The organism is Macrococcus brunensis (genome assembly GCF_004359615.1).
Lineage (GTDB): Bacteria > Bacillota > Bacilli > Staphylococcales > Staphylococcaceae > Macrococcus > Macrococcus brunensis.
In genome coordinates, this window is the sequence record NZ_SCWA01000013.1 from 1 (window position 1) to 57,671 (window position 57,671).

The 57,671-nt window shown below is 41.2% G+C and carries 60 protein-coding genes, 1 other RNA gene and 1 pseudogene; 45 read left to right on the forward strand and 17 right to left on the reverse strand.

The features are described 5' to 3' along the window. The 3 genes from ERX27_RS07770 to recU all read right to left on the reverse strand — a co-directional run. The coding region (locus ERX27_RS07770; RefSeq protein ID WP_133432273.1) for a transposase at positions 1 to 313 on the reverse strand (313 nt) is incomplete at its 3' end. A gap of 179 nt (positions 314 to 492) precedes the next feature. Continuing rightward, the gene (locus tag ERX27_RS07775) at positions 493 to 2,844 is read right to left on the reverse strand and encodes a transglycosylase domain-containing protein (RefSeq protein ID WP_133432274.1); all 2,352 of its coding nucleotides are present in this window, start codon (positions 2,842 to 2,844) and stop codon (positions 493 to 495) included. After that, positions 2,844 to 3,455 carry a Holliday junction resolvase RecU gene (gene recU, locus ERX27_RS07780; protein ID WP_133432275.1) on the reverse strand — a complete coding sequence of 204 codons (612 nt, stop codon included), beginning with the start codon at positions 3,453 to 3,455 and terminating at the stop codon, positions 2,844 to 2,846. The genes ERX27_RS07775 and recU overlap by 1 nt, the downstream gene beginning before the upstream one ends. Positions 3,456 to 3,531: 76 nt before the next feature. Between recU and ERX27_RS07785 the strand changes: the two genes are divergently transcribed. The 6 genes from ERX27_RS07785 (at position 3,532) to ERX27_RS07810 (ending at position 7,361) form a co-directional block, all read left to right on the forward strand. After that, positions 3,532 to 3,858, forward strand: a complete 327-nt coding sequence (locus tag ERX27_RS07785; RefSeq protein ID WP_165983128.1) for a DUF1798 family protein — start codon at positions 3,532 to 3,534, stop codon at positions 3,856 to 3,858. After that, positions 3,855 to 4,409: an SLOG family protein gene (locus tag ERX27_RS07790; RefSeq protein WP_133432277.1), complete on the forward strand. Its 555-nt coding sequence runs from the start codon at positions 3,855 to 3,857 to the stop codon at positions 4,407 to 4,409. Before ERX27_RS07785 ends, ERX27_RS07790 begins: the two co-directional genes overlap by 4 nt. Positions 4,410 to 4,417: 8 nt before the next feature. Beyond that, positions 4,418 to 4,723 carry a DivIVA domain-containing protein gene (locus ERX27_RS07795; protein ID WP_133432278.1) on the forward strand — a complete coding sequence of 102 codons (306 nt, stop codon included), beginning with the start codon at positions 4,418 to 4,420 and terminating at the stop codon, positions 4,721 to 4,723. A 42-nt stretch (positions 4,724 to 4,765) separates the two neighbouring features. After that, an RNA gene (rnpB, locus tag ERX27_RS07800) (RNase P RNA component class B) lies at positions 4,766 to 5,135 on the forward strand. 131 nt (positions 5,136 to 5,266) lie between these two features. After that, positions 5,267 to 6,448: a THUMP domain-containing class I SAM-dependent RNA methyltransferase gene (locus ERX27_RS07805; protein ID WP_133432279.1), complete on the forward strand. Its 1,182-nt coding sequence runs from the start codon at positions 5,267 to 5,269 to the stop codon at positions 6,446 to 6,448. Beyond that, the gene (locus ERX27_RS07810) at positions 6,384 to 7,361 is read left to right on the forward strand and encodes an LLM class flavin-dependent oxidoreductase (RefSeq protein ID WP_208001771.1); all 978 of its coding nucleotides are present in this window, start codon (positions 6,384 to 6,386) and stop codon (positions 7,359 to 7,361) included. Before ERX27_RS07805 ends, ERX27_RS07810 begins: the two co-directional genes overlap by 65 nt. A 126-nt stretch (positions 7,362 to 7,487) precedes the next feature. Here the strand turns inward: ERX27_RS07810 and ERX27_RS07815 are convergent, their stop codons facing one another. From ERX27_RS07815 to ERX27_RS07825, 3 genes are all read right to left on the reverse strand, one after another. Next, entirely contained in the window at positions 7,488 to 9,098 is a 1,611-nt protein-coding gene (locus tag ERX27_RS07815; RefSeq protein WP_243715880.1) for a b(o/a)3-type cytochrome-c oxidase subunit 1, read from the reverse strand. Between the two features lie 119 nt (positions 9,099 to 9,217). Continuing rightward, entirely contained in the window at positions 9,218 to 9,703 is a 486-nt protein-coding gene (locus tag ERX27_RS07820; RefSeq protein ID WP_133432281.1) for a cupredoxin domain-containing protein, read from the reverse strand. 6 nt (positions 9,704 to 9,709) lie between these two features. After that, the gene (locus tag ERX27_RS07825; protein WP_239034344.1) at positions 9,710 to 9,880 is read right to left on the reverse strand and encodes a cytochrome c oxidase subunit 2A; all 171 of its coding nucleotides are present in this window, start codon (positions 9,878 to 9,880) and stop codon (positions 9,710 to 9,712) included. Between the two features lie 120 nt (positions 9,881 to 10,000). Here ERX27_RS07825 and ERX27_RS07830 point away from each other — a divergent pair, with 120 nt between their 5' ends. Genes ERX27_RS07830 through ERX27_RS07840 form a run of 3 tightly spaced genes read left to right on the forward strand, consistent with a single transcriptional unit; the run spans position 10,001 to position 14,985 of the window. After that, complete coding sequence (locus ERX27_RS07830; RefSeq protein ID WP_133432282.1) at positions 10,001 to 13,345, forward strand: dynamin family protein; 3,345 nt, start codon at positions 10,001 to 10,003, stop codon at positions 13,343 to 13,345. Between the two features lies 1 nt (position 13,346). Beyond that, on the forward strand, positions 13,347 to 14,111 hold the full coding sequence (locus ERX27_RS07835) for a sulfurtransferase (protein ID WP_165983129.1): 765 nt from the start codon (positions 13,347 to 13,349) through the stop codon (positions 14,109 to 14,111). Position 14,112: 1 nt separating this feature from the next. After that, positions 14,113 to 14,985 (forward strand): 5'-3' exonuclease, encoded by an 873-nt coding sequence (locus ERX27_RS07840; RefSeq protein ID WP_133432284.1) that lies wholly within the window; start codon positions 14,113 to 14,115, stop codon positions 14,983 to 14,985. A gap of 34 nt (positions 14,986 to 15,019) precedes the next feature. Here the strand turns inward: ERX27_RS07840 and ERX27_RS07845 are convergent, their stop codons facing one another. Beyond that, positions 15,020 to 15,406 (reverse strand): ribonuclease HI family protein, encoded by a 387-nt coding sequence (locus ERX27_RS07845; RefSeq protein ID WP_133432285.1) that lies wholly within the window; start codon positions 15,404 to 15,406, stop codon positions 15,020 to 15,022. Between the two features lies 1 nt (position 15,407). After that, complete coding sequence (locus tag ERX27_RS07850; RefSeq protein ID WP_133432286.1) at positions 15,408 to 16,088, reverse strand: queuosine precursor transporter; 681 nt, start codon at positions 16,086 to 16,088, stop codon at positions 15,408 to 15,410. A gap of 132 nt (positions 16,089 to 16,220) precedes the next feature. Here ERX27_RS07850 and ERX27_RS07855 point away from each other — a divergent pair, with 132 nt between their 5' ends. From ERX27_RS07855 to brnQ, 24 genes are all read left to right on the forward strand, one after another. Then, positions 16,221 to 16,394: a zinc-finger domain-containing protein gene (locus ERX27_RS07855; protein WP_133432287.1), complete on the forward strand. Its 174-nt coding sequence runs from the start codon at positions 16,221 to 16,223 to the stop codon at positions 16,392 to 16,394. A gap of 10 nt (positions 16,395 to 16,404) precedes the next feature. Beyond that, on the forward strand, positions 16,405 to 17,517 hold the full coding sequence (locus ERX27_RS07860) for a virulence factor (RefSeq protein ID WP_133432288.1): 1,113 nt from the start codon (positions 16,405 to 16,407) through the stop codon (positions 17,515 to 17,517). After that, positions 17,517 to 17,954 (forward strand): BrxA/BrxB family bacilliredoxin, encoded by a 438-nt coding sequence (locus ERX27_RS07865; RefSeq protein ID WP_133432289.1) that lies wholly within the window; start codon positions 17,517 to 17,519, stop codon positions 17,952 to 17,954. The genes ERX27_RS07860 and ERX27_RS07865 overlap by 1 nt, the downstream gene beginning before the upstream one ends. Beyond that, positions 17,938 to 18,756, forward strand: a complete 819-nt coding sequence (locus ERX27_RS07870; RefSeq protein WP_133432290.1) for a class I SAM-dependent methyltransferase — start codon at positions 17,938 to 17,940, stop codon at positions 18,754 to 18,756. Before ERX27_RS07865 ends, ERX27_RS07870 begins: the two co-directional genes overlap by 17 nt. Before the next feature lie 113 nt (positions 18,757 to 18,869). Next, on the forward strand, positions 18,870 to 19,820 hold the full coding sequence (locus tag ERX27_RS07875; RefSeq protein ID WP_133432291.1) for a thymidylate synthase: 951 nt from the start codon (positions 18,870 to 18,872) through the stop codon (positions 19,818 to 19,820). Positions 19,821 to 19,827: 7 nt separating this feature from the next. Further along, complete coding sequence (locus ERX27_RS07880) at positions 19,828 to 20,307, forward strand: dihydrofolate reductase (protein ID WP_133432292.1); 480 nt, start codon at positions 19,828 to 19,830, stop codon at positions 20,305 to 20,307. Next, positions 20,307 to 21,029: a lysophospholipid acyltransferase family protein gene (locus tag ERX27_RS07885; protein ID WP_133432293.1), complete on the forward strand. Its 723-nt coding sequence runs from the start codon at positions 20,307 to 20,309 to the stop codon at positions 21,027 to 21,029. Before ERX27_RS07880 ends, ERX27_RS07885 begins: the two co-directional genes overlap by 1 nt. After that, positions 21,022 to 21,549 (forward strand): DUF2140 family protein, encoded by a 528-nt coding sequence (locus ERX27_RS07890; protein ID WP_133432294.1) that lies wholly within the window; start codon positions 21,022 to 21,024, stop codon positions 21,547 to 21,549. The genes ERX27_RS07885 and ERX27_RS07890 overlap by 8 nt, the downstream gene beginning before the upstream one ends. A 5-nt stretch (positions 21,550 to 21,554) precedes the next feature. Continuing rightward, positions 21,555 to 22,073 (forward strand): peptide-methionine (S)-S-oxide reductase MsrA, encoded by a 519-nt coding sequence (gene msrA, locus ERX27_RS07895; RefSeq protein ID WP_133432295.1) that lies wholly within the window; start codon positions 21,555 to 21,557, stop codon positions 22,071 to 22,073. 1 nt (position 22,074) lies between these two features. Continuing rightward, positions 22,075 to 22,503, forward strand: coding sequence for a peptide-methionine (R)-S-oxide reductase MsrB (gene msrB / locus ERX27_RS07900; protein ID WP_133432296.1), 429 nt, complete (start codon positions 22,075 to 22,077; stop codon positions 22,501 to 22,503). Between the two features lie 12 nt (positions 22,504 to 22,515). Further along, positions 22,516 to 23,013 carry a PTS sugar transporter subunit IIA gene (locus ERX27_RS07905; RefSeq protein ID WP_133432297.1) on the forward strand — a complete coding sequence of 166 codons (498 nt, stop codon included), beginning with the start codon at positions 22,516 to 22,518 and terminating at the stop codon, positions 23,011 to 23,013. Further along, positions 23,013 to 23,234, forward strand: a complete 222-nt coding sequence (locus ERX27_RS07910) for a YozE family protein (RefSeq protein ID WP_133432298.1) — start codon at positions 23,013 to 23,015, stop codon at positions 23,232 to 23,234. The genes ERX27_RS07905 and ERX27_RS07910 overlap by 1 nt, the downstream gene beginning before the upstream one ends. A gap of 98 nt (positions 23,235 to 23,332) precedes the next feature. Continuing rightward, positions 23,333 to 24,790 (forward strand): S41 family peptidase, encoded by a 1,458-nt coding sequence (locus tag ERX27_RS07915; protein ID WP_165983130.1) that lies wholly within the window; start codon positions 23,333 to 23,335, stop codon positions 24,788 to 24,790. A gap of 62 nt (positions 24,791 to 24,852) precedes the next feature. Further along, positions 24,853 to 25,860 (forward strand): undecaprenyldiphospho-muramoylpentapeptide beta-N-acetylglucosaminyltransferase, encoded by a 1,008-nt coding sequence (locus ERX27_RS07920; protein WP_243715881.1) that lies wholly within the window; start codon positions 24,853 to 24,855, stop codon positions 25,858 to 25,860. 11 nt (positions 25,861 to 25,871) lie between these two features. Continuing rightward, the gene (locus ERX27_RS07925) at positions 25,872 to 26,492 is read left to right on the forward strand and encodes a phosphatase PAP2 family protein (RefSeq protein ID WP_133432301.1); all 621 of its coding nucleotides are present in this window, start codon (positions 25,872 to 25,874) and stop codon (positions 26,490 to 26,492) included. Between the two features lie 171 nt (positions 26,493 to 26,663). Beyond that, positions 26,664 to 27,323, forward strand: a complete 660-nt coding sequence (locus ERX27_RS07930; protein WP_133432302.1) for a response regulator transcription factor — start codon at positions 26,664 to 26,666, stop codon at positions 27,321 to 27,323. Then, positions 27,320 to 28,681, forward strand: coding sequence for a sensor histidine kinase (locus tag ERX27_RS07935; RefSeq protein WP_133432303.1), 1,362 nt, complete (start codon positions 27,320 to 27,322; stop codon positions 28,679 to 28,681). Before ERX27_RS07930 ends, ERX27_RS07935 begins: the two co-directional genes overlap by 4 nt. Positions 28,682 to 28,786: 105 nt before the next feature. Further along, entirely contained in the window at positions 28,787 to 31,540 is a 2,754-nt protein-coding gene (locus ERX27_RS07940) for a 2-oxoglutarate dehydrogenase E1 component (RefSeq protein WP_133432304.1), read from the forward strand. Between the two features lie 13 nt (positions 31,541 to 31,553). After that, a complete protein-coding gene (odhB, locus tag ERX27_RS07945; protein WP_133432305.1) occupies positions 31,554 to 32,795 on the forward strand; it encodes a 2-oxoglutarate dehydrogenase complex dihydrolipoyllysine-residue succinyltransferase in 1,242 nt (413 codons plus the stop codon). A gap of 44 nt (positions 32,796 to 32,839) precedes the next feature. Further along, positions 32,840 to 33,781 carry a VOC family protein gene (locus ERX27_RS07950; protein ID WP_133432306.1) on the forward strand — a complete coding sequence of 314 codons (942 nt, stop codon included), beginning with the start codon at positions 32,840 to 32,842 and terminating at the stop codon, positions 33,779 to 33,781. Further along, positions 33,781 to 33,984 (forward strand): DUF6501 family protein, encoded by a 204-nt coding sequence (locus ERX27_RS07955; RefSeq protein ID WP_133432307.1) that lies wholly within the window; start codon positions 33,781 to 33,783, stop codon positions 33,982 to 33,984. The genes ERX27_RS07950 and ERX27_RS07955 overlap by 1 nt, the downstream gene beginning before the upstream one ends. A 40-nt stretch (positions 33,985 to 34,024) precedes the next feature. Further along, complete coding sequence (locus tag ERX27_RS07960) at positions 34,025 to 34,807, forward strand: ATP-binding protein (protein ID WP_133432308.1); 783 nt, start codon at positions 34,025 to 34,027, stop codon at positions 34,805 to 34,807. Further along, positions 34,807 to 36,642: a vWA domain-containing protein gene (locus tag ERX27_RS07965; RefSeq protein ID WP_133432309.1), complete on the forward strand. Its 1,836-nt coding sequence runs from the start codon at positions 34,807 to 34,809 to the stop codon at positions 36,640 to 36,642. Before ERX27_RS07960 ends, ERX27_RS07965 begins: the two co-directional genes overlap by 1 nt. 89 nt (positions 36,643 to 36,731) lie before the next feature. Beyond that, on the forward strand, positions 36,732 to 38,069 hold the full coding sequence (gene brnQ / locus ERX27_RS07970; protein WP_133432310.1) for a branched-chain amino acid transport system II carrier protein: 1,338 nt from the start codon (positions 36,732 to 36,734) through the stop codon (positions 38,067 to 38,069). A gap of 13 nt (positions 38,070 to 38,082) precedes the next feature. Here the strand turns inward: brnQ and ERX27_RS07975 are convergent, their stop codons facing one another. The 3 genes from ERX27_RS07975 to ERX27_RS11645 are packed head-to-tail and all read right to left on the reverse strand — an operon-like array spanning position 38,083 to position 40,214. Next, positions 38,083 to 39,219, reverse strand: coding sequence for a toxic anion resistance protein (locus ERX27_RS07975; protein ID WP_133432311.1), 1,137 nt, complete (start codon positions 39,217 to 39,219; stop codon positions 38,083 to 38,085). Next, positions 39,200 to 39,922 carry a 5-bromo-4-chloroindolyl phosphate hydrolysis family protein gene (locus tag ERX27_RS07980; RefSeq protein ID WP_165983131.1) on the reverse strand — a complete coding sequence of 241 codons (723 nt, stop codon included), beginning with the start codon at positions 39,920 to 39,922 and terminating at the stop codon, positions 39,200 to 39,202. The genes ERX27_RS07975 and ERX27_RS07980 overlap by 20 nt, the downstream gene beginning before the upstream one ends. Before the next feature lie 25 nt (positions 39,923 to 39,947). Next, on the reverse strand, positions 39,948 to 40,214 hold the full coding sequence (locus ERX27_RS11645) for an acylphosphatase (protein ID WP_133432334.1): 267 nt from the start codon (positions 40,212 to 40,214) through the stop codon (positions 39,948 to 39,950). Between the two features lie 146 nt (positions 40,215 to 40,360). On the opposite strand from ERX27_RS11645, the gene ERX27_RS07990 reads away from it, so the two are divergent. Both ERX27_RS07990 and cspA read left to right on the forward strand, forming a co-directional pair. Then, positions 40,361 to 40,654, forward strand: a complete 294-nt coding sequence (locus tag ERX27_RS07990) for a DUF1033 family protein (RefSeq protein WP_133432313.1) — start codon at positions 40,361 to 40,363, stop codon at positions 40,652 to 40,654. Between the two features lie 173 nt (positions 40,655 to 40,827). Further along, complete coding sequence (gene cspA / locus ERX27_RS07995) at positions 40,828 to 41,028, forward strand: cold shock protein CspA (protein WP_016912585.1); 201 nt, start codon at positions 40,828 to 40,830, stop codon at positions 41,026 to 41,028. A gap of 187 nt (positions 41,029 to 41,215) precedes the next feature. Here cspA and ERX27_RS08000 read toward each other — a convergent pair whose 3' ends face one another. Further along, the gene (locus tag ERX27_RS08000; RefSeq protein WP_133432314.1) at positions 41,216 to 42,817 is read right to left on the reverse strand and encodes an ABC-F family ATP-binding cassette domain-containing protein; all 1,602 of its coding nucleotides are present in this window, start codon (positions 42,815 to 42,817) and stop codon (positions 41,216 to 41,218) included. Positions 42,818 to 42,930: 113 nt separating this feature from the next. Between ERX27_RS08000 and ERX27_RS08005 the strand changes: the two genes are divergently transcribed. Then, complete coding sequence (locus ERX27_RS08005; protein ID WP_133432315.1) at positions 42,931 to 43,800, forward strand: CvfB family protein; 870 nt, start codon at positions 42,931 to 42,933, stop codon at positions 43,798 to 43,800. Between the two features lie 140 nt (positions 43,801 to 43,940). Here the strand turns inward: ERX27_RS08005 and pepF are convergent, their stop codons facing one another. Then, a complete protein-coding gene (gene pepF / locus ERX27_RS08010) occupies positions 43,941 to 45,740 on the reverse strand; it encodes an oligoendopeptidase F (protein ID WP_424960616.1) in 1,800 nt (599 codons plus the stop codon). Between the two features lie 115 nt (positions 45,741 to 45,855). Between pepF and ERX27_RS08015 the strand changes: the two genes are divergently transcribed. From ERX27_RS08015 to ERX27_RS11690, 7 genes and pseudogenes are all read left to right on the forward strand, one after another. Next, positions 45,856 to 46,221, forward strand: a complete 366-nt coding sequence (locus ERX27_RS08015; RefSeq protein WP_243715878.1) for a hypothetical protein — start codon at positions 45,856 to 45,858, stop codon at positions 46,219 to 46,221. 104 nt (positions 46,222 to 46,325) lie between these two features. Then, positions 46,326 to 47,927, forward strand: a complete 1,602-nt coding sequence (locus ERX27_RS08020; RefSeq protein ID WP_133432316.1) for a choice-of-anchor I family protein — start codon at positions 46,326 to 46,328, stop codon at positions 47,925 to 47,927. 239 nt (positions 47,928 to 48,166) lie between these two features. Continuing rightward, positions 48,167 to 48,313 (forward strand): annotated as a pseudogene (locus tag ERX27_RS11525) (type II toxin-antitoxin system RelE/ParE family toxin); the annotation flags it as partial. Position 48,314: 1 nt separating this feature from the next. Beyond that, positions 48,315 to 48,557, forward strand: a complete 243-nt coding sequence (locus ERX27_RS08030) for a helix-turn-helix domain-containing protein (RefSeq protein ID WP_208001773.1) — start codon at positions 48,315 to 48,317, stop codon at positions 48,555 to 48,557. A 404-nt stretch (positions 48,558 to 48,961) separates the two neighbouring features. Next, positions 48,962 to 49,258 (forward strand): hypothetical protein, encoded by a 297-nt coding sequence (locus ERX27_RS08035; RefSeq protein ID WP_133432317.1) that lies wholly within the window; start codon positions 48,962 to 48,964, stop codon positions 49,256 to 49,258. Next, positions 49,258 to 49,776, forward strand: a complete 519-nt coding sequence (locus tag ERX27_RS08040) for a hypothetical protein (RefSeq protein ID WP_133432318.1) — start codon at positions 49,258 to 49,260, stop codon at positions 49,774 to 49,776. Before ERX27_RS08035 ends, ERX27_RS08040 begins: the two co-directional genes overlap by 1 nt. Before the next feature lie 532 nt (positions 49,777 to 50,308). Further along, positions 50,309 to 50,443: a type II toxin-antitoxin system PemK/MazF family toxin gene (locus tag ERX27_RS11690; protein ID WP_481817045.1), complete on the forward strand. Its 135-nt coding sequence runs from the start codon at positions 50,309 to 50,311 to the stop codon at positions 50,441 to 50,443. A gap of 720 nt (positions 50,444 to 51,163) precedes the next feature. Here ERX27_RS11690 and ERX27_RS08055 read toward each other — a convergent pair. Next, positions 51,164 to 52,435, reverse strand: coding sequence for an aminoacyltransferase (locus tag ERX27_RS08055; RefSeq protein WP_133432319.1), 1,272 nt, complete (start codon positions 52,433 to 52,435; stop codon positions 51,164 to 51,166). Positions 52,436 to 52,448: 13 nt separating this feature from the next. Then, positions 52,449 to 53,672, reverse strand: coding sequence for an aminoacyltransferase (locus ERX27_RS08060; protein WP_133432320.1), 1,224 nt, complete (start codon positions 53,670 to 53,672; stop codon positions 52,449 to 52,451). A 106-nt stretch (positions 53,673 to 53,778) separates the two neighbouring features. On the opposite strand from ERX27_RS08060, the gene ERX27_RS08065 reads away from it, so the two are divergent. Together ERX27_RS08065 and ERX27_RS08070 are read left to right on the forward strand one after the other, a co-directional pair. Then, a complete protein-coding gene (locus ERX27_RS08065) occupies positions 53,779 to 54,444 on the forward strand; it encodes a sigma-70 RNA polymerase sigma factor region 4 domain-containing protein (RefSeq protein WP_133432321.1) in 666 nt (221 codons plus the stop codon). Further along, positions 54,441 to 54,806 (forward strand): hypothetical protein, encoded by a 366-nt coding sequence (locus ERX27_RS08070; protein ID WP_133432322.1) that lies wholly within the window; start codon positions 54,441 to 54,443, stop codon positions 54,804 to 54,806. The genes ERX27_RS08065 and ERX27_RS08070 overlap by 4 nt, the downstream gene beginning before the upstream one ends. Before the next feature lie 47 nt (positions 54,807 to 54,853). Here the strand turns inward: ERX27_RS08070 and ERX27_RS08075 are convergent, their stop codons facing one another. Together ERX27_RS08075 and ERX27_RS08080 are read right to left on the reverse strand one after the other, a co-directional pair. Beyond that, positions 54,854 to 56,560: an ABC transporter ATP-binding protein gene (locus ERX27_RS08075; RefSeq protein ID WP_133432323.1), complete on the reverse strand. Its 1,707-nt coding sequence runs from the start codon at positions 56,558 to 56,560 to the stop codon at positions 54,854 to 54,856. A gap of 64 nt (positions 56,561 to 56,624) precedes the next feature. Further along, a complete protein-coding gene (locus tag ERX27_RS08080) occupies positions 56,625 to 57,668 on the reverse strand; it encodes a M42 family metallopeptidase (RefSeq protein WP_133432324.1) in 1,044 nt (347 codons plus the stop codon). Positions 57,669 to 57,671 lie beyond the last annotated feature (3 nt).

Genomic DNA, 57,671 nt, shown 5'->3' on the forward strand with positions numbered 1-57,671 from the left:
AACTGGAGTGAATCACTTCTTCTTCAGGCGCCATATCCAGAAAAAACTTAAAAGACATATCATAACGTGAGCGTTCCACCACATCAACGTCTGATAAATCAAAAATAACTTTCAGAAGCAGATATTTAAACATTCTGACAGGACTTACGGCACTTCTTCCTTTCGTTATCGAATAATTTTCTATTACTTCATCGTAGATGAATGAAAAATCGATAATGTCTTTCATTCTTCTCAGTTTGTTATTTTTAGGTACAACTATGTCATAAAGGTCTAAATAATTACTGTTCATCTTCTGTGAATCCGGTCTGATCATTGAACGACTCCCCCTGTTTCCTTAAGTTTAAATGATGAGAACAAAATAAAGAACATGAATTTCAAAATTCATGTTCTCTAAAAGATTTTTATTCAATTGCGATTCTCCTTTAATTATCAGAATAATCGTAGATTATTAAAGGGGATTTTCAGTGGCCTTTCAAATGATAGACTCTTTTTTTATGACACTTTATCTTTGGGCGCTTCTGTTACGGGTGCAGCTGTACGAACTGCTTCTGTAGTGGGTGCAGTCGTTGCTGGAGCTGTCGTCGTCGGTGCCGCAGTTGTCGGTGGTTCTGTTGTCACTTTTTCTGTTGTCACTTTTTCTGTTGTCACTTTTTCTGTTGTCACTTTTTCAGTTGCTGGCTTTTCTGTCGTTGGTTTTTCAGTGACTGGTATTTCTGTTGTTACAACTGGTTTTTCAGTGACTGGAGCAGTTGTTGCCGGCATATTAGGTGTATTTGTAACAGAGGCTGCAGGCGTCTGAGCACCTGCAGCTTCTGTTTTGACTTCTGAAGAAGTAATCTGTTTAGTTATTTCACCACCATTTACTTGAAGTTCGTTACCGATTTCAATCACTGAATCAGGTTTCTGGAAATCCTGTCCATCAATCGGGCTGACTTCTGTCATCACAGCTTTAAAGAGTGATTGCGGCATTGCTTGCTCCACATGTCCAACGAATGAATTTTCACCATACTGAGCAATCTTGGTGAAGCCCATCCAGACTGTCATCGTGTACTGCGGAGAATAACCTGAAATCCATACATCTTTTGCAGCAGAGCTTGGAAGGTTGTATTTCTGATAAACCTCATCACCATATGTCGCTGTACCGGTTTTACCAGCAAAGTTGACGCCGGCTGGTGCAATACCAGGAGCAGTTCCATCTGCAGTAAAGACATCTTTCAGAATATCAGTGATCATATAGGCAGTATAATCTTCCATCGCTTTTCGAGTCGTATGACTAAACGAGATGGTCTGATCATCTTGTGTCACGACTTTACGGATGGCATGTGCTTCATTATAAATACCATTGTTACCGAATGCAGAGAAGGCTGCAGCCATTTGTATAGTCGAGAATTCAGACGCGCCGCCACCTAAAGCTTCAGCAGGACCCAGATCAGTGTTCTCGTAGTTTAAGTTCACTTTCTTTGCGAAGTTAGCAGGCGCATCATAGCCGAGCTGTGACTGAGATGCCTGGAACATTTTAAGAGCAGGAATGTTGTAACTTTTTCTAAGAGCTTCACGCATCGTCACATTGCCGTGACTGAGAGTGTCATAGTTACGGAACTCGCTGCCGTTGATATTCAGAACATCTTCATCCTGAATTTGAGTGTTTGTCGGATATTTTAATCCTTCAATGACTGGACCATAATCGAGAATCGGTTTGATGATTGAACCGACTGCATGAGGGTCGGTCGCCAGGTTGCGGTCCACTACGTCCTGATAGCCACGTCCACCTGAAATGGCGACAAGACCACCCGTTTTAGTATCCAGTATCGTGGCAGCAGCCTGCTGATCTTCATTTTTATATACAGGCAGATTATCTACATTATTCTGCAGATTTTTCTGTACATTGACATCCATATTCGTGTAGATGCTCAAGCCGCTTGTCAGAATATCATTAAGCGACTGACCTTTAAATTCTTTATTGTTTTTAATTTCCTGTTTGATGATGTTGACGTATGAAGCATAGACAGGATCGTTCTGGTCGATGTTCTGACGGTCAGCCGCTGTACGCGGAACAAGGTTAGCATGTAAATCCTGTGCCTGTGCTTCTTTCATCTGTTCCTTCGTGATACGATTATGACGGTTCATTAAATAAAGGACTGTATCTTTACGTTTTTCTGCAGACTCAGGATTATCATAGATATTATAAGTATTAGGAATCTGCGGAAGTCCAGCCAGATAAGCAGATTCAGCAAGCGTCAGATCTTTAAGGTCTTTATTGAAATAGTATTTAGCTGCTGTTTTAACACCGTAGATACCATCTGAATAATAGATTTTGTTCATATACATCTCAAAGATCTGATTCTTATCGTATTCCTGTTCTAATCGATAAGACAAGTAAGCTTCCTGTGCTTTACGCTCGATTGATTTCTTATCCGTCAGGAAGGAACGTTTAACAACTTGCTGTGTTAGAGTAGATGCACCTTGTGAGCCGAAGCCGCCTGTAATATTTTTAAATACGGCGCCTGTTAGACGTTTAAAGTCAATTGCACCGTGTTCATAGAAGCGGTTATCTTCTGTCGCGAGCACCGCATTTCTCATCTGGTCCGGGATGTCAGCAAATTTAACTTCTTCTCTACGCTGTCCCATATAAAGAACAGTTGCGAGTTGGTTATTCTTATCATAGATTTTAGTAGGTAACTGATCGCGTAAGCTGGCCTCATTAAATGAAGGAGCTTTCCATGCATAATAAATGAACAGGCCGATAGCGAGTACCATCACAGCAGCAAAAGCAATGACAAGTCCTCCTAGAATCTGAAGGATTGTCTTCTTGACGTTGCGTTTTTTAGTTTTAGTTGTTGCCATTATTTTTCCTCACTCTCATCTGTTAAAGGTATAGCGGCGAGATAATCGAGTCTCGGCTTAAAACCGGATGATACTAATATACCATCGTTTCGGATTTCTGTTAATGTCATTGATTTACGCCCTCCATCTCTCATGCGTTGCCAGTAGTGATAGAAAGGAGGGAAAGGAAGGAGATAGACCTCATTTAAGACAGCAAAGTGAATCAGCAGAAAACAAATACCGCCCTGTTCGGTTACAGCATGCATATGCTCGACCTGATGGGTATGGATGTTGACGAGCGGAAAACTCGTTTTGTTCTGTGTTTCTTTTGCTTCAAAATCAAGGTATCTTCCTTTATAGATACCGTTATAATCTGTTGTAGAAGGTGTTTTAAAATAAGCTTCTTTGATCACTGCCTGACTACGCTTAGGATAATCCACTTTAACAATCTGTACGGGGGTGGGGCGCTTATGAATGACTGCCACACGTTCAGTCAGATAGTAGTGGTTGGAAGCATCAATTGCCTCTTCAAAATTCATCCCACGTCGACCATAATTTATCTTACGCTTTTCACGGTCTGTTGTAACTAAGTCTTTAGACGGATGTTTTTTACCGTTCGGATAATTTACCATTTCATAACTTCCTGATTTTTTAGTATGATGGGTTTATAGCTAATTTTACCATATTTCTGAAGGGACGTGCCCTAAATTGCAAGATTATATTAAACCATTAAATGAAGATTTAGTAAAGATAGAAACATTTTTCAATGCAGCTAAAAAGGGTAAGGAATTTAATTTTGTGCTGGATATCCAGCCATTTACAGAGCATGTCGATCTGCACTTATCTCAGTTAAACGACATTAAGAATCATATCCTGAGTTTACCATTAATGAATGAGCTTAAATTTAAACTGCTCGTTTTACACTTGAGAGAGCTGTCAGTTGAATGTTTTTTTGATAAGACGAGCAAAAAAGTCTATCTTGATAAATTTAAGGCAGTTCAGCATGATCTTCATTATTTAGAGCGAAAACTATGAAATCTCTATATGTGACTGGCTACAAACCGTTTGAACTCAATATATTCAAAAATAATCAACCTGAAGTGAAGTTCATTAAACTTTATTTGCAGGAGCGCATCAGACAATATGCTGAAGAAGGTCTGGAATGGGTCATCATCAGCGGTATGCTCGGAACGGAACTCTGGGCAGGTGAAGTCGCCATCAGGCTGAAGAAAAACTATCAGCTGAAACTGGCCATCATCTCGCCTTTTCTGGAGCACACATCCAAATGGAATGAAGAGAACCAGCTTTACTACGAACAAATCCTGAGCCAGGCAGACTTTGTGACCTCTGTTTACCAGCAGCCTTATGCTGGCGGCTATATGTTCAGAGAAGCGACTCAATTTATACTTGAGAATACAGAAGGGACGCTGCTCTTTTATGATGAGGAGCAGGAAGCGAGTCCCAAGTACTTCAAGCGGCAGCTGATTGATTTTAGTGCGCAGAGTGACTATAATATGGATATCATTTCTATGGACGATCTCTCTGTCTTTATCAATGAATATCAAAGTGAAAAATGGGAAGGGTAGTTGACATAATGGAAGAGATGACACTGAAGTACTCTGCAAAAGATATTTACGAGAAGGAATTTGAACGGGCAATGGTTCGAGGATTCAAACCTGAAGATGTTGACGGTTTTCTGGATGATATCATTTCCGATTATCAGAAGATGGAAGATATGAATCATCAGTTGATGAAGCTGACAGATGAAAACAAAAAACTGAAAAAAGAGATTGAAGATTTGAGAATACGTGTAGCGACTGGCAGAGGCGATTCCGGCTCCCAGAATTATGACCTGCTGAAAAGAATCTCAAATCTTGAAAAAGCCGTATTTGGCAAGTAGTCTAAAAGGACTAACTGTGATATAATGCATTAAGTTAAAAGATATCTCGGATAATCGCTATAGCAATATAGAGGAAAGTCCATGCTCACACATGCCTGAGATGGCTGTAGTGATCGTGCCTGGTGAAACAATAAGCCAGGGCATTTATTTGACGGCAGTGAAACGGTCTAAGTCCTCTGGATATGGCCCGAGTAATTTGAAAGTGCCACAGTGACGTAGCTTGTCCGGAAACGGAGAAGGTGGAACGCGGTAAACCCCTCGAGTGAGCAATCCAAATTTGGTAGGAGCACTTTTCTAGCGGAAATGAACGTATAGAAGAGGTAGAGTAATCTACAGACAGATGATTATCACCGGCGTACGAGAGTAACTAGACTCGGTTGCAGTACTAAGGAACAGAACATGGCTTACAGAGATATCTTTCTAGTACAGTCCTCCTGTAAAGGAGGGCTTTTTTTATGGCTTATGGTAAAATTAAAAGAAGATATTTTTAATTATAAAATTAAAATAACATTATTATGTAAACTTAATATAAAGGAGATTTTTATGTATCAACTATTAGCAACTTCGCCGATGGGACTGGAAGCAGTCGTCGCTAAGGAAGTTAACGAACTGGGTTACGAAACAAAAACAGAAAATGGACGTGTTCTCTTTGAAGGTGACGCCCGAGCGATTGTACGTTCTAACCTGTGGCTCAGAACAGCTGACCGAGTCAAGATTGTGGTCGGTAGATTTTATGCAACGACGTTTGACCAGCTCTTTGAACAGACGAAAGCACTGCCATGGGAAGATATCATCGGCCCTCAGGGTTCATTCCCTGTATCTGGTAAAAGTCTGAAGTCGAAGCTTTTCAGTGTGCCTGACTGTCAGGCAATCGTCAAAAAAGCTATCGTCGAACGGCTGAAAAAAGCGCATGACATTAAGGGATGGATTGATGAAAGCGGGGCCCTGTATAAAGTAGAGGTTTCCATTTTAAAAGATGAAGTCTTACTGACGATTGACACGTCTGGTGCCGGCCTTCATAAACGGGGGTATCGTCTCGCGCAAGGTGCTGCCCCGATGAAGGAGACACTGGCAGCAGCACTGGTCAGACTATCAAACTGGAATGGTGATACGCCGTTCATAGATCCATTCTGCGGGTCTGGTACCATAGCGATAGAAGCAGCGATGATCGCACAGAATATTGCACCTGGATTTAACCGGGAGTTTGCCAGTGAGGAATGGGACATCATTCCTGAAGAGATGTATGAAGAAGAACGCATCAAAGCAGATAACGAAGCGCTCTACGACAAAGAGATTGATATTACAGCGAGCGATATCGATCCTGAGATGATTAAAATTGCACAGAATAATGCGACAGAAGTCGGATTCGGGGACTTGATCAAGTTTAAGCAGATGAATGTCCATGACTTGACTTTACATGCTGAAAAAGGGGCTATCGTAGGAAATCCACCTTATGGTGAACGTATCGGTGAACGGGACGAAGTAGAAGCGATGTACAAATATTTAGGAGAACTAATTAAAGAGAATCCAAAATGGTCACTCTATATTATGACGAGCTACAAAGAATTTGAAGTTCTTGTCGGTAAAAAAGCGACTAAACGTCGTAAACTCTTTAACGGTTACTTGGAGTGTACGTATTATCAGTACTGGGGCGAGAATAATGGAATTCAGCGTACTGGACCAGGTCCCTTTGTCACGTGGGGACAGTCCGGAAGAAGCGATTAAGAAATCTATTGAACTGATTAAATGGACTGAAGAACTGGGCTATAAGCGCTATTTTGTGGCGGAGCACCATAATACGACAGGCCTTATCAGTAATAGTCCGGATATCCTGATGACGAGACTATTGAGCGCTACTGAGACAATTGAAGTGGGCTCAGGCGGTATACTACTGCCGCAGTACAGCCCGTTTAATATCGCTGAAAAAGCTTTATTGATGGAGTCGATGTTCCCGGGACGTGTCAACATAGGTGTCGGTAATTCACCAGGGGGCACAGAGCTGACGCGCCTAGCGCTGACAGACGGGGCAGACAGTAAACTGAGTGACTACACGACCATGCTGGCCGACTTAATTGGCTTCATGCATAACAGTTTACCTGTCGACCATCGTTTCCGCAGAGTGAAGGCAGGACCGAGAATTAATCATCAGCCACCCGTCTATACACTGGGGCTCACGGAAAACGGCGCAAGACGAGCGGCGAAGTTAGGTATCGGCTTTATATTCGGAGCTTTTATCAATCCAAAGCATATGGAACAGGCACTGAAAATCTATTATAATGAGTTTCAACCATCCGTTGTCATGCCGAAGCCGCAAGCAATCATCTGTATATTCATCATCTGCTGTGACACAAGAGAAGAAGCGAAAGAACACGCCAAAATACTGGATCACTGGCTGTTAAATGTGACTTATGGTCGAGATACCACGGTTCCGACAGCAGCTGAAGTAGCTGACAAGAACTACAGTGAAAAAGAGCTGAAGGTGATTCAGGAGAACCGTAAACGATGTATCGTTGGTAATAAGGAAGATGTAAAAGAAGCACTTCTTAAATTGCCGCATGCAGATGAGATCATGGTCATCTGTAATATACATGACTTTGAAGCCAAGAAAAGAAGTTACGAGCTGCTTAAGACTTTATGAGATACTGCGGTATCTCTTTTTTTGTTGTATTAATTAATATAACTATATTATGTAAACTATATATATAAATAATTAAAAAAACTAACATAAGGACAAAAGAAAAAAACTCCCCGCAGGGAGTTTAGATTACCACAGTTTACCTTCACCAAAGCCTTTAGCGCCTGGTGGTGGATCGATAAACATCTGGCTGACTGGAATCGTATAAGCAATTAAGATGAGTGCGATTGTCACAACAAGAAGGAACTTCCAGTTTTCAACGAGTTTAGTCGTAGGTAGATTTTCATCCATCTCTGTAGCAATTGGGTAAGGTTCATGTCCTTTAGGAGCAAAGAATGCAAGTCGGATGAAGATAATCACAACTAAGATAATTGAGACGAAAAGGATTGTTCCGCCGATTGCCTGAATAATCTGATAAGGAATCCATTCTGCAGCGACTTTAGAACCGCCGTATTCAGAATAAGTTGAGCGACGTGGTGCACCGAATAATCCGATGAAATGCATCGCACCAGACATGATGGACATTCCTAGTGCCCACATATAGCCTTGAATTAAAGCAAGTTTGTTCAGTTGTTTTGTTAATACACGTCCTGTACAATGCGGGATTAACCAGTACATCGTACCGAAGAATGTCAGGATAACAGCAGTTGCTACTGTTAAGTGGAAGTGACCTGTAATCCAGATCGTATTATGAACGACTTGGTCCATCTGTGCAGATGCATTAACTAAACCACCGGCACCTCCTGGAATGAAAGCAGCCATTCCGATGAATGGTAAAACAAAACGTGCATCGTTCCATGGTAATGTTTTTAACCAGCCAAGCAGACCTTTTGCACCCGTTCTACGACCATATGTTTCGAATGTCGCAAACAGACTGAATGCTGTCATAAGAGAAGGAATGACAACCATGAATGTCAGCACAACTTGTACATACTTCCATGTTGCATCAATACCTGGTTCCACTAACTGGTGGTGGATACCGACTGGAATTGAGAAGAACAGGAAGAGCATGAAAGCAAATCGAGCTAAGTTATCAGAGAAAGCTTTAGTGCCAATGATTTTTGGCACGACTGCATACCATGACATATAAGCAGGTAACAGCCAGAAGTACACAAGTGCGTGACCGAAATACCAGAATAAAGTACGGCTCAGTGTCACATCGATACGTTCGACGAGACCAAGTGACCAAGGAATCATCTGAAGAAGAACTGTTAACGCTACACCGATAGAGCAGACGATCCACATGACATTGTTGATTGTTGCCATATAACTGATCAGTGGTGTTTTCTGTCCTTTATGTTCTTTTCTGTAACGGAAGTAGCCCATCATCTGTCCTGCTGCAGAAATCCATGAGCCGACGATGACCAGTGCCATACCGATATAAAAAATTACGTGTGCCTGAAGCGGCGCATAAAATGTATAAAGCACTGTTGCTTTATTCAGTAAAACCATTGTTGCAGCCATCGCTGTACCGATCAGCATCACCCAGAAACCTAGCCAGCCTAAACGGCGCGCAAGAGGGGAGAATGTACCCGTTGTTCTGGAGATAGCTGAAATCTGAAAGCCCATAATGAAGAATGTCGTCAGAACAAGCGCAAGGATGATACCGTGTACGGTTAAGATCTGATAATAACCAATGCCTGCTGGTAATTCTAATGTACCAGAGCGTACAAGGGTCTGAACGAGACCAGCAAGGCCACCGATAATTAAGCAGACAATTGCCACATACATATGTGCCATAACAAGTTTGCCGTCTTTCGGGTCAAGTCGTTTGTTATCTTCTATTTCATTGACTTCAAAAACTTGATGTTTGCGGTAGTGGTGATGCTCGCTGGCATCACTTTTATAGATTACTTCGCTCATTTTTTATCAACCACCTTAATATTAGATTTCATATCAGCGTGGCCCATTCCGCAATATTCATTACAAAGAAGAAGGTATTCACCTTTTTTATCAAATGTCTTTGTGAATGTACTGATATGTCCTGGCACCACCATGAAATTTACGTTTGTGTGAGCAATTTCAAAACCGTGGTTCACGTCTTTAGAAGTTGCGATGATCTTCACTTTAGCGCCTTTAGGAATTTCGACGTTACCTGGATTATAGTTGAATGCTGATACAACGAAGACGAGTTCGTAGTCCCAGTCTTTACCTTCAACTTTATGTAATCCTGGATTTTTAAAAGTTTCATGTTTATCGACAAGCTCCGGATCAACGAACTCTCTGCCACTTGCAGCTGGCTCGTGACCTAAGTGGATGGCCTGAACTAAGATAATAACTAGGAATAAAACAAGTGACGCCATCCCAAGGCCTAACCAGATTTTCTCTAACTTATGCACAATAATCCCTCCTTAAATACGTTCAATGAATAGAATAAAGATTGCAAACCATAAAACAACAAAGATAGCACCTAATGTTAAAACAGAGACCATTGTCCCGCGCAGATCCAGATTATCGTGAGAATCATATTCAGGTGCAAGTTCCTGCTGTTCCGCTTTAATTTGATCTTTATCTTTAGCCATGCCCATCCGTCCTTTCTAAATAACTTTTCTTTCTTTATAATAATAAAGAAGACAGATTAATAATGTGATATATATCACACTTCTTAAATTTTGTTATATTGTTCACAAAAGGGGATTACTATGAATAAAAAAGAACAGATCGATCTGTTATACAAATTAAAGAAAGAAGTAGAGAAATCTAATCATACAGTGCTTGTCGAGCAGATTAATGAAGTCATCCGAAAAGTCTATGAAGATAAAAAAGTAGCGAGCTTCATCGGCCATTTTTCGTCAGGTAAATCTTCGTTGATCAACTATCTTTTAGAAGAAGATATTCTGCCGAGTTCTCCTGTACCGACAACGAGCAACTCAGCACAGATTACAATCTCTGAACAGGAAGAGATTATCGTCAATCTTGAAAATCAGGAGTATGCATATGCCAGAAACTATGCAGAAGTCAAAAAAATAAACACTGAGAATCAGCGGATTGAGTCTGTCGAAATCAAGCATATCCATTCGAAATTACCGCTTGGACTGACACTTCAGGATACCCCTGGCATCGATGCTACCTTCAGTAACCACGAAGCGAACACGATGAAATATTTACTGACAAGTGATGTGATTGTCTACACAGTGGAATATAATCATGTTGAATCCGAGAAAAATTTTAAGGAGATGAAACGCTTAAATAGTCTTGGTATGCCGCTTGTTTTTGTCGTTAACCAGATTGATAAACATAATGAAGAAGAAGTGAAGTTTAATGACTTTAAGGCTGCTATTTTGCAGAACCTTGCTACGTGGGATATACAGATAGAGAAGATATTCTTCACTTCTATTTATGAACATGAGCTGAATGAAGTCGCTCAGCTTAAAGACCTTCTTTTTAATAGTGATTTAATTGAAAACAGCAGAAGGCAGTTTTTTGACCGGATTACTTCTTATATCACTGGCGAACAGCTGCGTTATCTGGAAGATGAAAAAGCAGGTATTCTAGATACGTTAGGTTTTGATCAGTCAGAGCTTGAAGCGAATCGTAACTCTATCCAGGAAAGTCAGGCGCTGTCAGAAGAACAGCAGTTATTTAAGACGTCAGAATCAGCTGAAACCTATTTTCTATCCTCTATTCGGACAATCTTAAAAAATGCTTATATAGTTCCATTTGAGATACGTGAGGAGATAAAAAGGCTGCTGGAAGTTTATTCACCTGACTTTAAAGTAGGTGGACTGTTCGGTAAAGAGAAGAAAAGGCAGGAACTGAGAGCACAGCAGATGACCGAAGTTTTAGAGGCGCTCAATGCATCAATTGAGAAGCAGATCAATTTCCATATACGTGCACTCTATGATCAGCATGCGAAGTATTCGGTTGTAGAAGATGTAAGACACTTTACTTACAATGTGACTGCTGATGAGTTGGAGGGGCTGATGAACAGCCAGGCGCTTGTTACAAATGATTATGTGCTGAATTATACCGACCAGCTGAAGAAGTTTATCGAGCAGTCAGTCGTTAAAGAAAACAGATCTCATATTAAAACGTTCATAGAAAATATAAATATGTCTAAAATGCAACCGGCAGTGAGTCATCAAGCAGAAGCACTGAATAAATACGATCAACTGACAAAGCTGATTGAATCGCTGACGACCCGCAATTATCAGCACTATTATATTCATGTTGACGAGTCCATCGATAAACTCGTCGACCGTAAGCAGGTCAAGTTAGAATTACAGGATTCTATATTAAATAAACCTACTGATAAATTGAAGAAAAGTGTTCAGAAGACAGACCTTGATACTGCTTTGACTAAGTTTGAGAAGTTTAAAGAGATTGCTTACTTCAGTCATATTACTAAAAGGCTGGAAGCGCAGCTGGACCGTATACAGCATGATGTGACGAGAATCGTTGTCTTCGGTGCTTTCAGTGCAGGGAAAAGTTCTCTGATCAATGCGATGCTCGGTCAGAAGGTCCTGATATCGTCACCTAACCCGACGACTGCTGCCATAACAGAACTGACATACGGTCAGACACATAGTGTAAAATTTAAAACGAACCAGATGCTGTTAGATGAACTCAACAAGATAGGTCGCTCTGCTGGAATTGAGGCGACAGATATTAATCTTTGGTTAAAAGATTATCATAAACAGCAGCCTGCCCTCGATCATCAGTTTAAGAAGTATATACAGGCTCTTGAGGCGAATTATGAACACTACCTGCCTTATCTGGATGGTCAGATTTTGACGATACAAGATGATGAAATAGAAAAATTTACAGCTGTAGATGCGCATTCCGCCTTTGTTGACCGCATTTATCTGCAATATGAAATTGATTTTCTGAAAGATAAGGTCATCATTGATTCACCAGGGATCGGTTCTACCAATATGCGTCATACAAATGAGACAACAGAGATTATCGCAGACAGCGACTTACTGATCTATGTTTCATATTTTAATCATGTCTTCACTGAAAATGACAAACAGTTTATCCAGTACTTAAACGAGCTGCAGATTTTAAGCCCGGACAGCGCAACATTCTACGTCATCAATGCGATAGACCTCGCGCGAAATAACACAGAAATAGAACAGGTCAAGAATTATTTCAGTTCTGAACTGGAGCAACTGAATGCGATTCCTAGAATCTATGAACTCTCCAGTAAACAGGCGATGTCAGCACGTGATGATAACTTCAACCATTATATGGCTGAACTGCAGCAGTTCGCTCAAGTTGACAGCAGACTGCAGAAGATCAGGCAGTTTGAAAATGGGGTCCAGCAACTTGAAGAAGAAGCGCGCACTATACTGGCAGATGCAAGTCAGGCGCGCGAAAGAGAAGCAGCACACCGCGCCTATTATGATGAAGTTAAACGAAATCCTGTATTCACAGATGAACAGCTTAAGCATAGTATAGAAAAGGCAGAACAGGAGTTGAATGAACAGTTGACCTTTATGACTGACCGTTTCCGCATTCAGCTGTCTGATCTTATTAAAGTGTATTTTAATCGCGGCCAAGTTGATGCAGCTGGCTATATGGGTGCACTGACAGATAAACTGGAAGAAGAACTGTCGATGATTATCCCGCGTCTGAACCATGCAGCATTCACTTCTCTAGCCAGCCAGACTGCTGTTATCAGACAGACACTGAGTGAACATCATCTTCCTGTTGCTATACCGGACTTTAAGTTTCTGCCAGTCAGACAGAATATCGATGTCGTGATGCAGCCGATATCAATTAAAACAAGTAATCGCAGTTTTAATACTAAGGAAGCAGTAGATAAATTATATGAAACGATTCATCAATCATCGATGGCACTGGTGAGTGAAAAGCTTATTCAGTTCAGACGTATAATTGAAAATGAACTGAGGGAAAGTCAGCCTGTCTTACTGCAGAAATGGACACAGCTGAATGAAGAAATTGAAGCAGATATCATGGAACAGGAACAGCATGTTCTGGATGAGACAGTCGTCAAGGAAATTAAGAAAGTCATGGAGGGATAGCATGAAAATCTGGATAGATGAAGAAGAACTGGATTTCAGTCGTTTTCAGTTATTTGACTGCCGCAACCAGATGGATGATTTAGAGAAAAGTCTGGCTGTCTATAATCAGTCACATATTGAAACAGCAGTCTTTGTGCCTGGCTATCCGGTACTGTACGACCGGCATAAACCAGAAGAAGGACGTCATCCGCTGCCTGATATGGCGCTTTTTAAAACGTTCTTAGAGCGATATTGTAACAGCAAAGTACCGGTTGCCTATGATTCAGAAAAAGGCTTTATGGCAACCAGATTCTTCTTTTTGTGCGATTTGCTGGGCGTTCCTTGTTATATTCTGAAACAATCTTTTGATGCAGTGACGATTGCGAAAGAGCAGGGCAACTTAAAGGTTGAAGATATCGAACAGCTGGAAAATGATCGTCAGATCGAGCAGCCTGCTATTCGCCAGGAGCTGATAGCGACCCGTGAAGACGTCAGAAACCGGGTCGCCACTTTGATCGATGCAAGAGAAAAGAAGCGGTTTTTAGGCGAAGCTGAACCGATTGATATTCATCCCGGACATATATCAGGCGCTATTAATTTTCCTTACAAGAAAGTATTCGAATACCAGCGGCCTGACACAGATGACGCCATCGTCTACTGCGGTTCTGGATTATCGGCGACGCCTGTTTATGCAGCTTTAAGAGCAGCTGATAAGAAAGTCAGACTTTATCCGGGGAGTTACTCGGAATGGATCTTCCATTACCCGGAAGAGATAGAAAGAGGTTAATATGGAGAATTTACTTATCGTTGACGGCATGGCACTTTTGTTCCGTCATTTCTACGCGACAGCCATGCACCAGCAGTATATGCGCAATTCAGCAGGTACGCCGACAAATGGTGTACAGGGATTCATCCGCCACGTGGCGACAGCGGTCCGGGACACTGAAGCGGACCATGTCATCATCGCCTGGGATATGGGCGCCGTCACGTTCCGTAATGAAATTTCAGACGCCTATAAAGCGCATCGCCAGGCACCGCCGGAAGAAATGAATCCGCAGTTCGCACATGTGCAGCAGGTATCTCAGGAACTCGGCTTTCATAATATCGGTGTCAGAAACTATGAGGCGGACGATGTCATCGGCACGATAGCGAAACAACTGGAGGGCGATTATCGCATCAAAATCATCAGCGGCGATAAAGATCTGCTGCAGCTCTTAGATGACCGCATAGAAGTCTGGCTCATCAAAAAAGGCTTCAGCGAATATAACATTTATGATGAGGCACGTTTTCAGGCGGAATATGGTTTAAATCCAGCCCAGCTGATTGATGTCAAAGCTTTTATGGGAGATACTGCCGATGGTTATCCCGGCGTGAAAGGCATCGGCGAGAAGACAGCTATTAAACTCATTCAGCAGTATGGTGATGTAGAAAATGTCATCAGTCATCATCATGAACTGCCGAAAGGACAGCAGACTAAAATCAAGACTTCTTATGATGACTTAGTGATGAGTCTGAAACTGGCTGCCATTCATACAGAAGTGCCTTTGAACTATGAAGAAATTATGCAGAGTATGCCTTATGTGGCAGATACAGTCCACATGTGTGAAGTGTGTGATATGCATGAACTTAAAGTCGCCAGAAACTATTTGATGAAGTTATAGCAAAAGGTCAGATTTCTGATGAAATCTGACCTTTTTAATGTTGATTCAAATAATGTCTGGCGACGTGATCGGCATGCTTGTTCTGGTCGCGGGGGATCCAGTCAATGATCAGCAGATCGAATTTATCTTGTAACCCTTGATAGTCTAACAAATAGGGCTTGAACTTCGGATTTTTAGTATAGTTCTTGTGCACGGAATCCACTACAATCCTGGAATCAGATTTAAGAATAACAGAACGGATTCCTAAGGCCGCGGCCTGCTTCAGGGCGGCTATTAAAGCGTTCCATTCTGCCTCGTGGTTTTCCATTTCACCTAGATACTGGCCAAATTCAAGTACTGCTTCATCTGTCCGTATCACGTAACCGATGCTCGACTCAAATGGGTTCTGTCTCGTCGCTGCATCGATGAAGATTTGTGCCACTTTAGTCCACGTCCTTAGCGAACGACTTTGCTAAATAACCGAATGGTACATTGCAGATCGTGGTGATCAGTTTAAAGACATAAGTCGTCACAAAAATTTCCATGACTGCCGGGTTCGGCAGGACACCGTAGAAAGCGATGACAGAAAACAGAGCCGTATCAATCAGTGAGCTGACAGTTGTGCTGCCATATGCACGGATATAAAAAGTACGGTCGCTTGAAAAACGCTTTTTAATCCAGTTAAATATATAAACATCTACATATTGACCTAATATATAGGCAATGATAGAGCCAAGTGCTATTCTGGGTACAAGACCGAAAAGTGTCTGCATGCTCTCCTGTGCGATATCTGCTTCGCTGGGTTTAAACCCGAGCGAGATGGACATGAGTAAAACCATGACTATAACAGACGCAAAACCGAGCCAGACCGCTTTCTTAGCTGTTGCACGGCCGTAGACATCATTTAATATATCCGTCGCTAAATAGATAGATGCAAATAAAACGTTACCGAGTGTCGCCGTGATACCGAACACTTCTATAGTCTTTGTGACCTGAATATTTGCGATGACTGTACCGACTGCGACCCAGACGAAGAGTCCATTGCGTCCAAACAGACGATACATGACCACAAGACACGTAAAAGTAGCAATAAATGCTATAACTGCCCATAATTCATTCGTCATAAGTGTATCTCCTCTCTCAAATTTCAACTTTACAATTATAGTGGATGTGCTGAATAAAGACAAGCTATAAAAAACAGACGGGGTGTTTGAAAGTAGCAGTCTCTACGCCTATAATAGAAATGAGGTGAGAATATGAGGATGATTGACACCGTCCACAAAATCAATCAGCTTGAAGACCATTATTGTCACCAATGTCTGATTAAAAAAACATTGCGTCAGGAAAGTAAGACGAAGGCGCATCATTACTGTATATCCAAATGCTCAGTTGGTCTGCAGATCAAACAGTGGGGCAATAATCTTCAATAAGGAGAACGCGATGAAAATCATAAAAATAGAACCGACACCTAGTCCAAATACAATGAAAATTGTTCTCGATTTTAAGCGAGATGATAATAAAAGTCAGACATATCGGGAAATAGACAGAAAAAACCCTTCTTTCATAAATGAACTTCTGGAAATAGAAGGCGTGAAATCAGTCTTCCATGTGATTGATTTCATCGCTGTGGATAAAGCACCGCAGGCAGAATGGGAAACACTGATCAATCAGATAAACCAGGTCTTTGATGCTGCTGAAGATACTGATCCGGTTATTCATATCGATACAGGTGAACACCAGGTAGAGCTGCTGACATTTAAACAGATTCCTTATCAGATCAAAGTGACGAGTCAGGCAGGAGAAAAACGCAAACAGCTGGATGTCCGTTTTATCGATGCCATGCTGAATGCACAAAAAGATGATGACAACGTCGTGTTTCTGCGTAAATGGCTGCCGTTTGGAGTCAGATACGGTGAAGTAGAAGATATCATCAGCTCTGTACAGGAAGAAGTGGAAGCCTTGTTCCCGCAGCAAAGACTGCAGGAACTGGTGACTGAAGGTCTGGCGCTTGATTATCAAGTGCAGCCTAAAGAACTGAAGCGTTTTTCACTTGAGGAGTATCAGTCTGCTGACTGGCAGACAAGGTATCGTCTCCTAGATCATTTTCCGGAGCCGACAGAAGAAGATCTGCCACTTCTTACAGCTGTGATGGAGGACGAAAAACCGCAGCTCAGACGTCTCGGCATTGTTTTTCTGGGTATGATCGGTACTGAAGCGGTGCTGCCTTTACTGCATGCAGCTATGAAAGATAAGAATCTGACCATCAGACGTACGGCAGGCGATACACTCAGTGACCTTGGATTTAAGGAGAGTCTGCCGGTTATGTATGAAGCGTTAAGCGACCCTAAGGCTACTGTGAGATGGCGTGCAGCGATGTTCATCTATGACGAAGGCGATACTGCAAGTCTCCCTTATCTTGAAGAACATCTGGATGATCCGGCATTTGAAGTCAGTCTGCAGGCAAGGATGGCTAAAGAACGAATAGAAAAAGGTGAAGCGGCAGTAGGATCTGTCTGGAAACAGATTGCTAACCGTAATAAGGAGGAAAAATAATGAATGCATATGAAGATTACATGAAACAGATGGCAAAACCCATGCGGGAACAATTAACAACAGAAGGTTTTGACAGTCTGGAAACACCGGAGGAAGTAGAAAGTTATTTTGATAAGATTAAAGACAATGAGACGACATTTGTTGTCGTCAACTCGATCTGCGGCTGTGCAGCCGGTCTTGCTCGCCCGGCTGCAGTTGCAGTTGCTACTCAGAATGACCATAAGCCGGATCATTCAGTGACTGTCTTCGCAGGTCAGGAGCGTGAAGCGACAGCGAAAATGCGTGAATATATCGGTCAGGAACCATCAAGTCCGTCTATGGCACTATTTAAAGGTAAAGACCTTGTCTACTTTATGCCAAGACTTCATATTGAAGGCCGTCACGTAGAAGAGATCGCAATGGATCTTAAAGACGCTTTTGATGAACACTGCCAGTAAAGTCAGAATCACATCACCTGTCAAAACAGATGATGTGATTTTTTCACATATTGAAAAGGCAGCTGACAAGCTGCATGCAATAGGCGTTAAGGTAGAAGTGATAGCACGTGGCAAAAAGACCATTAAAGATTTCTTCAGAATAAGTGATGTACCGCTCATCGTGATCAGTCATCAACTGCCGCAGGTTTATTTCGACAGCGAGTCGAAAATTGTTTATCATGAAAATACAACCCGCTTCAAAATGAAGGCGTTTGAAAGGCGGGGTGAACTTCCACCCTTGATTGACATGATGCAGGTGAATAATAATGACCGACATACCATTGTGGATACGACAATGGGGATGGGGAACGACCTCGTTTTGATGGCAACCGTGCTGAGAAATAGTTACTTTCATGCATTTGAGACTCATCCTCTTGTTTATTTCGTTATATCTGAAGGAATCGTCCAGCATCATCCTGAGCTGAAAGGAAGAATCATTTTTCACTATGGTTCTGCTGACTCAGAGCGCCTTAAAAGTGCTGATATTGTCTATGCTGATCCGATGTTTGAAGAGACAATTGCTCAGCAGTCAGGTATGGCTGTACTGCACCGGATCGTGCCAAGTGATCACAATGAAGATTTTGTCCGTTATTTACTGAAGTACAGCCGCTGTCTGATTTTAAAGGCTCATTTCAGGAGTCCGCTTTTTGACCGTTTTGGTTTTGAAGTTCAAGTTCGAAGGAGTACGAAGAGTCATTTCGGCATAAAAAAAAGCCGCCGGAGCGACTTATTCTGTGATCATCATACTGATCATATAAGCTAAAAGTAAGAATAAACCTGAAACTATCATCATTTCTTGCATGTGAGAACCCCCGTTTCACGTCATAATAACCTTATTATAAGCCATCCATATCAAATTTAAAAGAGGTGACGTCTATGAATTCATTTGACCAGGTATACCATGAACTCTGTGAGGAAGTACTGAATACCGGCCGTTCTAAGGATGACCGTACGAATACAGGTACGTTATCTAAATTCGGTCATCAGATGCGTTTTGATCTGTCAAAAGGATTTCCGCTGCTGACGACAAAAAAGGTATCATTTAAACTGATTGCGACTGAATTAATCTGGTTTATTCGCGGTGATACCAATATCCGCTATCTGCTGCAGTATAACAATAATATCTGGAATGAATGGGCTTTTAAGAAATGGATTGAAAGCAGTGATTATACCGGCCCGGATATGACGGATTTCGGCCATCGCAGTCTGACTGATGAAGCATTCAACAAAGATTACCAGGCTCAACTGGCTATTTTTAAGGATAAGGTGCTGCATGATGATGACTTTATGCGAAAGTTCGGTGACCTCGGCAATGTCTACGGTAAGCAGTGGCGGCATTTTGAATCGGGTGGCAAAGTCGTTGATCAGCTGAAAGATGTCGTTGACAATATTAAGACGAATCCATCCTCAAGACGACACATTGTATCTGCGTGGAATCCAGGTGAGATTGAGACGATGGCACTGCCGCCTTGTCACACGATGTTCCAGTTCTACGTCAATGACGGAAAGCTGAGCTGTCAGCTGTATCAGCGCAGCGCAGATATTTTCCTCGGTGTGCCTTTCAACATTGCAAGTTACAGTCTGCTGACCCATCTCGTCGCTAAGGAATGTGGTCTAGAAGTAGGAGAGTTTATCCATACATTCGGTGACGCTCACATTTACAGCAATCACATCGATGCGGTCACTGAACAGCTCTCGCGGGATTCATTCGCGCCACCTACGATTGAAATTCATTCAGATAAGTCTTTATTCGATATTGATTATGAAGATCTTGAAATCAAAAACTATCAGGCACATCCCGCTATTAAAGCGCCGATTGCCGTTTAAGGAGAAAATGATGCTATCTATTATTGTTTGTCATGACCAGAACCGAGTCATTGGACTCGACAATAAGATGCCCTGGCATTTACCTGCTGATCTAAAGCATGTCAAGGAACTGACGACAGGGAACACCATTGTAATGGGGAAGAACACCTTTAAGTCACTGGGCAAACCGCTTCCTAACCGAAAGAATGTGGTCCTCACCCGTGATGAGAATTTTACAGCAGAAGGCGTGGAGGTCATTCATTCTCTCGACGCGATTGCGGACCTTCCGGACCATGTCTTTATCTTCGGTGGTCAGAACCTCTATGAACAGATGATAGACCGCGTTGATGATATGTACGTGACGGTCATCGAACAAAAGCACCAGGGTGATGCCTTTTTCCCTGCTTATACGTTCGATGAGTTTGAAGTGAAATCTGTAGAAGAGGGCAAAGTGGACGATAAAAACAAAGTCCCTCATAAATTTATGTATTTAGTGAGGAGAAAATAATGTTCAGATTGATACGTACTGTAGGTGTGATAGTCGGTTATGCCGCACTTGCGACAACTAAGCTGCAGCATATGAAAAAACAGAAAGAAAAACTGCCGACGGTTCATATGCAGGATACTTATATTTCACTGATGGCCAAAAAGTGGGCCGGCCGTATTTTGGATTCTGCTGATGTGACAGTTGAAGTGACAGGTCATAATATCAATGATGATCAGCCTGTCCTTTTCATCAGCAACCATGAAGGGAACTTTGATATTCCTGTCCTCGTGCATGCAATTGAAAAACCGTTCGGCTTCGTCTCTAAAATCGAAGTGAAAGAAATTCCATTTTTAGATGAATGGATGATGCAGCTGAACAGTATTTACCTGGACCGTTCAAACCGTCGTTCAAGTCTGCAGATGATCAAGGATGGTGTAGCTTCACTCAAAGAAGGTCATAACCTGCTGATTTTCCCGGAAGGTCATCGCAGTAAAGGTCAAGGTCTGCAGGAATTTAAAGCAGGCGGTCTGAAAATCGCCAAATCTGCCGGTGTTGATATCGTGCCAATTGCAATTTCTGGTACAGCCGCTATTATGGAGAAATACAACAGCAGACGCATGGTGCCTGGCCATGTCAAAGTTCAGATTCTTGAACCTGTTCCTGCTGCAATATTCCAGGATCATTCACTAGATGAAGTGGGACAGCTGATTCGAGCGAGAATAGAAGACGCGCTTCATGCTTAAAGGTTATGCCGTAATTGTCTCTATTTCGTTAGCGCTGGTGCTCGGCTGTACGTTCTGGCTGATGACTGTGCTGAATGCAGATCCACCTGCAATCAAAGTTAAGGATACTTCTGAAAAAGGAACTGTTGTGCTGCCACCTAAGCTTGTTGCAGGAGCCATATCAGACAAAAGTACAGATGATATGAAACTGACACTGAAAGATAACAAACTGCTGATTGATCAGCAGTCTACATTTCTTAGTCTGAATATTGAGACAAATATTTTGACGACCCCGGTTGCGATTGGCGATAATAGACTCAGACTAAATATAGAAGAGATTGAGATTGCCGGACTTAAATTGTCTGAAAGACAGAAACTGAACCTTGTCAGACAGTTTGCAGATTTGCCGGACGGAGTCGAACTGGATGTAAAAAATAAATGTTTCTACTATCAGCTTGAACCGATTGAACTGTCAGGACTTCAGTTAATTCTGACAGATATTGATCAATCAGGCTGGCATTTCAAAATAGAAGAGGAGTGAAGTTAATGACTAAAGCAACACTTGCAGGCGGCTGTTTCTGGTGCCTCGTTAAACCCTTCCATCAGTATGATGGTGTAGAAAGCGTCATTTCAGGTTATAGTGGGGGCCACGTTGAAAACCCGACTTATAAGGAAGTCTGTACGAATACTACGGGGCATAGAGAAGCTGTTCAGATTACATTTGATGAATCAGTTATTTCTTACCGTGGAGTGCTCGAAGTCTTTTTTAAGACTTTTGATCCAACTGATGCAAAAGGTCAGTTTTATGACCGCGGTGAAAGTTATGAACCCGCTATTTTCTATCATGATGAAGAGCAGAAACAAATTGCTGAGGAACTGATTGCTGAACTGGACGCAAAGCAAATCTTCAGCGATAAAATTGTGACACCCGTGTTACCTTATAAAAACTTCTATCCTGCTGAAGAATATCATCAGGACTATTACAAAAAAGACCCGGCTCATTATCAGAACTTCCAGGAACGCTCTGGTCGTAAAGCATTTATAGAAAAGCATTGGGGGGAGTAATATGCTGAAAAAGAATATTGATGACTTAAATGAAATTGAATATATCGTGACTCAGCAGAACGGCACAGAACCGCCTTTTCAAAATGAGTACTGGAACCATTTCGAAAAAGGAATCTATGTAGATAAAATCAGTGGTAAACCTCTTTTCACTTCTGAAGAGAAATTTGATTCAAGCTGTGGCTGGCCCAGTTTCTCCAAGGCACTGAACGATGATGAGATCATTGAACTTGTCGATAAATCCCATGGCATGCTGAGAACAGAAGTTCGCAGTGATTCAGCGAACAGTCACTTGGGGCATGTGTTTAATGATGGGCCGAGAGAAACAGGCGGCCTGCGCTATTGTATCAATTCAGCGGCGATTCAGTTTATTCCTTACGATAAACTCGAAGAATTAGGGTATACAGATATTATGAATCACTTCAAACATTAAGGAGAGGTATTAATGTTCAAAAAACTATTCGGTAAAGAAGAAGTTGTTAAAGACATCGAAATTAAAGCTCCTATTACAGGCGAGTATGTACAAATTGAATCGATTCCTGACCCGGTATTCGCTCAGAAAATGATGGGTGACGGTTTTGGTATTGAGCCTTCAGAAGGTCTTGTCGTGTCACCAGTTGATGGTGAAATCGTCAATGTATTTCCGACGAAGCATGCAATCGGTATCAAAACAGCCAATGAGGTTGAAATCCTGATTCACGTCGGACTGGAAACTGTTGCGATGAACGGTGAAGGCTTCACGACTAAAGTCAATGTCGGTGATAAAGTTCAAGTAGGAGATGAACTGCTTGAATTTGACATCGAGCTGATTAAAGAGAAAGCTTCTTCTACAGTTTCACCGGTTATCATTACTAACGGAGAAGTAGTAGAGCAGTTTGATATCGTAGGACAAGGTTCATTAGTCAGAGGAGAGACAACTGTCGCAAAAGTGGTTACGAAATAATGAAGGATCACTCGTTTTACCAGTATATTTTAACGCTTAGAGGTTCAAAGAATGCTGAAGGCGTGTTTGCTGAAGCGGTGTTTGATGACTTGATGTTTCCGAAGCAGGCTCAATCTTATCATGATTTATCCGATTATATTGAAAACTACGGCACGACGGATATGAAGTTATCCGTCTTCGATGATTTATACGAATCATATGAAGAATGGCGCCGTTTCTAAGCATCTTCCTCTGGAAGATGCTCTTTTAATGTGGAAATCTTTTATTTTATCTTTTAACCTGTTAAAATGACTTATAAATATAGATGGATGTGAATAACTTGACAAACGAAATCGAGGAAAAAGAAAAACAGGAGAAAAAAGTCACAATCAGCCTGTTTAAGTTTATTATGACGGTGATTGGCGCTATTATTCTGACTGCAGCTATCACCACTTTTGCGCTGATTGGCGGTAACCAGACATCCGTTGATAACGAAGCACCGAAGCGCTCGGAATTTCTGAAATTATATGAAGTCTATGATACGCTCGGGGACCATTATTATAAGAATGTCGATCAGTCTAAACTGATCGACAGTGCGATTAAAGGAATGGTCAACGGCCTGGATGACCCTTACAGTGAATATATGACAAAAGAAGAACAGCAGACCTTCACAGATACGATGAGTGGAGACTTCCAGGGTATTGGGGCTGAAGTCAGTGAAGAGGGCGACAAGATAATCATCACAAGCCCGATGAAAGATTCTCCTGCCTATAAAGCCGGGGTCAAACCAGGCGATGAAATCATCGCTGTCAACGGCAAATCAGCAGTCGGTATGAAAACGGTCGATGTCATTGAACAGATTCGTGGTAAATCGGGGACGACTGTTAATCTGACACTTAGACGTGGCAGTGGCGAACCATTTAAACTGGCGATTAAACGCGGTAAAATCCATCTTGAAAGTGTCGAAAGCAAAATGCTTAAAAACAAGACGGCCTTGATTACAGTTTCGAAGTTCCAGGAAGGAACAGCTCAGGAGTTTCATCAGGCGCTGTCTGATATGAATAAAAAAGGTATGAAAAAACTGATTCTGGACTTTAGAAACAATCCAGGCGGTTATCTGGAAGAAGCGAAGAAGATGGCCGGAGAATTTATACCTAAAAATGAGGTCCTTTTCTATACAGAACCTAAAGACGGTAAACTGACGCCGTACACAAGCGATAATCCGGCTAATCCGATTACAAGCGACCTGCCAACAGTTATCGTGCTGAATGAAGGTTCTGCAAGTGCATCTGAAGTCTTTGCGGCAGCACTTCATGACCATGATAAGGCACAAATAGTGGGTACAAAATCATTCGGTAAAGGGATTGTACAGACAGCCACACCTTTTAAAGATGACTCTCTGCTTAAATTTACTGAGATGAAATGGCTGACACCTGATAAAATGTGGATTCATAAAAAAGGTATCCAGCCAGATAAAAAAGTGGATTTGCCTGCTTATGCGAACAGTCATGTCCTGAATCCATCTGATACGTTTGCGACAGGAACTAAAAATAGTCAGGTGAAATCACTTGAGACAGGGCTGAAAGCACTTGGCTATGATGTCGGTAAAGTCGATACACAGTTTGACGATGAAACAGCTATAGCGATGCAGGAATTCCAGACCGACCATCATCTTGACGTAACGGGCACGATGCAAGGTAAAACAACTGAAAAGTTCACTGAATTATTACGACTTAAACTGGAAAAAAATGATCCACAGCTTAAAGGTGCTGAGAACCTGGTCAAAACGATGAAATAGAGGTGTAGACAGTGAAAATTGCATTTACAGGTGGCGGGACGATTGGTCATGTTGCTGTCAACATGGCACTTATACCGGAAGCAGAAGCGAGAAACTTTGACAGTATTTATATCGGCTCCAAAAAAGGAATCGAAAAAGAGATGATTACTTCCCAGTTTCCGAACACGCGATATTACGCGATATCAAGTGGTAAATTACGTCGCTATTTATCTGTTGAAAATGCCAAAGATTTAGTCAGAGTGCAAAAAGGTGTGCTGGATGCACTTAAAATTCTTCGTCGTGAGAAACCCGATGTCGTCTTTTCTAAAGGCGGCTTCGTTACCGTACCAGTCGTCATTGCGGCTAAGATTTTAAACATCAAGACCATCATCCATGAATCAGATGTGACGCCTGGCCTTGCTAATAAAATCGCTCTAAAATTTGCAACAAAGCTATATACGACATTTAAAGAGACACTCAATTATGTTCCCGCTGCAAAAGCGGACTACATCGGCAGCATCATCAGACCGGATCTGCTGACGGGTGAAGAAGCGAAAGGGTACAATCTTACCGGATTTGACCGTGAGCGTAAAGTTATACTGGTGATGGGCGGCAGTCTGGGTTCTAAAATAATCAACGCAGTCATCAGAAAAAACTTAAAAAAATTACTTCTAAACTATCAGATTATCCATATAACGGGTAAAGGTCTTTTAGACCCTTCAATCAGTGAAACTGGCTATAAGCAGTTTGAGTTTGTGAAAGAAGAACTACCGCATCTTTATGCGATTACCGATTTGATTGTGTCCCGTGCAGGTGCAAATGCAATATTTGAGTTTCTGGCACTGAAGAAGCCGATGCTGCTGGTACCACTTGGACTTGACCAGAGTCGGGGCGATCAGATTGATAATGCTAAGCTCTTTAAAGAAACGGGTTACGCTGACGTTTTAGAAGAGAGTCTCATTGAAGCGTTACCAGAGAAAATCGAAGCGCTTGATTCATCTCAGAGTGAATACATCACTGCGATGAGCAGAGCAGGCGTGAGTTACACGTCCGCTACTCTGCTCGATAAACTACTAAAAGATATCAGTTAAAGGAGTAAACAATGTCTCAGAAACAGCGCATCTCTCTCATACTTATCTTTTCATTTATCTTTGGCATGATTGCTTTTTTCCACGAGTCACGTCTCGGTAAATGGATCGACAACGAGGTTTATGAATTTATTTATTCTTCTGAAAGTTTCATCACGACTTCTATCATGCTCGGCTACACAACGATTGGAGAAGTGTGGAGTATGATTCTCCTGTCATTAGTCGTCGTCTGCTATTTAATGCTGAAACGCATGAAGATAGAAGCTTTATTCTTTGCTCTCGCTATGATTTTATCGGGCGCCCTCAATCCGATCCTTAAAAATATCTTTGACCGTGAACGTCCGACTTTACTGCGTCTGATTGATATTACGGGCTTTAGTTTCCCGAGCGGGCATGCCATGGGCTCCGCTACATTCTTTGGCAGTATAGCCTTTCTGGTCAGCCGTAGTGACTCACAGTATAAGCCTTATATTATCGGACTTTGCGTCTTGACTGTACTGATGATTTCAAGTTCACGTGTTTATCTCGGCGTTCACTATCCGACAGATGTCATCGCGGGAATGCTGGGCGGCGTTATCTGTATTTTACTGTCTCAAGTTTTTTTACATAAACTAATTGACAATCGTTCTCAATAAGATATAATAGTAATTGAAAGTGATTCTCAATTAAGAGTTCCCCCTCTATTCCAGAATCAATTTCACAGTAACCCCCTTTATGCCCATTAAAGAACCTGACAGCCCTGTCAGGTTCTTTGTTTTATTTCAGGGGTTTTGCTATGATTTGATTAGATAAATGAGGTGAAGGAAATGCGAAAGATTCTAATTATTGAAGATGAACAAAACTTAGCACGCTTTATAGAACTAGAACTGACTTATGCAGATTATGAAGTGGAGATTGCTAATGACGGCGCAGAAGGACTAAAGCTCGCACTTCTCCATGATTATGACTGTATTTTGCTCGACTTGATGCTGCCTAAGATGAACGGACTAGATGTCTGCAGGAAAGTAAGGAGTGCAAAGGAGACACCTATTATCATGATCACGGCTAAAGGGGATACACATGATAAAGTAGCGGGGCTGGATCACGGCGCTGACGATTACATCGTCAAACCTTTTGATATTGAGGAACTGTTAGCCAGACTACGGGTTATTATGCGCCGTAATGAGGTGATGGACACGCTCCGCATCGGTGAACTGACGATAGATGAAGATGCCTTTAAAGTCTTTGTTGGTTCGACTAACCTGGAACTGACAAAGACTGAATTTGAACTGCTGAAATTGCTTGCGGAAAATCGCAATCATGTCCTGACACGTGAACAGATTCTTACACACGTCTGGGGATATAACAGTGAAGTGGAGACTAATGTAGTCGATGTCTATATCCGCTACCTCAGAAACAAGTTGAAACCATTTAATCTTCAGACGATGATAGAAACAGTCAGAGGGGTAGGCTACGTCATCCGATGAACAAGTCAACTTCACTTAAAACACAGTGGATCATTACGACAACAACTGTTACTTTTGTCATATTTATGTTGTTCAGTCTGATTATCATTTTTATTGTAGGTCTTATCTTTAAGGATCAGGAGGGGCAGATTGCGCGTAATAGCAGTGTCAAATCTGCCAATATACTGAAGAATCTAGGAAATGACTTCCAGAGACCTGATTTTAGCAACTCTATGTCTGAAGGTGAGCGACTGATGATTTATGGTCCTGATGGTAAAAAGCTTGCAGTTTTTAATAATGAGAGTGAAATTACTTATCAGCCTGACTTGATTCCTATTCATAATCGACCTGTCGAAGTGAATGTAGGTGAAGACAGTTATATCACCTATACAACAGAAATCAATACTGAGCGGTTCAATGGTTTTGTAACCATCATTCATCCGCTTGATACGTACCACAGCCATATACAGGTCGTTGTCATTTTTGCTTCTGTCTTTGGGATTATTGCTCTTTTTGTTTCAGCAGTTATCAGTTACTTCTTCTCCAATCAGATTACAAAACCAATCAGACGTATTTCTGATCAGATGCAGCAGATTCAACGAGACGGCTTCCAGAATCGTCTTGTCATGCCGAAAGGTTATTATGAGACGGATGATATGATTGAAACATTCAACAATATGATGACACAGCTTGAGACGTCCTTTAATCAGCAGAAACAGTTTGTAGAAGATGCGTCTCACGAACTGCGCACGCCGCTGCAGATTATTCAGGGCCATCTTAACTTGATTAAACGGTGGGGTAAAAACAAGCCTGAAGTACTGGAAGAGTCACTTGATATTTCTCTGAGTGAGATGAATAGAATCACGACGTTAGTTGAAGAGCTCCTGCTGCTGACCAAGGAAACGGGTGTCAATCTGCGTCAGGAAACAGAAGTGGTGGATATCAATGAGGAGATTGCCGGCAGACTGAAGTCACTGGCGAACCTTCATCAGGATTATAAATTTGAATATCACTCACCAAATAAAGGGATAAAGCTGTATATCAACCGTTATCAGTTTGAGCAGCTGCTTCTCATTTTTCTTGATAATGCCATCAAGTACGATCAGAAGAACAAGCACATCATAATTCGAACGACAAAAAAGAATAAAGTGGTGCAGATTGAAATAGTCGATCACGGCACAGGCATTCCACCTGAAGATATCCCGTATATATTCGACCGTTTTTATCGTGTGGATAAGTCTAGATCCCGCGAGATGGGAGGCAATGGACTGGGTCTGTCTATTGCCAGGAAGATGATTGAAAGCTACAACGGTACAGTTAGAATAGAAAGTGAATGGGAGCAGTATACAAAAGTCATCATTCAGTTCCCCGAGTCATAATTCTGAATTATAAAAATTTGCTTATTCACTCTTCAAAATAAATATTCACAGTGCTAGAATAGGAGTTGTAAACGTTTTATTACTTTAAATTAAGGGGGAACCAGCATGAATAAAGACAATCTTGAAGAAGCACCTGTCCGCTTCGGTGCCAATCTAGGTTATCTGCTGGAAATGGCGGATCAATATAATCATGATCCCGCATCAGTGACAGAAGAACTGCAGGCGCTTTTTGGCGTCCTTGCTTCTGGAGATGTAAAAACAGGGGATGCAGGAAAGCTGAAGTCTGTCATTCAATTAGTTGATAATATCAGACAGTATGGCCATTTGAAGGGCGATATTTATCCATTATATAAACGAGAGTATGATCATCTGCCAAAACTGACATTAGAAGAATTTGGTCTGACTGAGGAAGACTTGAAGGCACTGCCGGCAAAACTCGTCTCAGAGAAACTGGCTTCTCAGTTTACTAATGCCTATGAAGCGATCTGTCACCTAAGTGAAGTGTATATGGGTACGATTGGTTACGAGATGTCTCACATCAATAATGCAGATGAGCGTGACTGGCTGATCAATGAGATTGAAATAGCAGGACGACAGGCTTTTTCTAAAGAAGATAAGATTAAATTGCTTAAAAGCGTGGCACATGTTGAAGGGTTTGAAAAATATATTCATAAAAACTTCGTCGGCGCTAAGCGTTTCTCTATTGAAGGGGTAGACGCGCTTGTTCCAATGCTTGAGACAGTTTTATCTGAATCGAGTAAAAGTGATATCGGCAACATTCAGATCGGAATGGCACACCGCGGTCGGTTAAACGTTCTGACTCATATTTTAGAGAAGCCATACGAAATGATGCTGGCTGAATTTATGCATGTCGATCCACTTAAGTTTTTACCTGAGGATGGCAGTCTGAAGATTTCGAGAGGTTGGACAGGCGATGTGAAGTATCATCTAGGCGGAACTAAGACGACAACGCGTTACGGAAGTGAACAAGTTATTGAATTAGCGAAAAATCCAAGTCATCTGGAAATCGTGGCGCCAGTTGTGCTGGGTAAAACACGTGCTGTTCAGGATGCAACGAATGGTAATGCGCCTGAACAGGATATCAACCGTTCTTTAGCTGTATTGGTACATGGTGATGCAGCATTCCCAGGTCAGGGTATTAATTTTGAAAGTATGAACCTTAGCAATCTGGATGGATACAAAACTGGCGGTTCTCTTCATATCATCACGAATAACCGTGTCGGTTTTACAACTGAATGCTGGGATTCACGTTCGACTAATTATGCAACGGATATCGCAAAAGGCTATGATATGCCGATTGTCCACGTCAATGCGGATGATATTGAAGCATGTATAGATGTCATCATACTCGCAATGAAATTCCGTCAGACGTTCCACCATGATTTCGTCATTGATTTAGTGGGTTACCGCCGCTATGGTCATAATGAAATGGATGAGCCATCTGTTACGAATCCGATGATGTACAAAGAAATCAAAACACATCCGTCCATCGAGATTCTATATGGTAAAAAACTGGTAGCTGACGGCGTTATTTCAGAAGAAGAGATGAACCAGATCTTCAAGAATGTTGAAGAGGAGCTGCGCAGCGCTCACGATTCTATCGATAAGAATGAAAAAGAGACGGATGCTGAGATGGCGATGCCGGAAGTTGTTGCTGCAGGTCAGGGTGATGTGGAGACTGGGGTAGACCTAGCGGTTTTAGAACAGCTGAATCAAGATATGCTGACTTATCCCGAAGGATTCACGCCTTTCAGTAAGTTAACGAAGATACTGGAACGTCGCCAGGATCCATTTACGAAAGACGGTCTTGTTGACTGGGGACATGCCGAACTACTCGCTTTCGGTACGATTATTCAGGATGGTAAACCTGTACGTCTCACTGGCCAGGATTCAGAGCGCGGAACATTTGCACAGCGTCACGCTGTATTAAGTGACGAGAAGACCGGTGAGAAGTATACACCACTGAAACATATTCAAGGTGCACAGGCATCTTTTGATATCCATAACTCGCCATTATCAGAAGCGGCAGTCGTCGGATTTGATTATGGGTATAATGTTCAGAATAAAAATGCGATGACGGTATGGGAAGCGCAGTATGGCGACTTCTCCAACATGGCGCAGATGATGTTTGATAACTTTATTTCAAGTGCTCATGCTAAGTGGGGCGAAACATCGGGTATGACTTTACTGTTACCTCATGCATACGAGGGACAGGGACCGGAACATTCGTCTGCCCGCTTAGAACGCTATCTGCAGCTCGCTGCTGAAAATAACTGGACAGTGGCGAACCTGACGAGTACGTCCAACTATTTCCATCTGCTAAGAAAACAGGCTCATTATCTGAATACAGATCAGATGCGACCACTCGTGATGATGACACCTAAGAGTCTCTTGCGTAATACATTTGTCTCAAGACCGATCAAAGAATTTACTGAAGGACAGTTCAGACCGGTCATCACAGACAGCTATAAGAAAACAAAAGTGAAGAAAATTCTGATTGCCAGCGGTAAGGTGGCTATTGACCTCTATACGGAACTGCAGAAAAATCCAAATGATGAAATTGCACTCATCCGTCTGGAGCAGCTTTATCCATTACCAGAAGAAGCACTTAAAAACATGATAACGGATTTAAAAAATGCAGCTGAAATCGGGTTTGTGCAGGAAGAACCGCAGAACCAGGGTGCATGGCATTACATCTATCCGGAACTGGAAAGTCTGGCAAATGGTAAAACCATCAAGTACTATGGTCGCGTGAAGCGCTCTAGTACGTCTGAAGGTGACAATGAAGTACACAAGTTAGTTCAGAACGCTATCATACAGGATGCTTTAACAATTTAAGGGGGAAAATAGAGTGGCAGAGATCAGAGTACCAGAATTAGCAGAATCAATTACAGAAGGAACGATTTCTACATGGTTTAAGCAAGTAGGCGATCACGTTGAAAAAGGTGAGAACATCGTAGAATTGGAAACAGACAAAGTCAACGTTGAAGTGATTTCTGAAGAAGCAGGTATCGTTACTGAGCTTAAAGCAGCAGAAGGCGATACAGTTGAAGTAGGATCTGTTATCGCAATTGTAGACGCAAACGGTTCAGGTGCGGCACCCAAAACGGAAGCGCCAGCAGAGACTAAAACGGAAGCCCCTAAAGCTGAACAACCTCAGGCTGAGGCTACAGTTGAACAGGCTGTAGAGGAATCAAAAGCTGAACGTATCGTTGCGACACCATCAGCTCGTAAACGTGCACGTGAACAGGGTATCGATTTAAGTGAAGTCAACGCTAAAGATCCGCGTGGTCTGATCAGAAGTCATGACGTCGACAATGCAGCTAACGCACCAGCTCCAGCTCCTGCAAAAGCACCGGCTCCGGCTGCTAAAAACGATAACCCTGCTAAACCGGTGATCCGTGAGAAAATGTCACGTCGACGTAAAACGATTGCGAATAAATTACTCGAAGTCTCACAGAATACTGCGATGCTGACAACATTCAATGAAGTAGATATGACAAATGTCATGGATCTTCGTAAACGTAAGAAAGACAAGTTCCAGGAAGACCACGACGGTACTCGTCTCGGCTTCATGTCATTCTTCACAAAAGCAGTTGTCGCTGCGCTCAAGAAGTATCCGGCTGTCAACGCTGAAATTGATGGCGACGATCTTGTACTGAAACAGTTCTATGATATCGGTATCGCCGTATCAACTGAAGAAGGACTCGTAGTACCGATTGTACGCGACTGTGACAAAAAGAACTTTGCTGAAATTGAAGGCAGTATTTATGATCTGGCTGTAAAAGCACGCGACAAAAAACTTGGACTTGATGACATGATGAACGGGTCATTCACTATCACAAATGGGGGTGTCTTCGGTTCTCTGATGTCTACACCTATTATAAACGGCACACAGGCGGCTATTTTAGGTATGCATTCTATCGTCACACGTCCAATCGCCATTGATAAGGAACGTATGGAAAACCGTCCGATGATGTATATCGCACTGAGCTATGACCATCGTATTATTGATGGTAAAGAAGCAGTAGGCTTCCTTAAAACAGTTAAAGAGTTAATTGAAAATCCAGAAGACTTATTACTGGAAAGCTAATCTAGAGCCGGCATTAGCCGGCTTTATCTCATGGAGGATAAGAAATGAAACTATTAGGGATTCATCATATCACGGCCTATACTAAGGATATCCAGCAGTGTTATGATTTTTATCATCATATTTTAGGGATGAAACTGATTAAACAGACAGTTGACCATCAGACGCCTTCAGTCCCTCATCTTTATTTCGGGGATAAAAAAGGTCAGCCGGGCACAGCACTCTCATTTGTAGAGGGCGATTTTAAAGATGGCAATGATGGCATCTTTGCATACTCTCTTCGAGTTCCGACTGACCGCAGTCTATATGCTTATAAACTGCGCTTTGATGATTATAACGTCAAGCATGATGCGGTCATTCAATTGAACGGCAGGCATGCACTGCCGTTCTATGACTGTGATAACCGTCTCGTCTACTTAGTTTCAGATGAGACGAATACGGGTGTGCTTGCCGGCACACCGGATGATGCTTCACCAGTTGAATCAATCCATCAGATTTACGGTATAGGTCCTGTTCTGATAACGGTGCAGCATTCCCTGATCACAGCTTCTGTCCTTCATCAGATCTTAAAACTTGAGCGTACCGGAGAATACGCACATACTGCTTCACAGGAACCGGTACAGGTCTTTACAATGGCAACAGGCGGCAATGGCGGAGAAATTCATCTGCTGCAGCAGAATACAGAGAAGGCTGAGCATGCAGGTATTCATCATGCGGCATTCAGAATAGACGATATTGAAGCTGCAGAGCAGATGCTGGATAAAGCGGAGATCCAGCATTCCGGCATCGTCGATAGTCAGTATTTCAAATCGCTTTATTTCAGAGACATAAGTGGTGTATTATTTGAGTTAGCTACAGATGAACCTGGATTTACAGTCGATGAAGATATCGATGCGCTCGGTCAGTCTTTAAGCCTGCCTGAACAACTGGAGAGCAGACGCCAGGAGATAACAGATCAGCTGAAATCCATCAGAAAGGATGCGTTATAATGTTACACGAAGAATGGCACGATAAAGCACCGATTGCAAAAGTGAAAGTCGTCCATACTGACGCGAAGAAGTATAAAGTCAGTGATATGCTGACAATCGGTCAAGTCTATGATGTTGTCAATGAAACGGAAGAGTATTATCATATAAGAGATAATAGCGGTAAAGTAGGCGGCTATTACAAAGAATATTTTGAACAAGTATAAAAGGGCGTAAGCCCTTTTTTATTGTGGATAGGAGATATAGATGAACTTATATCAGAATGAAGATACAGCGATAAAGACAGATGCACTCAATATGCTGAAACTGAACAAGAATATATTACTGAAAGGGCCGACAGGTTCCGGTAAAACAAAGCTCGCTGAAACGCTGAGACATGAGCTCAACCGCCCGATGCACAGCATCAACTGCTCAGTCGACCTTGATGCGGAGAGTCTGCTCGGCTTCAAGACCATTGAAATAGTAGATGGTGAATCTGTCATCACATTTGTTGAAGGCCCTGTCATCCAGGCGATGAAAGAAGGCCATCTGCTTTATATCGATGAAATCAATATGGCAAAGCCGGAGACATTGCCTATTTTAAATGGTGTACTCGACTTCCGCCGTACCATCACGAATCCATTTACGGGTGAAGTCATTACAGCGGCTGAGGACTTTGCGGTCATCGCAGCCATCAATGTCGGTTATGTCGGTACGCTCCCAATGAATGAAGCACTTAAGAACCGCTTTGTTGTGATAGATATGGATTATATTTCAGGTGATACCTTGAAAGAAGTCATCAAAACGCAGACGTTACTGCAGGACAGTGCGCTGATTGAGCAGCTCGTGAAGTTTAACCATGACCTTGTGACGATGGCGGAGCAAGGTCAGATCAGCGAGGAAGCGAGTTCTATCCGTGCGCTTCTCGACCTTTCAGACTTGACGACTATCATGCCGATAGAACGTGCCGTGAAACGTGCCATTGTAGATAAACTGGAAGATGAGCGTGAACAGCAGGCGATCATCAACGCGATGGAACTGACTTTCTGATGAGTGAAAAATTTATTCTATTCAACGATGAGAAAATAGATGCCTCTCAGCTGATGATGCTGACAGACCTCGCGCAGCTCATCATGGAGGATAATGAAGTTAAGGTCAATTTTCAGAAATTTGGCTACTACGATCCGCTCGAAAAAAGTCTGAATGTCAGCTTCAAATGGAAGCATAGGTCCGATCTGGATGAGCTCTATGCCCTGAAGAGCGATTGCCTCTTGTATGGCATGGGTTATCAGTATATGGATCAGCAGGCAGTCCATGAGCTGCTATCAGAAGAACTGAAGTTTACAAAGTTCCGCAACCAGCTGTTCATGCTGCTTGAAGAATACCGGCTGCAGAAAACAGTGCTTCATCATAGACCTGCAGCTGCCAAATATTTTGATACACGGATGCGACTGAAGCGACAGCAGAACTTGAGTCAGATCAAGGTCTATGAGACGAAGAAGATGCCGACAGACCTGCTGTTTCTGAAGATAGAGCGTGCGGTCCTGAATGACAATATCCTTAATTTTGAGACGGATTTCAGCGATGAATTTAATGCGCTGATCAGACAACGTTTAACTGCACTGTTCGAACTGAAGACGACCACTGATACTGTCGACCTGACACTCAGTCTGCTGTACATCATTGAGCCGCTCTTAACAAAAGATATGCTGAATGACTATTACTACCTGCCGGTCAAACTCCTGGATGATATTAAACGCTTCAAAGAGCAGAAGGCAACAGAGCTGTCCGGCAAAGATGCTGCTTCGGGGTCAAATGAGACTGAAGACGTGCAGGCAAAGACCAGTCAGTCAGCTTCTGAATCCGCTTATATGCAGACAGAAATCTCTGAAGGCCAGAACAGCCGTGCTGAGAGTGACAGTGCACGAGAAGGGCATGCATCTGATGAACCATCTGAGATTATGGCGGGTAGAGGTCAGAGTACAACTCAGAAAGACGGTGAAGGTGTAGACATCGCTGAAGAACTAGGTGCTGAAAATGAACAGGTAGCCATTGAGTGGCGTACACCGAAAGTGACTGAGCAGTCGCGCATGAATTACAGTATAAGTCAGCAGGAAGTCATGTCTGAAGTGAAAAAGCTGACAAACATCATACAGAAGACGATTGCACACCAAAATGAAAACGCACGCAGACAGCTAGCGATGGGCAGACTGGACCGTAAGCTTGTCAACTGGTTTATGGACGACCAGAAACGTGTGTTCTACAAGGAGGACCAGCAGTCAAAAGAATTGGATGCGACTTTCACATTGCTTGTTGATGCCTCTTACAGTATGGAAGACAAACTGGAAGAAACAAAAAAAGGAATCGTCCTTTTTCATGAGACGCTTAAAAAGCTGCTGATTCGTCATGAAGTCATCGCATTTAATGAGGATACATTCAGTTCAGATCAGAATGTTCAACTGAATATATTTGACTATCTGATCAACTATCAGCAGTCTCTAAATCCAAACATGGGGCCAGGTATTGAAACCATTGCGGCACAGGATGACAACCGTGATGGGCTGGCCATCAGAGTAGCGGGGGAGATGCTGAAGAGACGGAGTGAACAGCAGAAGTTTCTGATTGTCTTCTCAGACGGTGAACCATCGGCCTTTCAATATGAATCGAACGGGATTATCGACACGCATGAAGCAGTAATGAAACTGAGACGTGAAGGGATATTCGTCATCAATGTTTTCCTCAGTCAGACACCGATCTCAGAAGCGGTTGAAAACACGATTAAAAACATCTACAATGACTACTGTGTCTTTGTAGAAGGCGTAGAGAATCTACCTTATGTCATCTCGCCATTACTGAAGAAATTGCTGTTACAATCTTTGCACTAAATAAATAATTTAAATTTTCAGAAAAATATAGACTTCATTCCTTTAAAGTGATATAATTTCAATTAATTATTTCTTTTAGGAGGAAGTTTATGAACAAAAAAATAGTCGTGGTTGGCTTTATGTTATTCGCTATCTTTTTCGGAGCGGGTAACTTAATCTTCCCGCCTAAATTAGGCTTTATCAGCGGAGAGTTTTTCTGGCCCGCTATCATCGGTTTTATTGTGACAGGGGTAGGGATTCCGCTTATCACGATTATTGCCGGTGCATTTGATGAAGGAGGCTATAAGGCTGCTTTAAAGAATGTTCATCCTGTCTTTGGCGTCATTTTTCTGATCGCCATCTATTTAACTATTGGACCTTTATTTGCGATACCCCGAACAGGTGCAACTTCTTATGAAATGGCTTTAGTTCCGTTTATAGGTGGTCCTTCTAAATTGTCTTTATTCTTGTTTACGTTAGTGTATTTCGGTATTTCTCTCTGGCTCGCCATTAATCCCTCTAAGATGGTTGACCGGGTTGGTGCCATTCTGACACCTGTCTTACTTGTATCAGTTGTGCTGCTTGTTATCCGTGGCATCTTTATTTTCTCTGGTAACGCATCTACACCAACGGATACAGAGACTTTTACATCGGGCACAGGTAGTTTCTTCACTGGATTCACAGAAGGCTACTTGACGATGGACGCCATTGCAGCTATTGCTTTCTCTGTGATTGTATTGAATGCGGTGAAAGATAAAGGATTTACGAAAGAGACAGGCCTTCTGAAACCGACGATGCTAGCTGCTCTCATTGCGGCAGGTGCACTCGGATTTATCTATCTGACGCTTGGCTGGATGGGGAATCATTATCCATTGTCAGGTGAGCAGCTGGCCTTCATTGATAAGAATGGCCTCGACATCAGAACTTACCTGCTGACACATATGGCCAATGATGCATTCGGTGGATTTGGTAAAGTCTTGATTGGTGTCATTGTAACGCTTGCGTGTCTGACTACTTCTATCGGATTAATCGTTGCAGTCAGTGAATATTTCTATGAGATTTTCCCAAAGATCTCTTACAAAGTTTATGTTGTTATCTTTACGTTGTTCAGCTTGTTGTTAGCGAATCAAGGCTTACAGCAAGTTATAGCAACTTCTGTGCCAGTCCTGATGGTTCTTTATCCGATAGGTATGACACTTGTGTTACTCGTTATTTTATCTAAATTCATACCGACTCCAAGACTGTCTTATCAGATAGCAATGGCTTTCGTTACTATCATTGCTGTTCTTTCGGTGCTGTCCAGTAAAGATGTTGGACTGCTGCAGTTCCCTCTTATGAATCACTTACCGTTAAAGGCGCAGTCAATGGAGTGGTTACTCTTTGCACTCGCGGGCTATGTACTCGGACTTATCTTTGGAGCAAAACAACCTAAAATCAAATTCAACTAAAAAACCAGACGAACTAGAAGTTCGTCTGGTTTTTCTCTTGCTGTAATTGCAGGAGCTGTGTTTTCAGTTCCTGTTCCATCTTCGTTAATTCTGCTTCAGCTGCGCGGCGTTTAGAAGCACCTTCAGCCTGTATACTTAAAGTCTCACGGATCGTTTCTACAATATTGTTCTGAGTCGTTTTAAGCGTCTCTATCTCAACAATTCCACGTTCGTTTTCCTGTGCAGTCATAATGGTGTTTGTTTTTAACATCTCTGAATTTTTTAAAAGCAGTTCATTTGTTGTATTAGTGACTTGCTGCTGTGCTTTAGAAGCCTTTTGCTGATGCATGAGTGACAATGCAATAGCCATCTGGTTTTTCCATAATGGAATACTTGTTAAAATTGAACTCTGAATTTTTTCTGCTAATGTCGAGTTAACGTCCTGTATCATACGAATCTGAGGTGCAGACTGCAGTGTAATCTGGCGTGAAAGTTTCAGGTCATAGACACGTTTATCAAGACGGTTAATATACTGGCGCATATCATTTAGTTCCTGGACGGCTAACTGGTCGTTTGAGATGCTTGCTTTTTGCTGCAGTTCAGGAAGGCTCGCATTTAGTTCATCACGTTTTTCTTCTGCAGCCATGATGAACATATCGAGTGCTTCAAAATAAGCGCGGTTTTCCTCATATAAACGGTCCAAAAGAGCAACGTCTTTCATCAGTACATCTTTAGAGTGGTTCAGTTCTACTGAAATACGGTCGATTTGGCCAGAGACTGATTGATATTTAGACATCAATTCGTTAACAGTCGCCCCAACACGTTTGAACAGGCGTTTAATCGTTGACTTTTCAGTCTGGCTCAGTTCATCTGGATCGATTTCACGCAGTTTTTTCATTAATTTATCTAAATTATCACCAATCGGAGCAACATCTTTACGCTGAACTTCATCAAGGATCTGCTGAGAAAACTGAGAAAGTTTAGCTTGTGCGCCTGCACCGTACATCAGTAAATTTTCATTATCGAGTGGTTTGATCTGATGTTTAATCTGATTGATTTTTTCACGCTTCTCAGGAGAAATGGTATCGACCTGTTGTAATGGGGCAGTAGCAGGGCTGATAGTCTCCGCAAAAGGGTTGGCTGTTAAGTCATTAATTAAATCGTTGTTCATTATCAAAAATCCTTTCTTCTTGGCGTTTTTTGATGACAGGTACTTTTACGAGTTCCTCGGTTTCAAGTTGCGGTGTTACTTTTTCTTGTATTTTAGGCTGGTTGATTTTGGCGAGATCCACTTCAACAGACATCGCTTGAAAATCTTCTGAGTTTAATGCACGCAGATCGGCCTGCAAAGTCCGTTTCAGTTCTTCAAGTGTCAACCGTGCAGCCTGCAGCTGAGCCATTTCTTCCTGATTCTTATGGGGCATTCTGACCAGTGTCATATAATGATCGACAAGGTTGACCGTATTATCGAGATGTGTAAAAAAGAAACTGTCAACTTTGAAAAATTTATTAGGCTGTTTCTGAACGGTTTTATAAATGATACGCGCAATACGATTGATTTCAATTACAGACTTGAAATCTTTAATACTCCGCACCTTAGTGTACTGAGACATTAAAGTCTTGATTTTAGGACGGGCCTCATTCAAGTGCTTACGAATATATTTAAATTCTCGACGTGAGAGTCCCGCTTCGTTTAAATATTGTTTAGAAGTCGTCAGCTGGATGGGGATATATGCACCGATATAACCACCCAGCATAATCAGCCAGTCAAGCCATTGATCAAACGCAAAATATGTTGTGCTGATAAAACCGACGATTAAAGTAATAGGCACCGCAAAAATGGCACCTAAATAATAAGAAATATTATATTTCATATGCTTCATTCCTTTAATGAAATTCCTATATTTGTTTGAACTGCTTAAAGTCCTGATAAGGAAGTTGTTCACAGGTGTTAGAGGAGACTTTAGCAAACATGGTAGGACCTTTTAATATACGTTCCATAAATGCATGAATATCATTCTTGTTTCCTGAGACAAAGATCTCTACATAGTCTTCAACATTCGCGCCAGTACCTGTTACAGGAAACTTTTTAGCATGTGAAGCTGTCGCATTTCTAAATCCGACACCTTGAACTCTACCAAATATTTTATAATGTTCAGTAATCAGAGTTTTTCACCTCTTCATTTCTCTTTATTTCAATTATATGTATTTCATGCTGAAATTCCTAATAAATCGCATCGCTAAGTCAATTGCTTGAAAATATTGCAGAATACTCACATAATAGTGTAGAACTTATGAAAGAAGGGATTCGCATGTGGGAAGTCATCATCATACGGGCAGATTATGAAGGCTGGTGGCTTTTTGAAGGTTGGCAGGACCATATCATTCATCAGGAACAAGCTGATACTGAAGAGAAGTTTGAGAGAGTCTATCAGGAGCGTCTGAAACTGATGCGAGAAAAGTTTACTAACGAACTGATAGGGAAGTATCAAATACACGCTTTTTATAATAACTGTGAACTGCAATACTGTGAAGATTGCGAAGAAGATCTGCAGATATTCTACAGCTTGATTACTTTAAGAAATGGAGAAATTTATTACAATTAAGTAAAATTGTAAACGCTAAACTTTACAAAAAACTGTATTGCATAACCATTTGTGTTATTTTATAATGATAACAACCAGTAAGCGTTATCTGCATATTACAAAGTAAGTAAGCGTTATTTATTTTGTAATATGCAAATAATGCATATTGAATTTTCAGTGTTGGAGGTTTCATAATGAAACAAGGTACAGTTAAATGGTTTAATGCAGAAAAAGGATTTGGCTTCATCGAAATCGAAGGAGAAAATGATGTATTCGTACATTTCTCAGCGATCAATCAAGAAGGCTACAAATCATTAGAAGAAGGCCAAGCAGTGGAATTCGAAGTCGTTGAAGGCGACCGCGGACCACAAGCAGCTAACGTTGTTAAATTATAATTTATAATTATAGATGAACGTTAATAGAGCACCCCGGTTAATGCCGGGGTGCTCTATTTTTTATTTAACTTTTAAAAATTAATATAAATATATTATGTAAACTTAATAAATTATTAAAAAATATAATTCACAATAGAGAATATAAAAACGAGAATAAAAAAATACCCTGCATTAAGCAGGGCATCTATTATTTCAGAACACCTTGTTCTTTAAGATATTCTTCATAAGTAATTTCTTTTGAAAGACCGCCAGGGACATTTAAGTCAATGACGCGGTTGGCGATGGTATTAATGAACTCAAAGTCATAAGAAGTAAAGATGAGAGATCCTTTGAATGCTTTTAAACCATCATTGACTGCTGTAATACTTTCTAAATCTAAGTGGTTTGTCGGTTCATCGAGTAGAAGAACGTTCGCAGACGAAAGCATCATCTTAGATAACATACAGCGTACTTTTTCTCCCCCTGAAAGAACGGTTGCTTTCTTACGTACTTCTTCACCAGAGAAGAGCATACGACCGAGGAAGCCACGTAAAAATGTTTCTGTCTGCTCTTCAGGTGGGGCATACTGACGTAACCATTCCACCAGGTCAACATTCTTACCTTCAAAGAACTCTGAGTTATCTTTTGGCAGATAACTTTGAGACGTTGTGATACCCCATTTGTAAGTACCTTCATCTGCTTCCAGTTCACCTGCAAGGATTTTAAGCAGCGTTGTCTTCGCAATCTCTGAATCGCCGACTAGGACAGCTTTATCATTTGGGTTCATTGTGAATGAAACATTATCCAGTACTTTTACGCCATCAACGGTTTTAGTAAGACCTTGTACAGAAAGAAGGTCGTTACCGATTTCACGTTCTGGTTTGAAGTTGACGAAAGGATATTTACGTGAAGAAGGCTGGATATCATCCAGTTCGATCTTCTCGAGCATTTTCTTACGGCTTGTCGCCTGTTTTGATTTAGATGCGTTTGCACTGAAACGAGCAACGAAGTCCTGTAATTCCTTGATTTTCTCTTCTTTTTTCTTGTTTGAGTCCTGTAACATCTGCTGAGCAAGTTGGCTTGATTGATACCAGAAGTCATAGTTACCGACGTAGATTTTAATCTTGCCGTAATCCAGGTCAGCGATATGCGTACATACGTTGTTTAAGAAGTGACGGTCATGGGATACAACGATAACTGTGTTCTCAAAGTTGATCAGAAAATCTTCTAACCAGCTGATGGCAGGGATATCGAGACCATTGGTAGGCTCATCGAGTAAGAGAACATCAGGTTCACCGAAGATAGCCTGCGCGAGTAACACTTTGATTTTTTGATTGTTTTCAAGTTCAGACATCTGTTTGTCATGGAGCTCTTCTTTTATACCTAAGCCTGATAATAAAACTTGAGCGTCTGATTCAGCTGTCCAGCCGCCCATTTCACCGAATTCACCTTCAAGTTCAGCAGCACGCATGCCGTCCGCGTCACTGAAGTCAGGCTTCATGTAGATTTCATTTTTCTCTGTCATGACATTCCACAGTTTCTCATTACCGCGAAGAACAACGTCAAGTACACGTTCATTTTCGTACGCAAAGTGATCCTGCTTTAAGACTGAGAGACGTTCATCTTTACCTAAAGAGACATTCCCTGTCTGAGAGTCGAGTTCGCCTGATAAGATTTTCAGGAAAGTCGATTTGCCGGCACCATTTGCACCGATGAGACCGTAGCAGTTGCCCGGCGTGAATTTAATATTAACGTCTTCAAATAATTTACGGTCACCGAAACGAAGACTGACATTAGATACTTGTAACATAACATTCTCCTTAATATTTATTTCCGTTCAAAATTATAACATATTTTCACCCGCTTCTTATACTTTATTCTATATGGATGTTATAATAAACAAAAAGCACTGAAGGAGTTTTTATGGAGAACAATGAACAACGTTTATCAGGAAGTATCGACTTTCTGAAAGTAGCGGGACTGGAAGGATCGACTTACCGATTACTAGGACCGAATAATGAAGAAGTGAAACTGAATGCCTCTGAGATCGAAGAAGGCGACGAACTTGAAGTAGGTGAAGACTACAGCTTCTTCGTCTACCCCGGTCGAACAGGTGACTTGTTTGCGACTCAGAATATGCCGGTCATCACGACCAACAAATACGACTGGGTAAAAGTTATTAAAAAAGATAGAGATGGTGTGACTGTTGATATCGGTCTGCCGCGTGAAATCATCATCCCATGGGAAGATCTACCTAAGCTGAAAGAAGTCTGGCCGGAAAACGGCGACGAGCTCTTCTGTACGCTCCGTGTTGATCGTAATGACCAGATATACGCTCGACTGGCATCTGAGACAATGGTGACGTCATTATATACACCTGCTAAAGAAGAACTACTGCATACCACAATTGAAGCTTATCCATATCGTCTGCTTAAAATCGGAACGTTTCTGTTATCAAAAGAAGGCTATAAGATTTTTGTTCATGAAAGCGAACGACGTTCTGAGCCAAGACTCGGTGAAAAAGTAGAAGTCCGTATCATTGGTCATAAAGAAAATGGTGAACTAAATGGTTCATTTCTGCCGTTAGCTCATGAACGCATGGACGATGACAGTGAGATGATTCTTTCGATGCTGGATGAATATAATGGTGAATTGCCGTTCTCTGATAAATCAGATCCAGAAGCAATCCGCGAAGTCTTCAAAATGAGTAAAGGTAGTTTCAAACGTGCGATTGGAAAGTTGTACAAAGAGAAAAGAATCACGATTGAAACAGATAAAATCAAGAAAATATAATAGGGTCCCTCGCTATATTAATAGCGAGGGATTTCTTTCATATCAAGGAATCAATGGTAATTTAATAAGTCATTATATTATAAGTGTTTAAAATAAAGTGACATTAAAAAAGGATTATCCATTACGGATAATCCTTTTTATTATTCGCCGATTTCTTCTGTCAGCTTTTCGAGTTCATCTACTAATGAACCGATATAAGCGATTGTTTCTTTAAGCGGCGCATCAGTCGTTAAATCTATTCCAGCCATCTTGGCGAGCTCAACAGGTGTTTTAGAGCCGCCTGCTTTTAAGACTTCAATCCAGTCCTGAACAGCGCTCTGTCCTTCTTCATTGATGCGTTTAGCCATCAATGTCGCAATTGTCAGTCCGGCAGAATAAGTATATGGATAAAGGCCCATATAATAATGAGGCTGACGCATCCAGGTCAGTTCAGCTCCCTCGGTCATTTCTACTGTTTCTCCCCAGAAGTCAGAAATGACCTTTTTTTTAATGTCATTCAGTAAAGGTGCTGACAGCTGTTCGCCTGCATCAACCTGGTTATAGACTTCACGCTGATAAGCTGCTTCCAGCAGGTGAGTGACGAAGTTATGGTAATAGGTGCGTGAGATGATGGTCGCGATAACCCAGCGCTTAAATTTAGGATCATCAGATTCTTTAAGCAAGTAGTTCGCCATGAGCATCTCGTTCATTGTACTCGGCGCCTCTACGAAGTACAGCGAACTTTCTGCGTCAAAGATATTCTGGTGCTTGTTTGCCAGATTGAAATGTCCTGCATGGCCCAGTTCATGAGCCAGGACAAAGACTTCTGTCATCTTAGAAGTCCATGAGATCAGGATGAACGGATTCGTTGAATAAGGACTTGCACAGAATGCACCTGTCGATTTCCCTTTGTTCTGAACGAAGTCGATATAACGTTTATTGTACGCATCATCTACCAGCTGCATATAATCTTCACCCATAATTGATAGTGCCTTATTAATATAGTCCTGAGACTCAGCTACAGTAATCTCTGGTTCATATGTCTCGTCGAGTGATATCTTGAGATCCTCGAACTTCATCGTATCCAGATGATTCGTCTTCTGCAGTAATTTAGCGTAACGACGCATATGGGGTGCAAGTTCCGTTGTGATTAAATCAATCTGACGGTTGTAGAGTTCACGTGAAACTTCCTGTCTTTCAAGGAGAAAATCGATAACAGAGTCATAGCCACGAAGCTTAGATTCCGTTTTTTCCTGCTGTACTGTCATATTGTAGGTCTTAGCCGTTGTATTTTCATATTTCTTCAGTGTATCCGAGAACTTGCGAAAAGCGTTTCGTCTGACTTCTGTGTCGCCATCAACTTCCAGTTCACCTTCAAATGACACGTAGTTCATCGGAATCTCTTTACCGTGAGCTTCGAACGTACCAAAATCGATGTCGAGCATCTTAGTTGTATCGTAGAGACCGTATGGTGCACTAAATGTAGATGAGAATGCAGCAAGTGCTTTCTCAACTTCTGGGTGCAGCTGATGTGGTTTTCTTTTAACAAGCTTCTCTAGATAACGCTGATATTGTTTAGAATTATTTTTAATTTCCTCAAGTTTATCCGCTTCTAAAGCAAGTAGTTCTGAGTCTATGAATGACAGGGCACTTGCCATCTCATCATAGGCTGTACCGAACTGACCTATCAGTTTCTGTGCTTCTGCATTGGTCTGATCGACGCTTAAGTTCAGGCTGGCGTAATTACCTAGTCGGTCGATAGCCTCTGTAATCTGAGCGTAGGCGTTCAGCATCGCTTCAACAGTCTCTGCATTATTCAGAGTCCCTTTGTACTGTTGACTAAATGCATGGACTTTTGACACTGTTTCCTTCAGATTGCTATAGAAAGCAGCATCATTTTCAAATAGGGGACTAAGGTCCCATGTTTCTTCGATGTTTACTTCACTTCTTAATGTTGTCAATATTTCCATCTCCTCTCTGTCTGATATCCATTATACAGTTTCAGGTCACTTAGAGACAATGTTTAGAGAGTGAATTAAGGGTATAGATAGTTATAACCTATAAGGAGGTGTACATATGTTGATACTCGCTGACATCAGCTACACGGCTATACCGAACTTCCTTCTGATTTCGATTGTCGGAATGCTGATACTGTCCATGATTTTCGGTCTGTTGACCAACAGTTTTATACTTGCGCCTGTGCTGACATTTGTTCTGCTCGGAATCGCAGCATTCATTCTGCCGAATTTCTTTGACATCACGTTCCAGCCGCTTCTAGGCTATGCAACGTTTCTTGCAGTCCTCTCTCTTATACTGAGTCTGTTATTCTGGTATCTGACTAGAGATCGCCGCAGACAAAGAAAGCTTAGACGGGAGAGTCATCTCGAACGAGAAGAATTCGAAAACAAATATAACCGCCGTGAGAAAGAGAACGGGCTTTAAGACATGCATGCATGTCTTTTTTTAATGGAAAATTTACATACCAGTCACTGAATCTTTACAAGACTTCCATACACTGAAGTAAATACATATTTGGAGGATGGAAAATGAATAAACTGGTCAAAGTTCTTTCTACGGGTACACTTGCAGCACTCATGTTAACGCCTTATGCAGATGCCGCTTCAGTTTCAAGCTATAGCGAAAAGAGTTCATTAAAAGTAAGCCAGCTCGCGCGTTACGACTCAAAGACATCATTCGGTGAAAGCGGAACTGAAATCGTCGCTTATGATAAGAAATATAAGCGTGCATATTCTATCAACGGTGCACTGAATTCTCTTGATATTCTGGATGCTTCAAAGCTGACTAAAGGGAAAATGCCATTGCTGAAACGTGTTGCATTAAAAGACTTCAATGCACAAGGTTCAGATATTACAAGTGTTGCTATCCATCCTCAACATAAATACATCGCAGTAAGCGTTCCGGCGGCAAATAAGACAGATAACGGCCATGTTGTCTTCCTTTCTATGAACGGCAAGTTCAAAGTTCAGGTAGAAGTAGGGGCTCTGCCTGATATGCTGACTTTTACACCGAATGGTAATAATCTGGTGGTTGCAAATGAAGGAGAACCAAACGACGAATACACAGTCAATCCAGAAGGATCTGTCTCTGTTATCCGCACTAAGCCTAATGGTCACATTAAACAGTCTGATGTAACGACAACATACTTTGACCGTTCAATGATTGGCAGTGACGTTCGTGAATTAGGCCGTAATGCAGAAGAAAGCTTCCGCAACCTTGAGCCTGAGTACATCACGGTTGATAACAACAATAAATTAGCTTATATCACGATCCAGGAGCGAAATGCAGTCGCTACCTACGACATCAAGAAGAAGAAGTTCGTCTCTGTAAAAGGTCTTGGTTATAAGGACTATCACAAAACAACAATTGATGTCTCTGATAAAGATGATAAGATCAACATGAAGAATTATCCGTTATTCGGTATGTATCAGCCTGATGGTATCAGCCACCTGAACTATAAAGGCCACGTTTACCTGCTGACAGCTAATGAAGGGGATACACAGGATTATAAAGGTTTCTCTGAAGAGACACGTGTCGCTGATATTGCAGACCAGTATAATACGGCAAGTGATTACTTCAAAGGATTCGATTCATCTATCTTAAAAGATAAAAAATCACTCGGCAGACTGAAAACATCTACAAGTAACCCATTCACGAATGCAGACGGCACTTATGATGCAGTTGTAACGTTTGGCGGCCGTTCATTCTCAGTAGTAGAAGCGGATTCCATGAAGCAAGTCTACGACAGTGGAGATGACTTCGAGAAAATCATAGCAAAAGCATTCCCTGATGCCTTCAACAGCCAGCAGGAAGAACCAGGTAAAATCGAGTTTGACAATAGAAGTGATGATAAAGGACCTGAAGCGGAATCAGTGACAGTAGGTAAAGTAGGTAAGCACCAGTATGCTTTCATCGGTTTAGAGCGTACAGGTGGTATCATGGTCTATAACATGGATAATCCGACAAAACCGGTCTTTGAAACTTACTTCAAATCAAAAGATAACAAAGACATCTCACCAGAAGGTCTGACATTCATTCCAAAAGAAGAATCACCAACGAAGAAGCCATTACTGATGGCGAGCCATGAAATGTCAGGAACCATCGCGGTTTACGAATTTACAGGTAAATAAATAAGAAATAGAGTTCCCATTTGCTTCATTAAGCATATGGGGCTTTTTTTAAATAAAAAGTAAATGGTAAATGTCAATTTGAAGAGTTCCTATTTTCTCTCAATGATAAGGATTTAGATAGCCTGCTTGCTCGTTTGAACGTAATAGAGGAAATTGGTATATATGACAGCATACGACTAAAGTATGTTAAGAACCTCGATGATTATCTTTTTGAGGTATGATCGAGAAGCGGTAATAATCAGCAGAGAGCGGTTTACTTTCATATAGAACAGAACCAGTATGTAATTACGCATGGTTTTACCAAGAAAACACAAACAACTCCATTAAAGGAAATAAAAAAGGCAGACAAATCAAGAAGCAATATTTTATCAATAGAGGTGATTTAAAATGAGTGATGTTAAAAATCTTATCAGGAAACGCATAGAGGAGAGGCCGGAACGTGCCGATATTTACAGAGAAGAAGAATTTAAAACTGCTGCTGCCTTAGCATTACTTAATCTGAGAAAGCAAAAAGGGCTTACACAAAAAGAACTGACTCAACTAATAGGTAAGCCGCAATCAACAATCTCAAGAATAGAGACAGGTGAAATGAATCCTACATCCATCGTCAACATTGGAAACTATAGCTGAAGCAACAGATACAAAATTGAAGTTAGAATTTATTTAATGTTTCATTTTTCATTCCTTATTTTCTGAATATTTGGTATATTATATAAAATTAGTTATATCATAATTATTTCAGTGAGGAGTGAACACTTGAAAGGGATACTTAAAATTCTTATTAATTTATTAATCTTATTTCTTGTAGCATGTCTGCCTTCATTATTTAAATCTCAGCATTTCAGCTTCAACAATTATTTATCTGCTATACGTTATACGATAAAAAGTTTATCAGACCCTCAGCAGATTGTATTTATACGAGTCAGAGCTCAAAGGCTATTATCTTTCCTGTAATAGTCTTACTTGTCATTCCTACGGTCAATAGCATCATATTATTAAAAAAGCTGATGGAAGCGGAGAAGGTAAGTACATACGTGGAATTTGCTAGATCAAAAGGGTTATATGAACATCAAGTGTTTGCTAATCATATTATGCGTAATCTGATGATGGGTTACCTGATTAATCTGAAACAGATTGTCTGGATCACCTTATCGAGTCTTCTATTTTTAGAGAGAGTGATGAATATATTCGGTGTATCGGTCTTTATATTTGAGTACAACTCACCGGTCGTTCTGTTTATCACCTTTATGCTGCTTTATATTCCAATTGCGCTTTTATTCGGTATGACTCAATATGTTGTGAATCATATAACGGGCAGGAGGATGGTATGATGAAGAGAATTTATTTCTATCTGATTCTGCTTGTTATACCAGCTATTATCGGAATCATTTACTATGATATTCTGAATGGAAAAGTAAAAAGAACGGATTTTCTATATGATAGTGACGGTACCGTTATAGCAAGCTCACCGTTTCCACCAAGTCTTCAGGCTATATTTGGTGTAGATTCAAGTTCTAATCATATGGCCTATGAGGTTTTATCAGGCTACAGGATTACACTAGCCTTATTGATCATCATTGCGCTTCTTTCGTTAATTATAGCAATAGTTATTGGCACACTATTAGCTTTCAATAAAAGAAGCGGTATTTTCTTTCAGGCAGTAGTTGATCCATTCTTCTATATTCCGCAGTCAATTTTAGCTTACATACTTTTAAGACCTGTTCTCTATGAACCGATTGATGGATTTGAGAACTCATCTCAATTCAGAGTCGTCTATCATATAGTGATACTCATTTTATTAATGATTCCGACGACTATAGCTCTTGTTAAGGAATCATTAATAAAATGATTCTTGAGAAGGAGTTTATTGATAGCGCTTATACCCTAAGTCCTAGTAAAATACATATTTATTTGAAGCATATTGTCCCAAATATGACACTCCAGTATTTCATTACATTTCTCAGAATATTATTTCAGACACTCATTGTCATCTCACACCTTGCGTTTTTTAAGATTTTCTTCGGTGGAACAGATGAATGTTATGGACCGGCATGTGAGATTATTGAAAAACCTGTACTGCCTGAGTTAAGTAGTCTAATGGGATATCATTTTCATGATTTATCATTCGCTTGGTGGACTTTCTATGCCCCTTTAATGGCTATCATCTATATGATAGTGCTGGTGCAGATGATGGTTAAAAGATTAGAAAACTTAAATCATTGATAATTCTATTATATTAACGCCTATTATAAATGAACCTCATAATATTCATGAAATGTTCGCTGGTTGGAAAGATGATGGTATTAGATCATCTGAACTGGACTGGGGAATTTCTGAAGGAGAGGAACTAGATTGGTAAAAATGGTCTTTCAAGGTGATATATTTTTTTAGACTTTAGTCCAAGTAGAGGTCATGAACAACGTAATAAAAGACCAACTTTGGCTATTAGTCATGATTTAGTTAATAAAACGAGTTATAAGACTATTGTATTACCTATATTTAGTACAAAAGATTAACACTAATTGTCCTTTTAAAGGGTGGTTAGTTTTTTTAATTTAGCAATAGTTTCTAACTTATAATAATAACCTTAAAATTACCTTAAAATTCCTGTATATGTGTTGATTGCCATTTTTATTAAGAACATAATAGCACTTATACATACAGGAAGAGGTGTTTTAATGAAAAAGACTCTGATAGGCTTAAATATCGCCAACTATTTGCTGCTGATATTTTTAATGTTATTTCCGTATGATCCATATTCGTGGTTTAATGGATTTGTCAGAATAGGTATTTTTATAGCAACATCGTTATGTATTCTGATATACGGTTTATGGATGTATCATTCTAATAAACAAGAATATGAGTATATCGTTTCAATCAGTTCAATAATCAATGCGATTAATTTATTTGTATTGCCGATTGTCTATATGATTTTCTCAATCATGCTATGAAACTTGTGTCAGAAGAAATCATGATGTTGAATCCAATTAAAAGTTAAATTACAGCTGGCAATGAAAATTATAACTATAGTTCTCATTTGGTTTAAGTTCATTATAAGTAACCAATCATATTCATATGTAGTTGATAGGGACTTATAAGAACATAAATGCTCTCCTACACATAACTTCCTATAATATATATTATGTAAACTAGAATAATGAAAAATAAGAGGAGACTTTCTATCTCTCTTAATAATCACAAAAACCGTCATTAATTTATAATGACGGTTTTTGTGATTATTTCTTTTTAATGATATGTTTTATGCGTCGTGCACCGCCGCCAGCTTTCATGGCCGCCTGATGAAGCACAGCTTTCGGTTTATTAATTGTCTTATTAAAATCTCCGACAAGTTCTTCAATCTGTGCATTGAAACCGCGTTTAAATCGATAAACGCCATAATCTTCGCCAGATTCCGTGAAATCGCCAGATACGCCGTAAAAATTATAACGGCTAAATTGATGTTCAAAACAATAATTGATCATATACCAGTGCATGGCATATGGACCCATAAACTGGCTGTATTTATGACTTGAACCGCCTGAGAAATAATTGATCTCATAATTATTCTCAAAAAACATACCGGCTGCTAGATTCAGTATCTGTCCGTCAGTTTTCTTCAGTTCATTCATATCCAGTATATTTTGCTGCAGTTTTTTCAGCTGGTCATCTAAGTCAGCTAGTTTCTTAAGCTGTTTATCTGACTTATTGTCTGCTAACAGCAGCTGGTCATGCTTAGCTTCCAGTTCAAGCTGTTCTGCATTTAAATCTGCGATATGTTCATCCAGATCAATATATGCAAGTGGCATAATGGCTTTCGAACCGTAATGTTTCTTAAATCGTTTGAAATAGTCGTCGTCACGGGCAATAAAACCTGCCCGTTCTTCTGTTTCTCTATAGAGATCCAGGAAGATGTCAATCTCATTTTCTTCCAGCAGACGGATTTTGACACCGTATTTCTGTGCCTTTTTGACATTTCGTTTACGCTGGCTGTCAAACTGCTTCATGATAGATGCCGGTGTTTCACCTTCCAGATACAGCACGCTCATCCAGCGTACTTGTGTATAACTGTAGCCCCTTGTAAAACCGCCATGCGTATAGTCTAATGACTCTATTAGCTTGATGAGGTCATCATTGCCCTCTGTTTTCGGTTTAACATCTTTATCATATGTTCTATAAATCCAGTATGGATCCAGTTTGACGTACAGACACTGATGCTGTTTTAAGTACTTATCAAGTGACTGGAAGTAAAAGCGAATCAGCTCTGTATTTGATGTATCTAAAACAGGTCCTCGGTTTGAATAGTACATATAGCTGCCGAATGTCGGAATTTTAGAGAACAGACTTGCTGCAATCACTTTATCGTTCTCTTTAACACCCAGGAGGACAACCGGGCTTTTCTCTTCTTCCCTGTTAGCGATATTTTCTGCCATCTGGAAGTAGTGGCTCATATATGGTGTCTCAGCCATAAAAGTCTTGAATTCTTTTGTAGTCAGTTCTGTGAATTGCATAACTTTCCCCCTACTATCCTTTTATCTTCTTCATCGCCTGATAAGCCTGGTAGACCGGCTTATTGACCGGCAGTACGAAGTCGCCGATATATTCCATGACGTCAGCATTGAAACCTTTCTTGAACTTGATGACGCCTGCATCCTCTGCATTTTCACTGAAGTCTCCGCTGATACCGTAGAAATTATAACGATTGATACCATGTTCAAGTGCATAGTTGATCATTTTCCACTGGATGGCATAAGAGCCTGCGAAGTGTCTGAATTCATTTGCTGTTCCGCCAGCCAGATAGACTACTTCATATGGATTAATCAGGTAGAATGCAGCCGCTACAGGCAGTTCATCTCCATGCTGAGACTGCAGTTCTTTCGCTTCTGTCAGACGATCTTCAATCGCTGCCAGCTGTTTCTCAAGATCTGCTTTCTTCTTGTCATTCTTCTGTGTATTCTCGTTCTGAAGATTGCGTTCAACACCCTGCTTTTCCTCTTCCAGCTGAGGAATATACTCTGTAAAGTCAATATAAGCAAGCGGCATCAGTGCTCTGTCTCCAAAATGACGCAGGCGCAGCTTATAGAAACTGTCGTCGCGGTCCTGGAACTCTTTTTTCGAGCTTGTGTCTGCCATAAACTGTCTGAAGATAGGCATCTCATCTTCTGTCAGGTATCGAACTTTAATACCATTTTTGATGACCTTCTTGATATTACGCTTACGCAGACTGTCCATATCCTTAAGGACAGACTTTGAATCTTTACCTTCAAGGTCAAGAACTGAATGCCAGCGTATCTGGAAATTGGTTTTCATCCCTGTTGTATAGCCTTGATGTTGATAGCCGAGTGCTTCCATCTCATTGATGACTGAAGCGGTCGGATATTTTTCAAGGATGTTGCCATCATGATCTCGCTTCTGATAAGCGACATATGGATCGACGCGGACATAGAGTGCTTTATGTTGTTTTAAATATTTCTTCAGTTCTGTAAAGAAGAAGTGCAGCAGTTCCTTGTTGTTATAGTCCATTACCGGTCCACGGTTTGTGTAGAAATATTTGAAGACTTTCATGACAGGAATCGCAGTCAAAAGACATGCAGCAATAACTTGACCGTTCTCCTCTACTCCTACTAGGTGGACTTCAGCACCTTCTGCCTGTTTGACGTCATAGTTGACTGTCATCTGTGTGAAATGGCTGCCTGTTTTATCGCAGAATGTGCCGAATTGTTCTTTTGTCAGTGTAATAAACTTCATAGTTAACTCCTTCTTGTTCGATAGATTGATAGTTATTTTATGCTATAATTCGTTTATATAAAGGAATTTCAGAAAATTCGCTTATATAAACGAACGGAGGTATAACATGATTGGATTGTTCATTATGGACGTATCAGGAAGTACAGCCCATGGTAATGCAGATGAAATCAGTCATAGACTCCAGCAGCTGGAGACAGCAATCAATCAGTGGACACAGCCCCTGAATAGACGCTATGTCAATTTCAGAATGGGTGACGAACTGTTTTTTGTCTGTGACTCACCGGGAGATATGCTGATAATAGCTTATTATATCAAATTATCATGGCCATTAAAAAGCCAGACCCTAAAATTCGGGTTATCAATCGGTGAAAGTGAGCTGCCGGAAGCGGATTTCGAGCACTGGAATGCGCCTATCATTAAAAAAGCACGTCAAGCACTGGAAAGTATTAAGACGAATGATCAGGTTGACCTCTGTCTCTCGGCTGAGAATGTTTCAATGATGAATCATGTGCTCTTCTACTATATGACAGATATTCTGCGCCAGCATACAGATATCCAGAGAGAAATACTGCTGATGAGTCTTTCGATTCCTGTGCAGAGAGAACTGGCTCATGAAATGGATAAGAGCTTCTCGACAGTGTCCACCCATCTCAAAAAAGCGCGTAGTAAACAGCTTGACCTGATTGAGCAGGAACTCATCCAATACAGTTCAGGTATCAATGAAGAGATGAGAAAACATATTAGACAGACACTAAAGGACTTATACCAATGATGATGAATCTGACACTCTACTTCTTATGTATCGTCCTCTATATATTCAGTGGGCCATTTATCCGTGCATTTCTGTCGTCTATGAGTTCTACTAAACTACCTAAGTCAGATAATGTCGGGCTTGTCATCGGTTATCTCGAAAGGTTTCTGATCATTATCTTTATTGTACTAAAGGAATATACCGCAATTGGACTGGTCATCGCAAGTAAATCTATTTTAAGGTTCAATGACGTCAAACAGGACCCAGTTGAGCATCAGCCTGATAAGATAGATAAACAGTCAGAATACATCCTGCTCGGAACCATGCTTTCTATGACAGTAGGTATATTGATTGGATTACTTGCCTCGATTGATTTTAGATAAGATAGATAAAGTCCCGCAAATTTTTTGCGGGACTTTATTATGCTTTATTATTGATGCTGAGCAAGCTGAAGTTGATAATATTTACCTCTTCGTGCCATTAATTCATCGTGACTGCCTGATTCAGCGATTCGCCCGTCTTCTATATAAAGAATGCGGTCAGCATCTCTGATAGTAGACAAACGATGTGCAATCGTTAAGGTAGTCCGGCCTTCTGATAGTTCCTTGAAGGCTGCCTGTATGCGATTCTCTGTTTCAACGTCAAGAGCGCTCGTCGCTTCATCTAGAATAATGACCTTCGGATTCTTAAGGAACATACGGGCAATAGAGACCCGCTGCTTCTGACCACCAGACAGTTTAGTACCACGTTCTCCGACAATTGTATCTATACCGTGTGGCAGGCCATCCACAAATGACTTGAGCTGTGCTTTATCAATAGCCCACATAATCTCCTCTTCAGTTGCTGTCATATCTCCGTAAGCGACGTTCTCCCTTAATGTACCGCTGAATAGGAAGACATCCTGCTGAACAATACCGATCTGCTGTCTTAAGGACTCAAGCGTATAATCTCTGATGTCATCACCATTGATGGTGATACGACCATTGATAGGATCATAGAACCTTGGTAACAGCGAGCATAGAGTGGTCTTCCCGCCGCCACTAGGACCGACCAGAGCAACTTTCTCACCTTCGTTCACTGTAAACGATAAGTCATCAAGTATGGTCTTATCTCCATATTTAAAGGTCACATGCTCATAGCTGATAGTCTCAGGGGTAGATGCGAAAGTGACAGCGTCTTTAGAATCTTTGATTTCGGTTGTTGTCTCCATAATCTCTCTGAAGTTCTTAAAACCTGCAATTCCTTTTGGAAAGAGCTCGATAATCAGATTAATGGACTGAAGCGGCTTAAAGAGAATATCTGTAATCATGATAAATGCCACAAACTCACCATTGGTCATATGACCATGCAGGACAAAATAACAGCCGAGTATCAGAACAATGATTAAAGTGAATTTCTGTGCGATATAACCGATGGATGAGTTCCAGGACATATAGTTATAGGCCTTCAGTTTAGTCGCCCGGAATGCTTCATTTGCTGATTCAAATCTTTTCTGTTCATGCCGTTCATTCGTAAATGCCTGAACAAGACGAATACCGCCGATACTCTCACCAATCACTTCATTAAAAGTGGATACATTCCCGAAAAGACGTTCAAATGCGGTTGTCATCTTCTGGTTGAAGTAAATCGTCAGAATAAAGATGATCGGAACAATACAGAATGTAATGAGTGCAAGCTTTACATCGATGAATAGCATAATCATCAGCGCGCCGATAACAGTCATCACTGCGACAAACACTTCTTCCGGTCCGTGATGGGCCACTTCCCCTATATCCATCAGGTCATTGGTGAGACGGCCAATCAGTTTACCGGTCTTCATGTTATCGAAAAATCCGAAATTCAGTTTCTGCAGATGCTGATAGAGCTCATTACGGATATCCCGTTCAATATTGGTTCCGAGCTTATGTCCCCAGTAAGTAACGATGAACTTAAGCAGAGAGACAAAGCCGTATACAAGAAATAAGCCGATTGCACCGAAGACGATATTTCGCCAGTCCTTAGATGGCAGCAGTTCGTCAATGAACAGACTGGTCATCAACGGAAAAATCAGTTCCAGTACACCGACAAAGACGGCTGAACCGAAGTCAAGAATGAACAGCCCTTTATAAGGCTTGTAGTATTTAAAGAAATCTTTCATTACCATAACCCTTTCCAGATAGACAATATAAGAGACAGAAAAAAACTGCGGTTAGACCGCAGTGTTAAATAAGTGGACTTTGTACATAAGCATAAAGAAGAGATTCAGTCGCCTGTATAGAACGTTCATGAGTTCTTTCCATCGCATGAGAGGACTCAATACCTGCCCCGAACAGTGCATGCTTAATGTCATGGCCAGCAGAAATGGCTGCACTGGCGTCAGAGCCATAATACGGATAAATATCTATTTTGTAATCAATACCATTGTCCTTACAGAGCTTGACGAGATGCTGACGAAGATGATAGTGATAGGGACCTGAGCTGTCTTTTGCACAGATAGACACTGTATATTCATCTGACAGCTGTCCGTCACCTAACGCACCCATATCGACTGCGAGGTATTCAACCACTTCTTTTGGAATATTTGAATTTCCGCCGTACCCGATCTCTTCATTATTTGAGAAGAAGAAATGAGTCGTATGAGGTAACTGGATATCATTCTCTTTCAGATGAACAAGTAATTCCAGCATAATCGCTGCACTGACTTTATCATCGAGATGGCGTGATTTAACGAAACCGCTCTCTGTATGCTGGAAGCGGGGTTCAAAGCAGATAAAATCACCGACATTGATGCCAAGTGCCTTTGTTTCTTCTGCAGATGAGGTCACTTCATCTATACGGACCTCCATATGATCATCATCACGTTTAATATCATCATTCCCACGGTAGACATGGACACTTGTTTCATGGAGACAGATAGTCCCTGTGAAGACTCGGTCTGTGCTATGAATCTGACAGTACTCCCCTTCTGTCGCATGCCAGCTAAAGCCGCCGATTTTTGTCATCTTAAGTCGTCCGCTAGGTAGAATATCCTTGACCATCGCTCCTAGTGTATCGACATGTGCTGTGATAAAGCGATGGCGAGTATCATCAGCCCCTTTTACTGTGACACTCAAACCTCCTTTGTTTGTGACAGTACTGTCGATACCATGCGATTGCAAGTAATCCTGACAGTACTGGATTGCAGCGTAAGCATAGCCGGACGGTCCCGGAATATTGACCAGTGTCTCGACTTGCTTGATTGTTTCCTTTACATCTGGATAAGTCATTCT

Bases quoted from the DNA above. Each gene is read 5' to 3' on its own strand.
- ERX27_RS07775 (WP_133432274.1), bottom strand. From the start codon at position 2,844: ATGGCAACAACTAAAACTAAAAAACGCAACGTCAAGAAGACAATCCTT.
- recU (WP_133432275.1), bottom strand. From the start codon at position 3,455: ATGGTAAATTATCCGAACGGTAAAAAACATCCGTCTAAAGACTTAGTT.
- ERX27_RS07790 (WP_133432277.1), top strand. From the start codon at position 3,855: ATGAAATCTCTATATGTGACTGGCTACAAACCGTTTGAACTCAATATA.
- ERX27_RS07795 (WP_133432278.1), top strand. From the start codon at position 4,418: ATGGAAGAGATGACACTGAAGTACTCTGCAAAAGATATTTACGAGAAG.
- ERX27_RS07805 (WP_133432279.1), top strand. From the start codon at position 5,267: ATGTATCAACTATTAGCAACTTCGCCGATGGGACTGGAAGCAGTCGTC.
- ERX27_RS07810 (WP_208001771.1), top strand. From the start codon at position 6,384: ATGGAATTCAGCGTACTGGACCAGGTCCCTTTGTCACGTGGGGACAGT.
- ERX27_RS07815 (WP_243715880.1), bottom strand. From the start codon at position 9,098: ATGGCACATATGTATGTGGCAATTGTCTGCTTAATTATCGGTGGCCTT.
- ERX27_RS07825 (WP_239034344.1), bottom strand. From the start codon at position 9,880: ATGGCTAAAGATAAAGATCAAATTAAAGCGGAACAGCAGGAACTTGCA.
- ERX27_RS07830 (WP_133432282.1), top strand. From the start codon at position 10,001: ATGAATAAAAAAGAACAGATCGATCTGTTATACAAATTAAAGAAAGAA.
- ERX27_RS07835 (WP_165983129.1), top strand. From the start codon at position 13,347: ATGAAAATCTGGATAGATGAAGAAGAACTGGATTTCAGTCGTTTTCAG.
- ERX27_RS07840 (WP_133432284.1), top strand. From the start codon at position 14,113: ATGGAGAATTTACTTATCGTTGACGGCATGGCACTTTTGTTCCGTCAT.
- ERX27_RS07850 (WP_133432286.1), bottom strand. From the start codon at position 16,088: ATGACGAATGAATTATGGGCAGTTATAGCATTTATTGCTACTTTTACG.
- ERX27_RS07855 (WP_133432287.1), top strand. From the start codon at position 16,221: ATGAGGATGATTGACACCGTCCACAAAATCAATCAGCTTGAAGACCAT.
- ERX27_RS07860 (WP_133432288.1), top strand. From the start codon at position 16,405: ATGAAAATCATAAAAATAGAACCGACACCTAGTCCAAATACAATGAAA.
- ERX27_RS07865 (WP_133432289.1), top strand. From the start codon at position 17,517: ATGAATGCATATGAAGATTACATGAAACAGATGGCAAAACCCATGCGG.
- ERX27_RS07870 (WP_133432290.1), top strand. From the start codon at position 17,938: ATGAACACTGCCAGTAAAGTCAGAATCACATCACCTGTCAAAACAGAT.
- ERX27_RS07875 (WP_133432291.1), top strand. From the start codon at position 18,870: ATGAATTCATTTGACCAGGTATACCATGAACTCTGTGAGGAAGTACTG.
- ERX27_RS07880 (WP_133432292.1), top strand. From the start codon at position 19,828: ATGATGCTATCTATTATTGTTTGTCATGACCAGAACCGAGTCATTGGA.
- ERX27_RS07885 (WP_133432293.1), top strand. From the start codon at position 20,307: ATGTTCAGATTGATACGTACTGTAGGTGTGATAGTCGGTTATGCCGCA.
- ERX27_RS07890 (WP_133432294.1), top strand. From the start codon at position 21,022: ATGCTTAAAGGTTATGCCGTAATTGTCTCTATTTCGTTAGCGCTGGTG.
- msrA (WP_133432295.1), top strand. From the start codon at position 21,555: ATGACTAAAGCAACACTTGCAGGCGGCTGTTTCTGGTGCCTCGTTAAA.
- msrB (WP_133432296.1), top strand. From the start codon at position 22,075: ATGCTGAAAAAGAATATTGATGACTTAAATGAAATTGAATATATCGTG.
- ERX27_RS07905 (WP_133432297.1), top strand. From the start codon at position 22,516: ATGTTCAAAAAACTATTCGGTAAAGAAGAAGTTGTTAAAGACATCGAA.
- ERX27_RS07910 (WP_133432298.1), top strand. From the start codon at position 23,013: ATGAAGGATCACTCGTTTTACCAGTATATTTTAACGCTTAGAGGTTCA.
- ERX27_RS07920 (WP_243715881.1), top strand. From the start codon at position 24,853: ATGGCACTTATACCGGAAGCAGAAGCGAGAAACTTTGACAGTATTTAT.
- ERX27_RS07925 (WP_133432301.1), top strand. From the start codon at position 25,872: ATGTCTCAGAAACAGCGCATCTCTCTCATACTTATCTTTTCATTTATC.
- ERX27_RS07930 (WP_133432302.1), top strand. From the start codon at position 26,664: ATGCGAAAGATTCTAATTATTGAAGATGAACAAAACTTAGCACGCTTT.
- ERX27_RS07935 (WP_133432303.1), top strand. From the start codon at position 27,320: ATGAACAAGTCAACTTCACTTAAAACACAGTGGATCATTACGACAACA.
- ERX27_RS07940 (WP_133432304.1), top strand. From the start codon at position 28,787: ATGAATAAAGACAATCTTGAAGAAGCACCTGTCCGCTTCGGTGCCAAT.
- ERX27_RS07950 (WP_133432306.1), top strand. From the start codon at position 32,840: ATGAAACTATTAGGGATTCATCATATCACGGCCTATACTAAGGATATC.
- ERX27_RS07955 (WP_133432307.1), top strand. From the start codon at position 33,781: ATGTTACACGAAGAATGGCACGATAAAGCACCGATTGCAAAAGTGAAA.
- ERX27_RS07960 (WP_133432308.1), top strand. From the start codon at position 34,025: ATGAACTTATATCAGAATGAAGATACAGCGATAAAGACAGATGCACTC.
- ERX27_RS07965 (WP_133432309.1), top strand. From the start codon at position 34,807: ATGAGTGAAAAATTTATTCTATTCAACGATGAGAAAATAGATGCCTCT.
- brnQ (WP_133432310.1), top strand. From the start codon at position 36,732: ATGAACAAAAAAATAGTCGTGGTTGGCTTTATGTTATTCGCTATCTTT.
- ERX27_RS07975 (WP_133432311.1), bottom strand. From the start codon at position 39,219: ATGAACAACGATTTAATTAATGACTTAACAGCCAACCCTTTTGCGGAG.
- ERX27_RS07980 (WP_165983131.1), bottom strand. From the start codon at position 39,922: ATGAAATATAATATTTCTTATTATTTAGGTGCCATTTTTGCGGTGCCT.
- ERX27_RS07990 (WP_133432313.1), top strand. From the start codon at position 40,361: ATGTGGGAAGTCATCATCATACGGGCAGATTATGAAGGCTGGTGGCTT.
- cspA (WP_016912585.1), top strand. From the start codon at position 40,828: ATGAAACAAGGTACAGTTAAATGGTTTAATGCAGAAAAAGGATTTGGC.
- ERX27_RS08000 (WP_133432314.1), bottom strand. From the start codon at position 42,817: ATGTTACAAGTATCTAATGTCAGTCTTCGTTTCGGTGACCGTAAATTA.
- ERX27_RS08005 (WP_133432315.1), top strand. From the start codon at position 42,931: ATGGAGAACAATGAACAACGTTTATCAGGAAGTATCGACTTTCTGAAA.
- ERX27_RS08015 (WP_243715878.1), top strand. From the start codon at position 45,856: ATGTTGATACTCGCTGACATCAGCTACACGGCTATACCGAACTTCCTT.
- ERX27_RS08020 (WP_133432316.1), top strand. From the start codon at position 46,326: ATGAATAAACTGGTCAAAGTTCTTTCTACGGGTACACTTGCAGCACTC.
- ERX27_RS08030 (WP_208001773.1), top strand. From the start codon at position 48,315: ATGAGTGATGTTAAAAATCTTATCAGGAAACGCATAGAGGAGAGGCCG.
- ERX27_RS08040 (WP_133432318.1), top strand. From the start codon at position 49,258: ATGAAGAGAATTTATTTCTATCTGATTCTGCTTGTTATACCAGCTATT.
- ERX27_RS08055 (WP_133432319.1), bottom strand. From the start codon at position 52,435: ATGCAATTCACAGAACTGACTACAAAAGAATTCAAGACTTTTATGGCT.
- ERX27_RS08060 (WP_133432320.1), bottom strand. From the start codon at position 53,672: ATGAAGTTTATTACACTGACAAAAGAACAATTCGGCACATTCTGCGAT.
- ERX27_RS08065 (WP_133432321.1), top strand. From the start codon at position 53,779: ATGATTGGATTGTTCATTATGGACGTATCAGGAAGTACAGCCCATGGT.
- ERX27_RS08070 (WP_133432322.1), top strand. From the start codon at position 54,441: ATGATGATGAATCTGACACTCTACTTCTTATGTATCGTCCTCTATATA.
- ERX27_RS08075 (WP_133432323.1), bottom strand. From the start codon at position 56,560: ATGAAAGATTTCTTTAAATACTACAAGCCTTATAAAGGGCTGTTCATT.
- ERX27_RS08080 (WP_133432324.1), bottom strand. From the start codon at position 57,668: ATGACTTATCCAGATGTAAAGGAAACAATCAAGCAAGTCGAGACACTG.